Raw genomic sequence first — 57,671 nt, forward strand, 5'->3', positions numbered from 1 at the left:
ATCCAGACGACCAAAGTATGGTGACTGGATGAGCTTGAAGAGCTTGCGTTTGCGAGCCACCGCGGCTTCTCCCGTAAATGCCATGCGGTTGATGGACTGACCAGCGGCCACCATATCGGCCTCATCCATACCCGACTGGTGCTCGTGGATGTATTGCTTTTTATGTCGCAGTTCGTCGGAAAACTGCCGCACGGCCTCATCTACCCGCCGGATGGCCAGCGTCAGCTTCTCCTTGATTTCTTCCAGGTATTCGCGCTCTTCCTGCTCGGTTGCGTTCATCTCAGATGGTACTTGCTAAAACGGCCGCAAAGGTGGCAGTAAAATCCGGGTTAGTGCTATTTAAGGTGTATCTGAAAGGACAACCAGATTACGCAAGGTGTCGCGTGCCGGTCGGACACCGCAGGCGTCCGACCGGTTGTCGTAGAACGGGCTTCGTGCTGATGCTTACCCCTCAGTAGGACAACGGGTGCGGGACTCAAAAAATAGCCCCGCACCTGGAAAGCCCCTACCTTTGTACTATACATCTACAAGCCGCCATTCTACTCAGAGTGGTGGCTTTCTTATAGTGCCATGCGCGAAAAAATAGCCTCCAACCGGGGCCTTATCCTGTTGCTCGGCATGCTCACGGCTTTCGGCTCCATGAGCATCGATATGTACCTGCCGGCTTTCCCGGCCATTGCCCGCGACTTTGGCGTTTCCATTGCCGACGTGCAGCTCACGCTGGCAGCCTTCAACATTGGCATTGCGCTGGGGCAACTGCTCTACGGCCCCCTGGCCGACAAGCTGGGCCGTAAACCTAATCTGATTGTGGGCATTCTGCTCTACATCGCGGCGTCGGTGGGCTGCGCCTTTGCCGACTCCGTAAATGCGCTGATTTTGCTGCGTTTCCTGCAAGCTCTGGGCGGCTGCGCGGGCATGGTGATTGCGCGGGCCGTGGTGCGCGACAAATTTGCCGGCAATGCCTCCGCCGGTATGTTCTCTACCCTTATGCTGATTATGGGGGTAGCGCCCATTCTAGCCCCTACCGTGGGTGGGCTCATCATCCAACACCTACATTGGAGCTATATTTTTTGGGCGCTGGTGGCCTTTAGCAGCATAGCGCTGCTGTGGGTGCTGGCGTCGCTTCCCGAGACGCTACCGGTAGAGGCACGCAATCCGCTGGCTGTGCGCAACGCTTTCCGCACCTACGGCCTGCTGCTCCGTGACCGGGCTTTTACGGGCTACGCGCTATCGGCGGGCATGGTGCAGGGCGGCATGTTTGCCTACATCACGGGCTCGTCGTTTGTGTTTATCAAGCTGTTTGGCCTTTCGGAGCAGCAGTACGCCTTGCTGTTTGGCCTGAACGCCTCGGGGCTGATTGCGGCCTCGCAGCTCAACCACTTGCTGTTGCGGCGCTTCACCTTCACGCAGGTACTGCGGGCGGCCGTTACCATCAACGTGGTAGCAGCTTTGGTGATGCTAGTGATGGCCAGTACGGGCTGGCTAGGCGTGTATGGCATTGTGGTGCCGCTGTTTTTTACGGTAGGCAGCATGGGCATCACGTCGCCCAACGCCACGGCGGGGTCCTTGCAGCACCATGCCGTGCGGGCGGGTAGTGCCTCAGCGTTGTTGGGCACCCTCATGTTTACGGGCGGCGCCCTGGCATCTATTGCCGTGAGCGTCTTCGCCAGCGCATCGGCCAGGCCCATGGCGGCGGTTATTGCCGTGTGCGGTATACTGGCCTGGACAGTGTTTCATCTTCTGGTGGCGCGGCAGCCAGCCGAGCAAGCAGTAGAAGAAGGAGTGATGGTATAGGTAGGAATGCCACTGCTCTTAGCAGCAAACCGTCATTTCTCACTGCGTTCGAAATGACGGTCAGTTAGATAGTCTAAAAGACAAGAAAAGCGGCCCATCTGAGTGTTCAGATGGGCCGCTTTATTTCACTTCATAGCCCAGGGTTTCAACCCTGGGGAATAAGGAATTACACTACCACGTTCACCATACGGCCGGGCACCACAATCACCTTCTTAGCGGCTTTGCCGTCGCCAAAGCGGGCGAGGAAATCGGAGCCGAGTACTGCTTCCTCAATCTCCTTGGCCGTAGCCGTAGCAGGGAATTGCAGCTGCTCGCGCACCTTGCCGTTGATGGCCACCGGGTAGTTCACCGAGTCTTCCACCAAATATTCTTCCTTGAACTCGGGGAAGCGGGCGTAGCTCACGGTGCCGGCCTCGTGGCCCAGCTCCTGCCACAGCTCCTCGGCCAAGTGCGGCGCGTAGGGCGACACAATGAGCAGCAGCGGCTCTAGCACGGCGCGCTTGTGGCAGCGCAGGGCCGTCAGCTCGTTCACGCAAATCATAAACGTGCTGACCGAGGTGTTGAACGAGAACTTCTCGATATCCTCCTCGGCTTTCCTGATGGCCTTATGCAAGGCCTTCAGTTCCTGCGGGGTAGGGGATTCGTCGGTTACAGCCAGGGCTCCATCCTCGGGATGAAACAGGCGCCATAGCTTTTTCAGGAAGCCCGAAATGCCGCTCATGCCGCTGGTATTCCATGGCTTGAACTGCTCCAACGGACCTAAGAACATTTCGTAGAGACGCAGGGCGTCGGCACCGAACTTATTAATGAGGTCGTCGGGGTTGACAACGTTATGCTTCGACTTTGACATTTTCTCTACCTCCGCGCCGCAGATGTAGGTGCCATTTTCCTCTAGAATGAACTCCGCGTTAGCGTACTCCTCACGCCAGTTTTTGAAGGCTTCAATGTCGAGTACGTCATTGTCAACGAAGTTGACGTCGACGTGCAAAGCGGTAGTATCATGTTCTTTGCGCTTATCAGAAGTGACAAATGTATTAGTGCCATTGATACGATACACAAAGTTCGACCGGCCTAGAATCATCCCCTGGTTAATCAGCTTCTGGAACGGTTCGCCCGCCGAAACCAGCCCTAAGTCTTTCAGGAACAGGTACCAGAAACGAGAGTAGAGCAGGTGGCCGGTGGCGTGCTCGGCGCCGCCCATGTAGAGGTCCACGTTGTGCCAGTATGCCTCAGCCTCTTTGCCCACGAAACGGCCTTCGTTGGTGGGGTCCATGTAGCGGAGGTAGTACCACGAAGAGCCAGCCCAGCCGGGCATCGTGCTCAGCTCGTACTCGTACTTGCCCTCGTATTTCCAATCCTTGGCGCGGCCCAGGGGCGGCTCGCCGGTTTCGGTGGGCTTGTACTCGTCGATTTCGGGCAGCACTAACGGCAGCTCCGACTCGGGCAGGGGGTAGGCGGTGCCGTCCTTGTAATAAATCGGAATCGGCTCGCCCCAGTAGCGCTGACGGCCAAAGATGGCGTCGCGGATGCGGTAGTTCACCTTGCCTTTGCCGAGGCCCTTTTCTTCGAGAGCAGCAATGAGCTTGGTGGTGGCATCCTTATACGTGAGGCCGTTGATGAGCTCAGAGTTGATGTAATGACCTTCCTTGGTGTTATCGGCTTCCTCCTCAATCTGTTGCGTGTCGAGTACGGGCACGATGGGCAGGTCGAAGTGCTTGGCGAACAGGTAGTCGCGCTGGTCGCCGCTGGGCACGGCCATCACGGCGCCGGTGCCGTAGCCAGCCAGCACGTAGTCGGCCAGCCAGATGGGCACCTGCTCCCCGCTGATGGGGTTGAGGCAGTAGCTACCCGTAAACACGCCCGAAACCGTCTTCACGTCGGCCATCCGGTCGCGCTCCGAGCGGCGCTTGGCTGCGTCGATGTAATCCTGCACGGCCTGCTGCTGCTCGGGGGTAGTGAGCTGGGCAACCAACTCATGCTCAGGCGCCAGCACCAAGAATGTCACGCCGTAGATGGTATCCACGCGGGTCGTGTAGACCTTGATAGTTTGGTCCTGCGCGGTGGCTAGCGGAAACGCTACCTCGGCCCCAATGGAGCGGCCAATCCAGTTGCGCTGCATTTCCTTGATGGGCTCGGGCCAATCAATGGTATCGAGTCCCTGGAGCAGGCGGTCGGCGTAGGCGGTGATGCGCAGGTTCCACTGCGGCATCAGGCGACGCTCTACGGGGTAGCCGCCGCGCTCGGAGAGGCCGTCCTTCACCTCGTCGTTCGAGAGCACCGTGCCCAGCTGCGCACACCAGTTCACGTAGGTGTCTGATTGATAGGCCAACCGATAGGGTAGGAGGGTGACCATGCGCTCCGGCTCCGACTTGGCCTGCCACTGCTCGGCCGAGAAACGCGGACGCTCCTCGTCGTCGCCAGCGGCTTGAATGCCGGTGGTGCCGTTCTGCTCAAACTGCGCAATCAGCGTATCCACCGATTCGGCACGGTTGGTTTGCAGGTTGTACCAGCTATTAAACAGCTGGATGAAAATCCATTGCGTCCACTTGTAGTAGCTGGGGTCGGAGGTGCGTACTTCGCGGCTCCAATCGTAGCTGAAACCCAAGGAGTTGAGCTGACGGATGTAGGTGTCGATGTTCTTCTCCGTGGTCAGGGCCGGGTGCTGGCCTGTCTGGATGGCGTACTGCTCGGCGGGTAGGCCAAACGAGTCGAAACCCATAGGGTGCAGCACATTGAATCCCTGCAAGCGCTTGTAGCGCGACACGATATCAGAGGCAATGTAGCCCAGCGGGTGCCCCACGTGCAGCCCCGCACCCGAGGGGTAGGGGAACATGTCCAGCACATAATAATGCGGCTTTTCGGACTGATTTTCAGCCTTAAACGTGTTGCGCTCGTGCCAGAATTTCTGCCACTTTTGTTCAATGTCCTGGGGATGATAGCCGGGCATGGTAGGTTGGGTTGCTGCTGATACTAAGAAGCGAAATTACAGGAAAGGTGGTGAATAGCGGCTAGTGAAAGGCTATTCGCTCTGGACAGCCGTTGGCGAACCAGTACAAATCAACCAGCGACCGAAACACAGTTGGCTGTTTATTCTATGATGAAAATGCAATGCCTTTTTCCAGATTTTCGCTACCAGCCAATACAAAGCAAGCCGTGAGTAAGTTATTTACCGGCAAATAAATAGCCGAGTTGTGCCTGATATAAGGTATTACGAGGACCGTTGGGGCTAAGCTTGGTAAGGTCATTGGCGTAACGCAATGTAATACTCAAGCCCATTGGTAGCTGATAGCCTACCCCAGCTACTGCGCCCAGCGCCAGCCGGTTAGAACCTTCCAAGTCAGTAGAGGTGCCATTTGGGGTTTCGAAACGTGCGGCGGCAAGAAAACTAACTTGGGGCCCAAGCTCGGCAATGAACCCAGACGCATTGATTTTAGCCAGCACTGGCAATTCTATATAATGCAGGCGTTGCCGATATTCGCCACCGAAGGATAGCGATGTTTTAGACCCCTTCGCGGAGTATATTAGCTCTGGCTGAACGGAGAAGAAGCCATCCTGCGTCAACGGGATTTGCGCGAAGCCGCCTGCCGCAAATCCCCATAGTCTTTCGGGGCGGGTGATGCCATTTAAGTACACATTGCTGTAATTCGCGCCTGCCTTTAAACCAAATCGAGTGGTCTGCGCCTGTGCGGATAGGCTGCCTGCGGATAGAATGATACCGAATAACAGTAGTTTTTTCATGACCGCAAGATAAGCTGATACATGTCGCGGCCAAATATGGGCGCGTGCAACGCCCCCCTACACCGTGCGCCCGTCCCAAGTGCCCTCGCTGCTCAGCACCCGAAACCGCGCAAACAACTCCTCGCCGTACCACTGCTCCTGCCGCGTCCGCCGAATTACCTCCTTGTGCGTGGCGTCGCGGTAGGCGTACTGCTGCATGGCCCTGGCCGACTCCCACAGGCTGAACGTGGCCTGCCGCACTATGGGCAACTCCCCCAGGCCAATAGAGGCCACCACGCCGGGCGCGTGGGCCACAGCGGCACTAGTAGGGGCCACGTAGCGCCAGAAACGCGGCGTTTTGCGCAGGCGAATGGAGGCCCGTGTAAGCACCGCCACGGGGCCGTCGAGGTCGGGTGCTTCGGTGGCGGCTAGGTCAAACGGCTGCACGCCGTCCCACAGGCCGTGCGCTTTGAGTGGTTGCAGGTGGGCAGTCCAAAGTTCGGTGCTACGCTCTTGGTAGGCCTGCCACTGCGGGTGGGTAGCAAAAAAAGCCGCGGCGGCCTCCGCTGAGTCCCACACGGCCAGTAGTATATACCGTTGAAAATTAGGCCAGACGCCAAAGCCGCCATCGGCGCCGGTACCGGCCAGCTTATAGAAGCGCAGGCCGGCCGCACGTTTCAGGGACGCTTGCGCGGTGCCCATCTGGGCCAAGCCCCAGCGCGCCGTGCCGGGCCGGAGGGTGATGACGGAAAAGGTGGTGAGGGACAAGAGGGAAAGTCTAAACCACGGATTCGCTCGGATTAAACGAATAACGCGGATTTTGTAAATGAGTAAGCTACGCGATGAAACTAGTTAGAAAGTCGAAAGAGTAACGATAGACAGTCATGCTTCGACAAGCGGACGCCAGATCAAGCATGACCATCTGATGACTTTAAATAGAGCAGAACGGATCTACAAAATCCGTGTAATCCGGCAAATCCGAGCGAATCCGTGGTTTAGACAGCTTCGGAATGACAAGTAAACCAACAAAAAAAGGCCGGAATTGCTTCCGGCCTTTCAGCAAAAGTCAGCGGGGCAGACTATTTCACGTCTACTTTGGCGTGTTCGTTCACATCGTCAGAGTCGTTTTTCTTGCCAGCTACTACGGCTCGTACGTAGGCGTAGGCGCGGGAGAGCAGGCCGCTGGGCGTATCCCAGTATTCGCCTTTGTCGATGGTCACTTTTAGGATCATGATGTTTGGATCGTCCTTACCCTCTGGGAACCAGGCTTTCAAATGCTCCGACCACAACTCATCAATTTTGGCTTGGTCGCGGTAAGCGTTGGCGCGGCCCGAGATAGATACGTAAACGTCATCCTCGGGAGAGGCGTAGCTCAGGTTTACATGACTATCTTTTTTAACCTCATATACCTTGGCGTCGTCTTTATCGGTGAAGAAATACAATGAGCCATCAGGGTCCGACTTGAGGGTGCCCATGGGGCGGCTGCGCAACGACTGATCTTCCTCGGAAGTGGTCGTGAGCATGGCAATGTTTACGTCTTTGATTTTATCGAGTAGCTTCTGAACGTCGTGCAGAACCTGCGTTTCGTGCGACATGATAGGGGAGTTTAGGTGTCGTTGGAAAGAATGGTGCGCCACCGCAGCCAGTTGGCCGGGGCGCCCCTTCAGATACGGCCCGGCTTCGGTGTGGGTTGTGCCCGGATGCGCGGCTGCCACTTTTGGCCGTACCTTGTTCTGCTCTTATGAACTTCCTGGCCCACCTCTACCTCTCCGACCCCGCTGACCCTGACTTGCTCCTCGGCAACTTCATTGCCGACTCGGTGCCCGGCCGCCAGCTCGAAGCCTACCCGCCCGGCGTGCAGCGCGGCATCCGCCTGCATCGCCTCATCGATACCTACACCGACCAGCACCCCATAGTGCGCCGCGCTACGGCCCGCCTGCGCGAGGCCGGCTATGGCAAGTACGCCGGTGTCGTCTCCGACGTGTTTTTCGACCATTTCCTGGCTCGCTACTTCCCGGAGTTTTCCGCCGAGCCGCTGCTGGACTTCACCCAACGCGTGTTTGCCCTGCTCCTGGCCCGCCAAGCCGAAATGCCCGCCCGCGTGCAGCAGTTCCTACCCTACCTCGTGCGCGACAATTGGCTCCTGCGCTACGCCGATTTCGAGGGGGTAGGACAGTCGCTACGGGGCCTAAGCCGCCGCGCTTCCCCCGGCTCCGGCATGGAAACCGCCGTGGCAGAGCTGCAACGCAACTACGCAGCGTATGAGGCGGATTTCCGGGAGTTCTGGCCACAAGTAAGGGCGTATGTGGCGGGTGTGGCGGTATGAGCGTTAGGACGCCAACTGAAAATATTTGTTTCCAGGCAACCCCTGTTCTATTATCTGTATCTCACGGGCTATCATCTCTTAACCTATCCCTACCAACCAGCTTAGCTCTATGCTATACTCAGTAAAGCCCCTGATGAGACTATTACTTTTACCACTACTCTTGATGGCGAGTAGCCTGTTTGCCCAAAGCAAAAAGCCAGACGCTACGCCCTCGAAAGAGGTAGAACAGTATCTGGCTGAATTCCAAAAGATCGTCAAAAAGAAAGCGCTGTATGCTGATTCTATCGATTGGGCTCAGCTGCGAAAAGAGGTGAAGGAAAAATCACGCGGTCTGAGAACTATTGAGGAAGGTAGGCATGTCCTAGACCATATTCTGCACACGCTCCGCAACGCGGGCGACAAACATTCTTTTCTCATACCAAAGGAAGAAGTGGCGACCTTGACTTCTCCGAGCTATGCGGGTCAGCAAGCCGAAAGCCGGTACTTGGGCGATGGCGTCGGGTATCTAAAGGTGCCGGAATTCACTTCTATGGACGCCTCAGTAGGACAGACTTTCTCCCAGGGCATACAAAGTCAGATGGAAGCGCTACAAACAAAACACACGCTCACGGGGTGGGTGGTCGACCTGCGCCAGAATACGGGCGGCAATATGAACCCTATGATCGAGGGACTCAAGCCCCTCCTGGGAGAGGGGATATACGCGTACGATATTTCCCCAAGGCGTGCGTTTATGAAGGAAAAGCCTCGCTACAATTGGAGCGGGAAAGAACAGCAACCACGCTCCGGGGCAGCGGCTCCAACGCCGCAGCAGGTAGCCATTCTAATCGACTCGCTGACTGCGAGTAGCGGCGAGATGGTCGCCATCGCCTTGATGGGGCGCGACAACGCCAGGGTCTTTGGCCAGCCTTCGGCGGGGTATACGACCGCTAACCAGGACTTCAAGCTGTCAGATGGGGCGTACCTGTTACTGGCAGCAGGCTATAGGATGGATAGAACCCGGAAGCCCTATTTGAACCGCATAACGCCGGATGTAGTGGTGGAGTATTCGCCGAAGGATACCCCAGATAAGACGATCGAAGCCGCCCAAAGGTGGTTGCGGGAGACAAAGTAGGGCGCTAGACTTCTCTGTAAAGTGGGTCGTGAAGAGGAAGCTATATTACCTTCGCTAGAACTAAAAACGGGGCCATATGGCCCCGTTTTTAGTTCTAACAAAACAGCAAAACACCTTAGTGGTCGTGCCCACCGTCGCCGTGCACGTGGCCGTGGTCCATTTCTTCGGGGGTAGCGTCGCGCACGTCGGCTACGTTCCCGTCGAAGTGCATCACCATGCCGGCAAGGGGATGGTTGAAGTCCATCTGCACTACCTCGTTGCCGATGCTCACCACTTTGCCTTGCATGTGGTTGCCTTCGTTGTCGGCCATGGGGAGGTAGTTGCCTTCTTGCAGCATGTCGGCGTCAATCTGGCCGTCGATTTCGAATACCTGCTTCGGGATTTCTACCACGGCTTGCTGGTCGTAGTCGCCGTAGGCCTGCTCGGGAGTGAGCGAGAAGCTGAACGAGTCGCCGGCCTGCTTGCCGCTGAGCTGGTTTTCAAATTCTTCGGGTAGGCCGCTCATGCCAAACAGAAACACCATAGGCGCATCTTCCTCGGCCGATTCTACCAGGCGCTTTTCGCCGTTTTCGTCGGTTACGCTCAGGTTATAGGTGATAGAAACGACTTTCTGGGGGCTGATCTGGGTCATAGCAAGTGGGTTTGGGGGAGATGGGTTACTCTTGCTAGTTACGGAAATACCCCGAAAACGTCGGTGATTGGCCGTAAATACCCGGAAATGATAGTGGAAGCGTAAGATTTTGGCATTGCGCTAACAGCCTCGTGCGCCTTGCGTTAAGCAACTCGTTTGCGGTGGCTGAGTCTTCAGTTTTTATGGAGTGGCACCGCCCGCGCATCTGTCTCTTTTCCCCTCCTCCGCATGAAACCGATTACTTTATCAGCGCTGCTTTTGGGCGGCGCCTGGCTGGCGGCTTGTCAGCCCAGCACCACTTCCACCGAAACCACTGCCGCCACAGCCGCCGACTCTACCTCTATGGCCGCTGCTACCCCCGCCGCGGCCGACAGCATGGGCGTGCCCGCCGGTAGCACCCCCACGGTAGGCAACCCGCAGCTGCTGTTCACGCTGCCCGACAAGTACAACACACCCGACGGCCTGGCGCTGGCGCCCAACGGCAACGTGCTGCTCTCCATCCCCAACCTGGCCGACAACAGCCAGCCGGCTGCTATTCTGGAAGTAGTAGGCAACACCTATCGGCCCTTCATCACCACCCTTCCCGTGGAGCCTACCACCCAAAAGGCCGCGCCCATGGACCTGGCCTTTGGCCCCGATGGCAACCTGTACTACGCCGAAAACCAGTACGAAAACAGCAAGAAATTCGTGTCGCGGCTGATGCGAGTGCGCATGCAGAACGGCAAGCCCGGCGCCATCGAAACGGCCGTGGATAGCTTTGCGCTGGCGAATGCGGTGGTCTGGAAGGGCAACAAGCTCTACGTGACCGACAGCCAGTGGGACCTGCCCGATAACGACAAGGGTAGCGCCGTGCTAGTGTTCACGCTGGATGAGCTGAACAAGGCCAACGGCCCGCTGCATCTCAAACCCAAAACCAAGGACCCGCACGTGTTGGCCATGTTTACCACGCATGTAAACGAAACCGGCGTGGACAACGGCGCCGACGGTCTCGACTACGACAGCCAGGGCAATTTCTACACCGGCTCCTTCGGCGACGGCACCTTCTATAAAATGACCCTGAAGCCCGACGGCACACTCGTCAAGCAGGAAGCCCTACCCCTGAAAGGCAATAAAATCCGTTGCATCGACGGCTTCGTGATTGACCGCACTACCGACAAGGCCTACGTGACGGACGCCCGCCAGAACGCTATTTTTGTGGTGAATCTGAAAGACAACACCGTGACGACGCTGGCCCAAAATCCCGATACGGACGGTGCTGGTGGCAAAATTGACCAGCCGGCCGAGGTGCTGCTGAAAGGCAAGCGTCTCTACATTTCCAACTACGACAACCCGGTGAAGCACTTCGTCAATACCGCATCCGACGCCCCGCATACCGAGTCGTATATCGATCTGCTGTAGTGCGGTAGGAGCCGATACGGCTTGCGTCCTCTGCCCACCAGGGTAGGGGACGCTTTCTTTTGCAAGAAAACCAGAATCACCTATCTGCCTGGCTAGCGCCAATAGGGTAGTTGGGTGTTGTGTGCAGGCAGGCATCCTTCGCTGTACTTGCTTTTCTGGGGCCAGGGCAGGTAATAAATGCAACTGGAGTAGTAGCTTCGTAGTTGCTCATCCGTTTGTAGCGCCTATTTAGCTGGCGTAGGGTAGTAGCACCGCCGCTACTTACTGTTTCGCATGGGCCATCCATCAAGCGGTTATCTCATGCCTTTACCAACTATTTCCACTGCTCCAACCAGTAAGACACGTCAGCCCGCCTGGGTGCCCTACGCTGTTGGGGTAGCCTTATTGCCCTTGGTGTATTTGCTGCTTATCGACAGGGTAGGATCTTTGCCTATCTATGTATGGGATGAGGGGCGCTTGGCCGTCAATGCGGCCGAAATGGATCAGAATGGCCATTGGCTGGTAACATATTTTCTGGACCAGCCGGATATGTGGAACACGAAGCCGCCCCTGCTCATTTGGCTGGAGGTGCTGTCGCTGCGCCTCTTCGGTTATTCCGAAACCGCGTTCCGGCTGCCTACCATACTAGCCGCAGTATGTACCGTTGGGGGTATTTACACCTTCTGCTGGCGGCAGCTCCACAGTATGTGGGCAGGGGTATGTGCAGCCCTGGTGCTGATGACGACCATCGGCTACAACGATATGCACGGAGCCCGCACGGGCGACTACGATACGCTGCTGACGCTTTGGGTAACCATGGCAGCGCTAAGTTTTTTCCGCTACATAGAGGAGGGCAAACGGTCTTTTTTTATCTGGACCAGCATTGCCCTGACGTTGGCTGTACTGACAAAGGGCGTAGCCGGCTTGTTCTGGGTGCCTGCTTTCGCACTATATGCTGCCACGCAAAAACGTTTTCTCTGGCTGCTGCGACGGCCGGAAGTATACGCAGGCGCGGTAGTAACCATCATGGTGGTAGCTGGCTACTACCTGGCGCGTGAGCACTATAATCCAGGCTATCTGAAAGCGGTATCGGAAAATGAACTGGGTGGGCGGCTGCTAACCACACTGGAGAAACACCTGTATCCCTGGTACTGGTACCTAAGCAACATGTACGAGGAGAAGTTCTGGCCTTGGGTGCTGGCATTTCCACTCGCTTTTCTTCACATCTGGCGCCAAGATGGGGATAACAAGCGTAAGCGCTTTGCTCTCTACGTGGTCATTCTGGTACTGGTACACTTGGTGGTTATCAGTAGCGCCAGCACCAAACTATTGTGGTATGACATCCCGATGTACCCCGTGGCCGCTATGTTGATTGGGCTGAGCTTAGGGCGCTTAGCTGAGAATCTGATGGCGGTGCAGCAGCAAAAAGAAGGAGCAGCAGGCGCTCGGCTTGCGGGTGCTCTATTCATCCTGGTTGTGTTTGCAGCTCCAATAACCTTGACGCGAGCAAAGAGTAAAATGCGTCAGGAATACAAGCGCACGGACGCATTTCACGCCCATGGACTTCAAATCAGATACATGGCCGAGCAGCTACCGCAGATTACCGCCTACTCGGTCTATACCTCTACCAGCTACCATGCCGCCATCTTATTTTATAAGACAGCGGCCCAAAAGCGGTATGGACACACAATGACCCCGAAATTCAGTTCGCAGGTGGAAGAGCTGAAAGCAGGGGAAGTGGTCGTAGTATGTGGCGCCGAGGACAAGTCCATGATCAATGCACGATTCGAAACAGAAGTGCTGCTGAGCTCAGAGATGAGTCCTTGTGCGACGCTACGCCTAACAAAGCGTCGCTAATCAATGAGACAAAAGCCCGCCCTTGTTCCGTGCACAGGGGCGGGCTTTCCACTATTTACTGCATCTCCCACGCCGTGCGATACGCCCCAATCAGCTCCGTGTAGTCCAAGAAGGCTTTGTAGAACGGGTGCGACCCGAGGGTAGACGAGTCGCCGACGATGAGCAGTTTCTTGCGGGCGCGGGTCATGCCCACGTTCATGCGGCGGATATCGGAGAGGAAGCCGATGTCGCCCTGGCTGTTGCTGCGCGTCATGGTGATGCAGATGATGTCGCGCTCCTGGCCCTGAAACGAGTCGACAGTACCGATGCTGAGCAGGCGGTGGGTGAGCATCTCGGCCAGTTCGGGCAGGTCTTCCACCGCGTCTTTGAGGTAGTTAATCTGAGCACGGTAGGGCGCAATCACGCCTACCGTCAGCAGATCCTCCTGATGCTCCTCTGGCGCGTACACAGCCAACAACTCGGCCAATCGTTTCAGCAGCAGGTCGGCCTCTTCGGGGTTGGCCACCGAGCGGCTTTCAGCAATACCCAGCTCCTGGAAGCCAAAGCCAGCCGTATCCAAAAACTCCACGGCCACGTCGGGCGCGAAGCGCAGGTCGTAGGCTGGGAGGTCGGCGTGGGCTACGGTGTCGTGGGCAATCAGGCGGCCGTCGTAGAACTGTTCCGAGCTGAATTCCATAATCAACTCATGCATGCGATACTGCACTGTCAGCATGCGGGCCGTGTCAGGCTGGCGCTTGATGCACTTCTCGAACAGCGTTTCGCGCAGAGCCGTAGCCTTTTCGCTTTTCACGGTAGGTGGCAGCTGCTGATGGTCACCGGCCAGCACCACGCGGTTGGCCTTGCCAATGGGAATCCAGCAGCCCGGCTCCAGGGCCTGCGCCGCCTCATCAATAAACACCGTTTCGTAGGCGAGGTGGCGGATGGCGCGGTTGCTGGCGCCTACCAGCGTGCAGGTAATCACCTGCACCTGCTCCAGTAGGTCCTCCGTAATGTAGCGCTCCAATTGGTCTGACTCCTGCAAGAGGTCGTGGGCCTGCTGCTTGAGCACGCGGCGCTGCTCGCGCTCCTCCCAGCCAAAGTGCCGCTTAAACTTGCTTGCCTCCTCGCGATATTGTTCGGCCGTTTGCCGCATCGAGCGTAGCTCGGCGTAGCTCTTGTGGGCCATAATCTGCGCGTCCATCGTGTGCTGCAGCAGCAGGTCCGACACCCGCGAGGGGTTACCCATCCGAATCACATTCACGCCGCGCTCAGCCAGCTTTTCGGTCAGCAAGTCCACGGCCGTATTGCTGGGCGCACACACCAGCACCCGCCGCTCGCGCCGGATGGTTTCCAGAATGGCCTGCACCAGCGTGGTGGTTTTGCCGGTGCCGGGCGGGCCGTGAATGATGGCTACATCCTGGGCTGCCAGCACGTGGCGCACGGCCGTGAGCTGAGAGTCGTTGAGGGGCGAAGGGTAGTAGGGCTGCACCTCGCTATCGGGGCGGAAGCGGGCGGGGCGGGCACCCAGCAGCACGTCGCGCAGCTCGGCCAGCCGGCTTTCGTAGGCGCCCATCACCTTGCCCAGGGCGTACTCCATCTCGCGGTAGCTCACCTCGTCGAAGGTCAGGTCTACACCCAGCTTGCCCTCATCTACCCAGTCGGGTAGGTCTTCTTTGGTGGTCGCCAGTGTGATTTTGTTACGCTTCACGCTGGTAATGACGCCGTTGAGGGTAGGGCGGTCGGAGCCGGAGCGGTTAGGGATGTTGCCAAACAGGGCCGCATTCTTGCCCACCTGAAACAGGTGCAGGCCCTGCTGGCCCGCCGGGCGCTCTAGCTCCAGCACCAGCTTGCCGCCGAAGCCGATGTCTTCCTGGGTGATTTTTACGGGGTACCACGTCAGGCCGCGCTGCTGGCGCTCGGCAATGGTAGTTTTGGCGCTCTTGATTTTAAACTGCTCTAGGTCTTCTTGCTGCTCTAGCTTCAGCAGGGCCTGAGTGTGGCGCAGTTCTTTTTCGAGGGCGTAGGGGTCTGTATAGATAGGTTGTTCAGCCAACAGAGTAAGAGTTGAATAGCCGTTGATAACAACAGAAACGGCGAAATGGTGGCCGAAGGTCGTGATAATTCGGGCTTTTATATGTTCCTACCCCTCATCATTCCTCACTCGATTGTTGTTTGAATGGTTGAGCTTATTTACAGCGTTCCATGCGAGAAATAGGGCCGCGCTTTCTCAAATCCACTACTTTTGCCGCCTACTTCTTAGTAGTATATGCATTCTGAAAAGTCAGCAAACCCCTTTTGGTTGGTGTTGCTCACGGTGGTTTTGTTGGGGTTGTTGTCTTTCCTGAAACCCGACCTGACGGTGGCGGGCTTTGAGGTGCGGCGCGTAAATCTGCTCTCCGATGTGATCCGTACCGAGCCGTTGCTGGCCTCGCCGCCGCCCGCGCCAGCCGCCGGCGCCCACCCCGCCGATTCTACGCGCCTGGCAAACAACCTGGGCGCAGCGGCTGAAACTAAACCCGCTGTTGCCGCAAACACCCTACCCGTTATCAGCAACGTAGCCGGGCTGGATAGCTTCCTGCTGGCCCTGCGCCAAACCAAAGCCACGGGCCAGAAAACGCGCATCGCCTACTTCGGCGACTCTATGATTGAGGGCGACCTGATTACCGGCGACCTACGCAATCAGCTCCAGCAGTTGTTTGGCGGCGAGGGGGTAGGGTTTGTGCCGATTACTTCCGTCACGGCCGATTTCCGGGGCACTATTCACCAAACCTTCTCCGAGAATTGGCGCAAATACGACTTGGTGACGCCGAAACTGCCCGCGCAGCACCCGCTGGGCATGTCGGGGCACGTATTTGTGGCGCCAGCGCCGCAGCCCGCTACTGATAGTACGGAGGCTACCAAGCCAGCCTGGGTGCAGTTTGCGGCGGGCGGACCATTTGGGCCGGTGCGACGGTTTTCGCAGGCACGGCTGTTCTACGGTCCCGGCAACGCTCAGGACCAGGTGGCCGTTACCTTCGGTCAACAGCAAAGTGCCAAGGCACTGTCAGGCGAAGGTCAACTCAACCAATTGGTCTTTACAGCCAACCCAACAGCTAAGAACTTGCACTTGAGTTTTCAGACCCACGCTTCGCGTGATGTGTACGGCGTGAGCTTCGAGGGGGAGCAGGGCGTTACGCTCGACAACTTCGCCTTTCGGGGCAACAGTGGGATGTCGCTCACACGCATTCCCCGGCAAATGCTGAACGCGTTTGGCAAAGCGCAGGACTACCGCCTGATCATTCTGCACTACGGGGTGAACGTGGCCAATGCCAAGGTAGAAAACTACAGCTTCTACGAGCGGGCCATGACGCGCGTCATCGACCGGCTGCAAAAGGCCTGTCCGCACGCCAGTATTCTGCTGGTGGGCATGAGCGACAAAAGCTGCCGACAGGACGGCGAGTACACAACCGACCCCAGCGTACCCCGCCTGCTGGCTGCGCAGCAGCGCATTGCCCAGCGCAACCACGTCGGGTTCTGGAACTTGTTTGAGGCCATGGGCGGCGAAAATACCATGGTGAGTTGGGTGGAAGGCTCGCCCGCGCTGGCCAACAAAGACTACACCCACGTGAATGCCCGCGGCGCCCGCAAAATAGCCGGTCTGCTCTCCCAGTACCTGATGCAGGAGTATCAAAAGGCCCCTGCAACCGCCGCCGCGCCGGATTCTACTGCCGCCGCGGTGGCTCGTTAAGCTATGCAACAGAAGCTTCTAGTTCTTTTAGTGGTTTGCCTATTCAGCAGCACCGTCGGTCAGGCCCAGCAAGCGCCGCTGGATAGCCTAAAGGCGTTGTACCCGTTTCTGCACCCCGAGCGCAACGCTATTGTAAACGGTGAAGTAGGGCTGCGGCACTTCTATAAAAAGCTGAAGCAGCTGCCGGGGCCGCTCACCAAACAGATATCCATAGTGCACATCGGCGACTCGCACCTGCAAGCTGATATGGCCTCGGGTCGGACGCGGCGGGAACTGCAGCGCACCTACGGCAACGCGGGTAGGGGACTGATTTTTCCCTACGCCGTGGCCCGCACCAACGAGCCCGGCAGCTACCGCACGGCCAGCACCGCACGCTGGCAGGCTCGCCGCGTTATCTCCCTGGCCGACACCACGCTGCCCATCGGCGCCAGCGGCATCACGCTGGCTACCACCGACTCGGGCGCGAGCTTTACGCTGCAAGTGCCGCTGGTGCAATTGCCCGACTACCGCTTCAACCGCCTCACGCTGCTGCACCAGAAGGGCCCTGCCGCCTTCGACTGGCAGCTCACCGACGAGCAACAGCACCTATTAGGTAGGCTGCCGGGTAGGGCCGCTCGCCTTGGTAGCTACACCTCCTCGTTCACCACCGATTCGCTGCTACACTTCGTGCGGCTCACCACCACGCGCACTAACGCCCGTCAAACCAGCGCACAACTGTATGGGCTGGTGCTGGAAAACGGCCAGCCCGGTGTACTCTACCATGCCATTGGTATCAACGGGGCCGCCGTGCGCCACTACAACCGCGCCGAGCTGTTTGCAACGCAGCTAGAGTGCCTGGCGCCCGATCTGTTTATTGTGTCGCTGGGCACCAACGATGCCTACGCGGCGGGCTTCGATAAGGCGCAGTTTGAGGTAGAGCTGACCACCTTCATGCAGCAGCTCCGGCAGCGCTACCCCCAGGCCGAGTTTCTGCTGACCACTCCGCCCGATTCCTACCGCAACCGCCGTTACCGCAACCCCGATCTGCCCGTGCTGCGCGATATCCTGCTACGCTACTGTACTGATAATAAGCTGGCCTACTGGGATTTTTACGCCGTGATGGGCGGGCCCGGCTCCATGCTCACTTGGCAAACCCACGGCCTCGCCCAGCCCGACCGGGTGCACCTTACCCCGCGCGGCTACCACGTGCAGGGTCTCCTGCTTTACCTCGCCCTCCAAGATGGATTTCTCCGCGCTACCCGCCCTTGATTTCGACCGACTGCTGCAACAGTTCGTGTACAGCCCCAAGAGCCCGATGATCTTCAACACGGGCTTTTTTCTGCTGCTGTTCCTGGCGTTCTTGTGCATCTACCAGCTGTTGCGTAACCACTTACGCGCCCGCCTGACCTACCTTACCCTGTTCTCGCTGTTCTTCTATTACAAGTCGAGCGGGCTGTACTTTTTGCTGCTGGTGCTTTCCACCATCATCGAGTTTCACTTCGGGAAGTGGATTGCTGATACCGATAGTCCGCGCACGCGCAAGCTGCTACTGGTAGCAAGCCTGTGCGTGAACCTGGGCATGTTGTTCTACTTCAAGTACACCAACTTCTTCATTGCCAGTTTCAACGCCGCCACCGGCAGCCGCTACCCGCTGCTGGATATTGTGCTGCCAGTTGGTATTTCTTTCTACACGTTCCAGACGCTGAGCTATACCATTGACGTGTACAAAGGGCAGATTAAGCCTCTGCGTAACATCCTGGATTTTGCGTTTTTCGTGTCGTTCTTCCCGCAGCTGGTAGCAGGTCCTATCGTGCGGGCTTCGGATTTCATCCCGCAGATTCACCAACGTCTGTTCATCAGCAGGCCCGAGATGGGTAGGGCGGTGCTGCTGATTGCGACCGGCTTATTTAAGAAAGCCATCATCTCCGACTACATCAGCCTGAATTTCGTCGAGCGCATCTTCGACAACCCTACCCTCTACAGCGGCATCGAAAACCTATTGGGCGTGTATGGCTATGCCTTGCAGATCTACTGCGACTTTTCGGGGTATTCCGATATTGCTATTGGCATTGCGCTGCTACTGGGCTACACGTTGCCGCCTAACTTCCTGTCGCCCTACCAGTCCACCAGTATCACCGAGTTCTGGCGGCGCTGGCACATTTCGCTTTCCTCGTGGCTGCGCGACTACCTTTACATCCCGCTGGGCGGCAACCGCAAGGGGGTAGTGCGGCAATATTTCAACCTGTTCATGACCATGCTGCTGGGCGGCCTGTGGCACGGTGCCTCTTGGCAGTTTGTGGTGTGGGGCGCCCTGCACGGCCTGGCGCTGGCCGCCGATAAGCTGTTTCAGCAGGTGTTTCGGCCACGTGCTACCTGGCTCACGCACGCGCTGGGGTGGTTCATCACCTTTCACTTCGTGTGTTTTTGCTGGATTTTCTTCCGCGCCGATAGCTTTGCCACGGCCACACAGGTGATTCATCAGATTACGCACACACTGCACCCCGAGCTGTTGCCTGAGGTAGTAGCCAGCTTCCGGGCTGTATTTGTGTTAGTAGCGCTGGGCTACTGTCTGCACTTCATCCCCGACCGCGTGAGCCTAACCATGGAAAACTTCTTAGCGCACCGTTCCGTGCTGGCTCAGGCGGCTGTGCTCACGGTGGTTATCTGGCTCGTGATTCAGGTGAAATCAGCTGATATTCAGCCGTTCATCTACTTTCAGTTCTAAACAGTTCTATTTCTCCAGCCGGATCGTCACGGTTTGGCCCTCGCCCTCGGCCGTAAACTTGCACTCGTCAAAACTCGGGGCTTTGAAGCGCGGGCGCACGTTGTTGGAAAACGCGTACGGTTCGGTAGGAATGCCCACTAAGTTGCGGTCCATCTCGCCGTTGTCGTTCACATCTTGTGATAGGGCAATGGCCCATTCGCCCGGCGCCAGGTCTACCCGAAATTGCACCTGATCCTGCTGCTGGGGCACTACCTTTTTGCTCAAGGCCGCTTTGCCCGACTGCAGAAACGACTCGGAGGAGTTGTAGAAGTTGAGCGTGATGGTAGAGGTAGGCGAGGCCAGATTGGTAATCACCACCGTGACTGGCACAGTAGCCTGGTCTTGTTGGGAAAGTGCTTGTTCAGGAAAAAGCAGGCTCGCTGCCAAGCTAGCCTTCAGAAACACGGAAGCAAAAAAGTTTATCATCGTAGGGGTACTGCTATGGCACGAAGGAGGCCATGGCCGGAACAGGTAAGACTGCGCTTGGCGTGTGCGCCCCACCAAAAAGCGTTGTGCTTTTGGGTACTACGCAGCCAATGAGCAAGCTGTTTTTTTATGTGATGCACCGGCTGTTCTAGCCCCCATGAAATAAAAGGAAAGTAACGACATAAAATTCGGGGTGAAGCGGCCCGCTAACCATCGATAGCAAAGCCCAGCGCAGCGAAGGAATGGTAGAGCTTAACAGCTTAACTACTAGTCTATTAAAGGCGTGCGTTAAGTCTATTGTAGGGGTTATGCCCGGTTGTATATAACGCTGTATCAGATGGATACACTCTAGTCTATAGAATCAGTCTAGTTAACTAAGCTAAAATGATTGGCGTAGGTACAAAGCCCAAAATCATGCATGTATCCGAGGCCTTCCCAAGGTGCCAAGGCAGGTAGTAGCCCACGCGGTATGCCTTGCTTTCTCCGGCTGCCGTGCAGACGTATACAGCCATCCACTCACCTAAAACCATTTGCTCTATGAGCACGAAAGTAATCCAAGAACCCGTCGGGGACGTGGCGGTGGCTTTGCCGCCGCTCGAACAAATTACCCTGACCATCAACGGCGTAGAAAAGCGCCTGCAGGTTGCGCCCTGGACCTCGCTGCTCGACTTACTACGCGAGTATCTCGACCTGACCGGCACCAAAAAAGGCTGTGACCATGGCCAGTGTGGTGCCTGCACAGTACTGGTGGATGGCACCCGCATCAACTCCTGCCTCACGCTGGCCGTGATGAAGGATGGCTCGGAAATCACAACGGTAGAAGGCTTGGCCAAGGGCGACGAGTTGCACCCGGTACAGGAAGCCTTTATCGAGCACGACGCTTTCCAGTGCGGCTACTGCACGCCGGGGCAAATCTGCTCGGCGGTAGGCCTCATCAACGAAGGCAAAGCCAAAACCGCCGACGACATCCGCGAGCTGATGAGCGGCAATATCTGCCGCTGTGGTGCCTATGTAGGCATCGTAGCCGCCGTGGAAGAGGCCATGCACAAGTGCCAACACCAACACTAATCCCGCGATGAATAGCTTTTCCTACACCCGCGCCAAGGCCGTCGATACGGCCGCCCGCGAAGTTTCGGCCAATCACTCGGCTAAGTTCATCGCCGGCGGTACGAATATTCTGGACCTGATGAAGGAAAACGTGGAGCGTCCTACCCGCCTGGTAGACCTCACGCGTTTGCCCCTCAAAGAAATCGAAGACACCGAGAAAGGCCTGCGCCTGGGCGCGCTGGTTTCCAACGCTGCTACCGCCTACGATGAGCGCGTAGAAGAGCGTTATCCGCTCTTGAGCAAGACCATTTTGGCCGGCGCCTCGGCCCAGTTGCGCAACATGGCCACCGATGGCGGTAACCTGTTTCAGCGCACCCGCTGCTACTACTTCTACGACTTGGCGACGCCCTGTAACAAGCGCGAGCCGGGTTCGGGCTGCTCGGCCATCAATGGCTTCAACCGTATTCACGCCATTTTAGGTACCAGCGAGAGCTGCATTGCCACCCATCCCAGCGATATGTGCGTGGCCTTGGCAGCGCTGAAAGCCACCGTGAACGTGACGGGTGCCACTGGCGAACGAACCGTAGAGTTTGCCGATTTCCACCGCCTACCCGGCGATGAGCCTGAGCGCGACAACAACCTGAACCCCGACGAAATTGTGACCAGCATTGATTTGCCGGCTGATGGCGAGCGGTTTGCCAAGCACTACACCTACCTCAAACTGCGCGACCGGGCCTCCTACGCCTTCGCGCTGGTATCGGTAGCCGCCGCCCTGGACATGGACAGCGACACCATCAAGGAAGCCCGCGTGGCGCTGGGCGGCGTGGCCCACAAGCCCTGGCGCAAGCCCGAGGCCGAAGACCTGCTGAAAGGCCAAAAAGCGACGAAGGAGAACTTCGAGCGTGTGGCAGCCTCGCTGCTGGAAGGCGCAAAAGGCTTTGGCTCCAATACATTCAAAATTGAACTGGCTAAGCGCGCCATCGTACGGGCGCTGACGATGGCCGCAAACGGACTACACTAATGGCAGCAACTACTTATGTCGGCAAGTCGACCCGTCGTGTGGACGGGCGCGCCAAAGTAACCGGCGAAGCGAAGTACGCGGCCGAGTACAACACCCCTGGCCTCACCTATGGCTATGTAATTTCGAGTGACGTTGCCAAGGGTAAAATCACGAAAATCGATGCTTCGAACGCGCTGGCGCTCGATGGCGTGTTGCAGGTATTTACCCACGAAAACGCGCCCCGCCCGGCTTACTTCGACCGGCCCTTCAAGGACCAGGATTCGGTAGGCGGCTCGCCGTTCCGGCCGCTGTACAGCGACGAAATCAAGTTCAGCATGCAGCCCATTGGGTTGGTCGTAGCCGATTCGTTTGAGGTGGCCCGCTACGCGGCCTCGCTCATTAAAGTCGAATACAAAGCGGAAGAGCCTGTAACCAATCTGCGCGCGAAGCCCAAAGGCCATAAAGCCAAGAGCGGCAAAACCGGCTTCGTACCACCCAAAGACCGCGGCAAGCCCGACAAGGCCTTCAAAAACGCCGACGTGCAGGTGGAAGCCGAGTACTTTCACATGCCCGAGCACCACAACCCTATGGAGATGTTTGCCTCCACGGTGGTGATGGAAGAAGACGGCAAGCTGAAGATCTACGACAAAACCCAGGGCGCCGTCAACAGCCACACCTACGTCACGAAGGTATTCGGGCTGAGCAAAGACGACGTGCGCGTGATGAACCAGTTCGTGGGCGGGGGCTTTGGCTCGGGCCTGCGTCCGCAGTACCAGCTTTACCTGGCCGTGATGGCCGCGCTGGAGCTGAAACGCTCGGTACGCGTGGTGCTCACGCGCCAGCAGATGTTCTCCTTTGGCCACCGCCCCGGCACGTTGCAAACCATCTCCCTGGGCGCGTCGTCCGACGGCATGTTGCAGGCCGTGAAACACGAGGCATTGGCCGAAACGTCGCAGTTTGAGGAGTACACCGAAACCGTGGTAAACTGGTCGGGTATGCTCTACCACTGCGACAACGTAAAACTGGGCTACTACCTCCGCAACCTCGACCTCTATACACCGCTGGACATGCGGGCCCCTGGTGCCGTCACGGGTATTGGAGCCTTTGAAGTAGCAATTGACGAGTTGGCCTATAAAGTAGGCATCGACCCATTGGAGTTCCGCCTGAAAAACTACGCTGAAACCAACGAGTTTGAGGGTAAGCCATTTTCCAGCAAAGAGCTTCGGGCCTGCTACGCGCAGGGTGCCGCCCGCTTTGGGTGGGCCAAGCGCAATCCTAAGCCCCGCTCTACCCGCGAGGGTACCAAGCTCATTGGCTGGGGCGTAGCCACGGGTATGTGGGACGCGCAGCAGCAGAAATCAGCCGCTAAAGCCAATTTGTCTATCGACGGCAAGCTGGTGGTGGGTAGCTCTACTGCCGACATTGGCACGGGCACTTACACGGCCATGAGCCTAATTGCGGCCGAAACGCTGGGCCTACCCCTCGACGACGTAACGTTTAAGCTGGGTGATACCACGCTGCCCGAAGCCCCGCTGGAAGGCGGCTCCTGGACGGTAGCCTCCGTGGGCTCAGCCGTAAAAGAAGCCTGCCAGGCCGTGGCCGAAAAGGTATTTAAGCTGGCAAAAGACGTGAAGGGCTCGCCCTTGTCGGGGGCCAGCTTCGACGAGGTAGAGTTTGTAGAAGGCAAGGTGCAACTGAAAGGCGACTACTCTTCGGGCGTTTCCATTGTGGAAGCCATGCGCCAGGGTAAGGTCAACTTCATCGAAGAAGAAACGACCACGCTGCCTAACATGCTCAAGCAGATGCAATATGCCCGCAACACGCACTCGGCGGTGTTTGTGGAGGTAGAAGTAGATGAAGATTTGGGTCAGATTTGCGTACGCCGCGTGGTAAGCGCCATTGCTGGCGGCCGCGTTATCAGCCCCAAAACGGCCCGCAGCCAGATTATAGGCGGCGTGGTGTGGGGCATTAGCATGGCCTTGCACGAAGAAAGCGTGCTCGACCATCACTATGGCCGCTTTATGAATCATAACCTGGCGGAGTACCATGTATCTGTCAACGCCGACATCCACGATATCGACGTTATTTTTGTAGAGGAGCACGACGACATCGTGAACCCACTGGGTGCCAAAGGCCTGGGCGAAATCGGGATTGTGGGAACGGCGGCTGCCGTGTGCAATGCCATCTACCACGCCACCGGCAAGCGCGTGCGCGAGCTGCCCATTACGCTGGACAAGCTGCTGTAAGTCAGTTGAATTTGTTGCTAAAGAAGGCCCCAGAACCCCATGGTTCTGGGGCCTTCTTTTTACAGAGCAAACAACGTTTCTAGTCCTTCTTTCAAGGAAGCTGGCTTGCGGCCGAGCACCTGTTCCAACTCTTCACTAACCGTCGATTCCTGCCCGTGCTTGATATCGGTCATGAAAGCCAGAACAAAACGCGTAACGCTTTCGGGTACGCTGCGGGCCTTCATGTTCGCCGCAAAGGTCTCATCGTCGAGGTTCATGTAGCGCACTTCCTTGCCCGATAACTCGCTAAGCGTGGCGGCTACATCGGCGAAAGAATACGTTCCGGTGTTGGTGAATGTGTAAGTGCGGTTTTCGCAGTCGCCTTCGGCTAATACATTGGCAATGGCTTCGCCCATGTCGCGGCGCAGGGCAAATGAAACCCTACCCTCACCAGCGGGTAAGTTGATGCCCGACTCGAACACGGCAGGACCTACAAACTGCGGGAGCGTATCCATATACAAAATGTTGCGAAACAGCACGTAACGCAATCCACTGGCCTTAATGTAATCCTCGGTTTGGAAATGCCGCACCATCAATTCGTTGGCTAGGCTGTCGCGTTCTTGCAAGGCGCGGCCAGTGTAGGCAATGCACGAAACGCCGGCTTTTTTGGCGGCATTTACTACGTTGTAGTGCTGTTGCAGGCCATGTTCGTCGCCCCCGCCCGACACCAGCAGTACCTTCTCAATACCTTGCATAGCGCGTTCCAAGGCTGCCGGGTCGTCATAGTCGCCCAGGCGAATAGCAATGCCCAGATCTTGCAGGGGAGCGGCTTTGGCAGCGTTGCGCACCAGGGCAGCCACTTGACTGGGGGTAATTTTGGTTAGCAGTTGTTGAACAACGGCCATGCCGATGTGGCCAGTAGCACCAGTGATGAGAATCATATACAGTACGTTAGGTGAGGTTTGTACTGCAAAGGTGTCGCCTAAAGTAAACGGGTAAAAGAGCCAAATGGCGGCACTATTTGGCTAAAAGTCGGAAAGTGCTGCTACCCGGCTTGTTTGTAAGCAGTAGGCGAAAAGCCAAGGCTTTTCCGGAAAAATCGGCTAAACGCCGACTGATCCGTGAAATGCAGCAAATCAGAAATCTGTGCCACCGATAACTGCTGATTTTGCAGCAACGCTTTGGCTTCCAATAACACGGCTTGATCTATCCACTCGCTGGCGGTTTTGCCGGTGGTTTCCTTCACGGTTTCGGTAAGATGCTTTGGCGTGATGCACAATTGATCGGCATAAAATTTCACGCTGCGCTCTACCACACTATGGGTATTTACTAAATTCTTAAACGCAAAAGTCAGCTGCTGGCTGCGCGTTTGTGTGGCTTGCACTGCCGCGTGCTGCTGGTCGTAGATAGCAATAACCTCGTATAGTAAGCTATTAATTAAGTTCTTAATTACCTGCTCCCGGTACGGGTGAGGGGTAGGAAATTTTTGCTGTAGAAAGCGTAGCGAAGCCGTAATATTAGCGGCTTCTGCATTCGACAGCGGTAGTACATGCCGGTTGATATTCTCCAGAAAATGGAAGTGGTCGGTGTGCACATTATTGTGACTAGTGATAAACTCTTTGGTGAAAAAGACGGACAGGCTGTCGTGGTCGTCGGATAGCTGCGTCCATTCTTTAATCACGTGCGGTGTGATGAGCATTAGGCAATTCGGCTCGATGGTGTAGGTTTCCAGATTTGCCTTGAGCTCCAACGTGCCACGCAGGCAAATACCGATTTTATAATAGTTGCCGCGGTAGGGAACGTTGAGCGGCGGGCCAGCTGTATGCGTGTGCGCATCCAGGAAAAACACGTCGGCCGTATTGTCGGGAGGGGCGGAAAAATACTGGAGCGAATAGGTAGGGATAGGAGTCGTCATAGCAGTTGCCGGAGGAAGTGTAAGGCCGCTAGTGCCCGGTGTATGGTTGAGGGATAAAGATCTTATACAGAGTGGTTTGTAGATCGGTAAGCACCACTCCGCACAACAGCGTACTACTTGCAAAACGTATGGCGACGGCTGTTGCAAGAGCAGGGTAGGGCACCACACAAAGAAAAACCAATGCCAGCGTGCTGCGTTAATCAGACTATGAACTCATCTGTGAGTATACAGCTACTGTGCTTTTCGGGCCAGTAGATGCCACAGAAAAAGTAGGACCACAGATACTGAAAACATGTGGCTCTACTTCATTCTTAACCCAACCTAATCACCATGGAGTACAACATTGATAACGTGAAGATGGATTTGCAAACCGTTGGTTTTCAGGAAACATCAGGCATAGTAGACTTAGTAGAAAGCGAGTTGCGCCGCGTGATGCGCTTCCGCCAGGATATCGTAGCCGCCGACGTGTACTTGCGCGAGGATGGCAGCAATCCAGAAAACAACAAGGTAGTACGGTGGCGCCTAGGCATCCCTGGTAAAGACTTGTTTGCTGAAGCTGCGGCTGGTTCGTGGGGCGCAGGCCTGCGCGACGCCAGCGAAAAGCTGCGCCGTCAGTTTGTAGACTAAAATACTGGTTGATAGATGACCTCCGGTTGCTTGGGCTACGTTTAGTACCCAAGCAACCGGAGGTCATTATTTTATAGATGCTTCTGTGTAAAGAATAACTTAGGCCGGTGCTAGAGCAGAAAGGCTTTGCCCTTGAATAGCCGCCGCCATCAGTTCTGGAAACTTCGCCGGAGTGCAGGCAAACGACGGAATATCCAAGGCAGCGAACTGCTCGGCCACACGCCTGTCGAAGCTGGGGGCGCCGTCGTCGGCGAGGGCGAGTAGGGCCACAACCGTGACGCCGGCGGCGCGCAGGGCGGCGGCTTTCTTGAGCATTTCGCGCTCGTTGCCGCCCTCGTATAAGTCGCTGATGAGGACCAGGATGGTGTCGGTAGGGCGGGTGATGAGCTGCTGGCAGTAGCCGAGGGCTAGGTTGATATCGGTGCCGCCGCCGAGCTGCACACCGAAGAGCAAATCCACGGGGTCTTGCAGGTTTTCGGAGAGATTCACCACACTGGTATCAAACACCACCATGTGCGTTTTTACGGCCTTGATGGATGCCAGCACCGCCCCAAACACGCCCGCATATACCACCGACGAGGCCATCGACCCGCTCTGGTCCACGCACAGCACAATTTCCTTGAGGGCTTGCCCGCGCCGCCCAAAGCCCACCAGTCGCTCCGGAATAATGGTACGCTGCTCAGGCTGGTAGTGCTTAAGGTTGGCCCGAATGGTAGCTGCCCAGTCGATTTCGCGGTAGCGGGGGCGCGGGTTGCGCACAGCCCGGCTTAGAGCGCCCTGCACCGCCTGCCGCAACGGGTTCGAGAGTTTCTGCTCCAGTTCCTTCACTACCTTGCCCACCACTTCGCGGGCCGTGTGCTTCACCTTCTGCGGCATCACCCGGCTCAGCGACATCAGGGTACCTACCAGGTGCACATCGGCCTGCACCGTGCGCAGGATTTCGGGCTCCAGCAGCAGTTGGTGCAGGCCCAGGCGGTCCATGGCGTCGCGTTGCATCACGGCTACCACCTCGGTAGGAAAGTACGTGCGAATGTCGCCCAGCCAGCGGCTCACGCGCGGTGCCGAACCGCCCAAGCCGGCTTTGCGCTCGGGCTGCTGGTCGTAGAGGGCCGTCAGCACGTCGTCCATACCGTTGTAGTCGGCATCGAAGGGTAGGGCGTTTTGGGCGTCGGCCTCGGAGCCGAGGACGAGCTTCCAGCGGGTAGGGGTGTTCATAGCTGGTCAGAGTTAGAGCCGAGCGCGGCTTCGAGTTCTTCGGTGGTAGGCAGGTTGCGGCGTAGCTCGGCGGGTAGGGCGCGGGTCAGCTGCCACTCCGCTACCCCGATGGGCTGGTGGAGGTTGCGTAAGGCGTACTCTGACACAATACGGTTTTGGGTTTTGCACAAGATCAGGCCAATGCTAGGGTGGTCGGTGGGGTGACGCAGTAGGTCGTCGGCGGCGGCTAGATAGAAACTCATCTTACCGCTGTACTCCGGTTTAAACTCCCCCATTTTTAGATCAATAATGACAAAGCAGCGAAGCTTGAGGTGGTAGAACACCAGATCGAGGTAGTAATCCTGCCCACCTATTTCCAGGTGGTACTGACTACCCACCAGCGCAAAGCCCTTGCCCAGCTCCAGCAAAAAGGCCCGTACGTGGTCGAGCAATCCTTGCTCCAAGTCGCGCTCCTGGGCTTCCAGGCCCAGCGAGAGAAAATCGAACGTATACGGATCCTTCAATATCTGTTGCGCCAGCTCCGACTGCGGCGCTGGCAGCGTGCGCGCAAAGTTGCTGACCGCCCGGCCCTGGCGCTGGTACAACCCGCTTTCCACCTGCGCAACCAGCACATTGCGGCTCCACCCATTTTCAATGGTTTGGCGCACGTACCATTCCCGCTCGGTTGGGTCGTTTATTTGATCTAAGAGCCGGACATTGTGTCCCCACGGAATTTGTGCAACAACTTGTTGCAAAATTGTTTCATCAGTCCAGGCCTCCGCGAAAGACTTCATATACCGCAAGTTACGCGGCGAAAATCCAGTCATGTCCGGAAACGCGGCGCGCAGATCGGCAGCCAGATGCGTTACCACTTTGGCACCCCAACCCTGCTGTTGCTCCTGCTGCAAAATGCTGCGCCCGATGCGCCAGTACAGCACTACCAATTCCGAGTTGACAGCCAGCGCCGCCCGCACTTGCGTTTCGCGGATTTGGGTTTTCAGTTCCGATAAAAACTTTGGGTAATCGGGCGGTAAAGCAGGTAAGCTCATAGGAGAGAAGAACTACTGTGGTATAGTAAGCAATATAGGCGTGTACGTTATCTATTCAGCAACTCAGAATAATGGTGTGAGGCTATGCCCCGTGCCGACTATGCGCAGGCCTTTAGCTTGCATTTATCCGCGCCGTCTGCGCTGGAGTGTATTGTTCTGCCGGTGCAGGCCAGAGGCCTGCGCATAGTCGGCACGGGGCATAGCCCCGCGCCATCCATACGGATTCCTACACCCCTAACAGCTCCCGTAGTCCTGGCAGCACCCGCAGTCCACGTTCCAGATCGAACTCGTCCTCGGCCACAGCCAGGGCGGGCTGCGTGCCTTGTTGGGCGAGGTCCAGCAGCTGGCGGCGCTCGGGTAGGGAGAAGTCGGTGAAGGCGCGGCGCAGTAGGGGCACGATTTCGCGAAACGTGTCTTCGGGCAACTCACCGAGCCAGCCATTGAGTAGGTCGAACAGGGGGCGGTGGTGGAGCAGGAGCATGCCGCTGCCGCTGAGGAATCCTTCAATCCAGGCGGTGGCGTAGTCGGTAGGCTGGACGGGCGCGAGGGCCAGGCCGAGGGCCGTGGCAGCCGCTTCCGGCGCTAGCTGGTGCGCATCAAACAATAGCCGTCCGGCAGCACCCGCCAAGAGGCCCGACGAAGCCGCGTTGTGCAGCACCACGGCCAACGCGGCGTACCAATCGGCTTCCTGCGCTTCGTCCTGCAACAGTCGAATGGCTTGGTGCGTGCTTTCGATGCGGGGTAGGAGCTGGCGGGCCGCGTCGTAGTCGAGGCCGGTGCAGGCCTGAGGTAGGCCGATGCACAGACGCGGTACCAGGTGGTGCACCACCGTGGCTACCTGGGCGGTTTCGGTGCGGCGCACGTTGCCGTAGCGGAGTACGTTTACCAGCGGGGGTAGGGCGGCCAGCAGGTGCGTCACGTCGCGGGTGACGGCCGAGAGGGTTTCGAGCCGTGCTACCAACGCCCCAATGGCCGGGCCGAGGTCAGCTTGCAGAGCTTCTTCCAGCAAGTGGCTCACGGCTTCAAGGTCAGGGGCTTCGGCGGCACGGGAAGCGGCTTTGGCAGCGGCGGCGCTTAGCACGGTATTCCCCCAGCGGCCGGCGTCGAGCACGTTGAGGGCATAGTCGGGCTGCCATTGCAGCTCCCACAGTTCGTGGAAGGTGCCGGCTTTGCCCTGGGCGCGGCGCGGCTCGCCCCACGGAATACTCAGCAGGCGCAAGCGATGCAGCAGGTGACTGCGGCTCAGGTCCAGCTCTTTGCGCAGGTCCAGGTCGAGGGTTTTAGCGCTGGCTTCGGGCTTGAGGCGGGTGGTTTTTTGCTGCAGCTGCATGTCCTGTTGCAGGGGAGTGGCGGGCTGCTCGGGCGGCACGGCGCCTAATCGTTCGCCAATCACCAGCTCGCGCTGTACCATCTGCAGCGCCTCGGCGTAGCCCCCGCCCAGAATGGCCACGGCAGCTTCCTGCAACTCCTCGACGCCAGGCAGCTCCCGGCCGCGTACCAGGGCCAGGGTTTCGGCCAGGCGCACGCCTTCAATAGCGTGAGCGGCAGAGGCGTCCAGGTCGCGGGAGCGGAGCAAGCGGGCGGCGCGCACCATCCAGTGCGTGACCACCTCGGAGCGGGGCACCTTGAACAGCAACTCGTACCAGGCCGGCGACAATACGCCCGCGCCGTAGCCCGAGGCGTAGGAAAGCCGCTCGAACGTCCACGGAATCCAGGTGGCAGCGGTGGGTACTTTCTTCAGACCTTTCAGGCGGGCTTTGTCTTCTTTCTTCAGCAGCTCGGACCGCAGCACCGGCGCGTGCCAGGCCCCACACACCACCGCCACGCGGGCGTAGCTCTGCGCAAGGGTAGTACGCAGGGTTTCGCGCATGTAAGCCTCGCGGAGTAGGGTTTCATCGGTTTCGGGTAGGGCCAGCTCTTCGCGCAGGGCGGTCATCATGTCCAGCACCACCGCGAAGGTATCGGCGTGGCCGGGGGCGTGTTCCAGGCGCAGTTCCCACCACCGCTCGCCGTCGGCGTAGCCGTCGAGTTCGGCGAGGTAGGAGATGGGGTCGGCTTTGAGGGAAGGTTCCTGACGTTGCGCCTCACCCCCTAGCCCCCTCTCCGAAGAAGGAGAGGGGGGACTAGCTTCTAACTCTTCTAACTCTGGCTTTTGCTCTGGTGTGTCTGGTATTGGGTTAGAGCTAGCTTCTAAAACTAGTTCCTCCTCTCCTTTTGGAGAGGGGGCTAGGGGGTGAGGCGCAACGTCTGGTGCTTCGTCCGGCATTCCAAACCGCAACGTCATCGGCAAATCGAAGCAGCGGAGGTGGGCACTGTGCTGGTGGCACCACTGGATGGCCTGCCACTCGGGTGAAAACTCGGCGAAGGGGAGAAACGAGGCCTGCTGGTGCTGCTTGGGGTTGTAGACGAGCAGGGCCACGGGCGGCACCATCTCGGGGTGGGTAGCCGCTGCCAGCGCCGCTTCGGCATCGGCGGGGCACTCCAGCAGCACCATGTCGGGCCGGAACGCGTCGAGGGCGTGGCGGAGGCTGGCGGCGCTGCCGGGGCCGTGGTGGCGGATGCCGAAGAGGCGGAGGTCGGTGGGCATAGGTTTGGAGTAGTGCTATAGCAGTTTCACGAACGATGTAGGGAAGCGCATTCGCGTCTCTTCGTTGAGCAATAGGTGGCGCGGACGACAAGACGCGAATACGCGTCTCTACATACCTGATGCATCGTACAAGAATCCGTTATAAGTTCAACAATCATACTGCTCTACCCGCCTCACCACCACGCCCACGTGTTGCTCCAGCGCGGCCGCCAGTTGCCCCAGCGTCGGCGAGGTATAGGCATCCTGCAAGTGCAGGTCGCCGATGGAGAGGAGCATGGCCCCGCCGCCTTTGGCCGGGCGAAGGGTGATGAGCTCTACTGCGGGTAGGGTAGGCGGCGTGAGGACAATGGTATCCTGCCGAATCGAAACGGCCCAGGCGGCCTGGTCAGGCACGGCCCATAGTGCCACCTGCTGGTCGTGCAGGCGGGTTTGCAGCGGGGTAGGCGTCTCGCAGAGCCCATCTCGGTACAGTGCCCGCTGCGCCTGCCGCCGCTCAGTATCGGCGAGGGCCGCGTGGGGGTAGGGCGTGCTGTAGTCAGGTTGGTAGTAGCTGGTCTGGCGACCTTGAGTAGTAAACAGCAGTGGCTCCTGTATCCGGGCGACGCTGGCCTCCAGGGCGGCCGACTGCGCCCGCACGGCGGCCATAAACGGCCGGGCGGCGGTCTGCTCGTCCAGCCAAGCCAAGTATAGCCCGGCCGCCGTGGGACCCGCCTTTTCCTGCCGGACGCCCCCAAACACCGACAGCGACAGGCGTACCGTGGGCCACTCCCAACGGGCCGTATCCGTCACCATGTCCCAGCGGGGCTTTTCGGGGTAGTGTTTGATTTCGGCGGGGGCGCCTAGCAGTTGGGTGAGGGGTTGCACCCAGCGGGCCGCCGCTACCGGCCCCGTGCCGAGGTGGTTGAGCGGCGGGGCCAATTCGTAGCTCACCTGCATCACGGGTTTGTGATGGGCTGGGGCGCGCAGGTTGTACTCCACCGCCGCCAATCCCAACACCGACCGGCACGCTCCGCGCAGGTTGGGCCAGCCCCCGTACGGCGGCAGCCACGCCTGTTGCCCAAGCTGCCGCTCCGCCTCGGCCAGCGTCAGGCCCCAGGGGAGTTGCTGGTCGTCGATAGGGTAGGCGGTGGGGGTAAGGGGCATAAGGATTGGTGACGTAGATGCAGATATCAATCAATAATCTTCAAGCATAAATAGCTATGGGCACAATCTGAATTACAGGGCCTTTAATTATTGTGACAATGTTAGCATCATTTAAGCCATGTTGTGCAAGATTTTGGAAGCCAGAAAATATACTGTCAAGCATACTTTGAGAAACGTTACTTAAACTGGTCTTGCGAAGTAAATTGATTCCGTCATCTGCGGAATTTATTATTTTTATCGTTTTGCCAAGTATAAAAAATTCGCCGTCTGCAATATCAGATAGAGATGGATCATTTAAATAATCTCTGTCGATTGTAAGGACCGCCTGAAATATTTCTGAGCCGACACTTTCTCCTGCAAGGTCTAAGCTTCCTTCAACTTTAAGTTCGTTGACGAGTAGTTTAAATTGTTTTAATAATTTATCATTTTTTTGATTGTTGCTTTTTTGTTGTTTAGAATGAGCACTTTCTTCTGTGAAATTAGACGCCAATTTGAATAAAGCTAAATAGTTTTCAAGAGTGCTAACAACCGGATTTTTACGTAAGGTGGCTTTGAATAAAACAAAATCACCAGTGCTAGAATTCATAATGCTTTCTTTACAAATGATTCCTTGATTGTCTAGGAGGGCTTGCATCTTGCCAAATAATGAATTTGGTGTATGCACTTTCTGCGTCTCTGCTGAAGTTTCATTACCAAGTTTCTGTTGCTTCCCAGCTTCTGCGGACATCTTGATTCCTAGAAAAGAGAATACATTATTTAGCCCAACTTCCCCTTGTGCTTTCTGTGAGAATTCGTTATTGGAAGATGTAATTGTTTTTAAAGTTTGAATCTTCGTAAAGCCATCTTCAATCATCGCCAGAATGTCGAAAACGTATTTTTGATTGAGATAGAATGGAATAGGAAATCTTGTCATGTCGAATAATACAGTTGACTGTTGAAAATAATCGATAATTACCTACTCCACCACCTCCCGGCACGCCCGATACAAATCCTTCCACCCGTCCCGCTCTTTCACCACAGTTTCGAGGTATTCGAGCCAGACGGTGCGGTCTTGCACGGGGTCTTTCACCACGGCGCCGGTGAGGCTGGCGGCTAGGTCGTGGGCGCGGAGGCTGCCGTCGCCGAAGTAGGCGGCCAGGGCCAGGCCGCTGTTCATCACGGATATAGCCTCGCCGGTGCTGAGGGTGCCGCTGGGGCTTTTGAGCTTGGTTTTGCCGTTCTCCGTCACGCCCGAGCGCAACTCTCGGAAGATGGTCACGAGGCGGCTGATGTGCTCCAGGGCCGGGGCTTCGGCGGGTAGCTGGAGGGCCTTGCCCTGCTTCTCCACCCGCGTCTGCACAATGCGCACTTCCTCGTCGAGGGAGGTAGGGAGGGGCAGCACCACCGTGTTGAAGCGGCGGCGCAGGGCGCTGCTTAGCTCGTTCACGCCCTTGTCTCGGTCGTTGGCGGTGGCAATGACGTTGAAGCCGCTGGTGGCCTGCACCTCCGTAGCCAGCTCGGGGATGGGCAGCACCTTTTCGGAGAGCATGGTAATGAGCGTGTCCTGCACATCGGAAGGGATGCGGGTGAGTTCTTCGAGGCGCACGAGGCGACCTTCCTGCATGCCCTTGAACAGGGGTGAGGGCACCAGTGCCCCCAGTGACGGGCCCTCGGCAATGAGGCGGGCGTAGTTCCAGGAGTAGCGGATGGCATCTTCGGAGGTGCCCGCCGTGCCCTGCACCAGCAAATCGGACCGCCCGCTAATGGCCGCCGTCAGGTGCTCACTCACCCAGCTTTTGGCCGTGCCCGGTACGCCCAGCAGTAGTAGGGCGCGGTCGGTGGCGAGGGTAGCCACGGCAATTTCCATCAACCGCCGCTGCCCGATGTACTTCGGCTCAATCTCGAAACCGTTGTCGAGCTTGCCGCCGAGCAGGTACGTGACGGTGGCCCAGGGCGAGAGGTGCCAGTTCGGCGGCTTGGGGCGGTCGTGGTCGGCGGCGCGCAGGGCGGCAAGTTCCTCGGCGTAGAGGTCTTCGGCGTGGGGGCGGAGGATGACGGTGGTTTCAGACATAGGAGTAGGGCCTCACCCCCGGCCCCCTCTCCTAAGGGAGAGGGGAGCCGAACTGGCTGCTACCGGGAGGGTTGGTAGTGAGAGGTAGAGAATGATAGGGGTTTGTAGAAAGTATGTGTTTTCGTCTGCTGGTCCGACGCCGAAGGCGTCGGACCGGTCATCGTTGCACGAGCTTCGTGCTGATGTTTGCGTCGCTTCGCATCTCTGATATAGTTCTAAGTGTCAGCACGAAGCTCGTTCAGTGGTAGCCTACGACAATCGGTCGGACGCCTACGGCGTCGGACCGGCAGGCGACGGGGGTTCGTGCAGGGCTTCTTGCAATTGTTGGCGAAAGTGCAGCGTGTTCAGCAGGCGAGCCAGGGAGTTGTGGAGGTAGGGCACGTCTTGGATGAGCGGCTGCAAGGGTTCAGCGCAGAGGCTGTACTGATCGGCGGGCACTACGCGAGCCATGTGCTCTAGTAGCTGCGAGGCGGCGTACTGGATGCGGTGGAGCTGCTCCGGCTGCTTCAGGGCGCGGCGCAGCAGTTCCACCACGCGGCGCGTGAGGGCCTCGGGCCAGGGCGCGGGCACCAGCTGCACGAGGTGCAGCCAAGGCGCATCGGTGGCAAAATGCGGGGTGGCCTGCAACTGCGGCAGCACTAGTCCGATCAACTCAGCTGGAGACAACTGAGCGGCCAGACGAGCTACGGGGAGACTAAGGGCGTTTTTGCGCGGCTGGGCGTAATGCCACTCCAGCAGCGCTGTGGCCCAGGCAGCATCCTGGTGCAACACGGCGGCTTCGGCCCAAGCCGTGAGCAGGAGGGCGGCCCACTCGGTATCGGCGGCAAGGTCGATGATGTTGGCGGGCATAAGGTGCCAGTGCTCGGCCCAGCGCTGGGGCGGCAGCAGGGCCAGTACTTGACCCAGCAGGGCGGCTTTTTCGCCTTGAAAACGGCTGTCTTTCTGCTCAATGCCATCAAGAAGCCAGGTTTTGTCCCAATCGGTGGCGGGCAACTCTACCAGCAGCTTCTTGCTGAGCAGGGTGCGTTTGAGTTGCAGTAGTGGCTCGGCACGCTGCCAGAGGCGCTCTGGTAGCATAGTGTTGGGTAGGCGCAGCAGCAAGGGCACTACCGTTTGGCGCACTTCCTTGCTTTTGGAAGCGAGATACTGCTCCAGCAGGGCAGCATCGTCGGGGGAGAGCTGTACGGCTAGCGTTTCCAGCAGCTGGGCCTGGTGCTTGGCCGGCTCCTGGGGTAGGGCAGCGGCCAGCAACTCGCGGGCCTGGGCCGGATTGTGGCGGCGCAGAGTTTCCAGGTAGAAGGTGCGCTGACGGATGGCGCCGGTTTCCCAGATAGCCGCGTCGTCGGTGGCTTGCTCCGAGGCGGCCAGCAGCGTTTGCCACGCCGGGTTCTGGGCAGCCAACCAGGCGCCACGCTGCCCCAGCACGGCTGCCGCCGCGCGGTGCAGGGTAGGCCGCGTGCGAGCATGCTCCAGCAGCGACACCAGCACTTGGTGTGGCACCCGGCGCTGGTGTTCGGCCGCAGCAGCCAGAAACTCCGGCAGCAACTCGGGGTACTGCCCGTTCAATAACTGGTGCAGCAGTTGGGTGCCACTGGGGCCAAGGACCTCCTGGGTTTCGGGCGCCGCTACCGGTGCCACTGACTTTTCCGGTGGGGCCGTCGGGAACTGGTAGCCGGCTTTGCGGATGGTGGTCAGCACGCCGGCCGAGAGTAGCGCTTGCTTTTCGCGGTGGTCGGGTGTGTCGTCGGGTAGCTCGAAGTCGGGTAGGGTAGGCAGTGGGTCGGGGCTTTGGCGAGTGCCGAGTAGGGCCACACGCAGCAGCTGCTGCCAGTCGGCGCCGGGGCGCAGGGCGGTTTCCGGGGCAAGGGGAAGAGCTGACATAGGCTAGGTAATTTGAGGTTCTGCTACGGCGGGCCAGCTCGCCAGCGGGCGCAGGCCCTGGCCGGTCCACTCGCCAAATACTGTGAGCGGGACGCCACCGCTCAGGGCCCGTAGCTCCCAGCCCGTTAGGTCGGGGCAGAGCAGGCGCAGGTCGAGGGCAGTAGGTGTAGGCGCCTCGATGGCTTCCGTGGCTGAGGTAGCCGCGTCGTTGGGTAGGGCCGTTGGGGCTGGGCTTGCCGGGAACCGCAGCACCCAGCCGTCGGCCGAGGGCACCGGGATGCCACCGCTGAGCAGCACCGGCCACTCGCGCAGCCAGGGGAGGCGAGCTAAGGCGGTGGCGTGCTCATCCAACAACTGACCAGGCCCAATGCCGCTGGCAGGAGCCAGGTAGCCGGGCGCAGTACCCCGAAACGTCAGGATGCCCGGCACGGCCCGCAACGGCAGCAGGCCGGGGTAGAACGTCAGCTCGCCGGTGTAGCGGCCACTGGGCACCAGCGGAGTAGCAAACGGCTGGCCACCAAACGAAAACTCCACTACCAGCGCAAAGCGGCCAGTGTGCTGACCGTGCAGCCAGGAGCGGCGCACCGTCAGGCGCTCTTCCTCGGTAGTGGTTTGGGCCAGCACGCGCCACTCGTCGGCCACGGCGGGCTGGGTGGCTTGCACCTCTTCCTTCTTCAGATTCACACCCACCAGCTGCAACACTTCCTGACGCGCCTCTGCCGCCAGCTCGGGTAGGCGCTGAAACGTGCGTACCAGCAGGTACAGCTCACCGAGACGAGCTAATAGTCGGGCGGGCCAGTCGGCGCCCTGGTGGCGCAGGGTAGGCAGTTCGCGCACTATAGTGGCCAAGCCGGGCAGCTGGTTGTCCACGAGGCGGGCGGCTTGGGTTTCCCAGTAGCTGCGCGGCTGCTGGTCGGTGGCGGCCAGGCCGGTTCGCAAGAGGTCCACGAGCCAGGTTTCCAGCTCCTGCGCCCCGCGCTGCATACGGGCTTGGCGCTGGGCCTCGCGCTTCTGGCGGGCGTCGTCGTTCAACGAAGCTTCTTTCCCCGCGGAGAAGGAAGAGCCAGACGGATCGGTTTCTGCGACTTCTGGTGCTTTAGGTGGTTTGGTGGCTTTCTTCTCCTGGGTTTGCTGGCGTTTGCCCAGCCATTCTTCTAGCCAAGCGGGCGGGGTAGGGCCGCTTAGTAGCTGGGGTTGGCGGGCCAGCAGCAGGAGCAGGCCGGCGCCGTGCTTGCAGGGAAACACGCGGCTAGGGCAGCTGCACTTAAAGGCGGGCTCGGTGAGGTCGATGCCGGTTTGGTAGGGCTTGCTGCCGCTGCCCTTGCACTCGCCCCAGGCGGCGGTATCGGTGCGGCCCAGGTTCTGCCATTTGGCCGGGGCGGCTAGCTCCTGCCCGCGTTTCAGCGTGCCGGAGTCGGTGATGAGGGCGCGGGCCTGTTCTTCGGTCCAGGTCAAAGTGAATACATAAGGATACGTGGATAGCTCAAGTATAACGCGCTGGCAAAGTACTGATTCAACCTAAAAAACCGAGTCCCTGGAACGTTAATTTTAAAAGGCATTTCGGTCCTTTTACAAGAAGCTGGTGGGTAGGAAGTTGCACTTTATAGCAAAAGGCCGAACCACCCGGGTGGTTCGGCCTTTCATGCCTTTAGAAGAGTTACCGTAAGTAGCACCTACGCCCAAAGGAGCGTGTCCGCCTCTTTGCCTATCAGCAGTGCCATCACAGATAGGGCTACCTCAAGGACAGAATACAGCCACGTAGATCCAGATTTCTCGTTCCGCTTGGAGTGACAGTGACACTAATAGGCCACATCGTCATGCAAAAAGTCCAGGCCAGGCATGCCGATGGGCGCGCCAGGTGGCATGTCCAGAGAAGAGGGCACGGTGAATTTGTTGGGGTCGGTGGTAAAGGTGTTGATCTGCGAAAGGCCGAACAGGAGGTTGGCTTTCTGGCGGGGCTCGGCGCTGGCGAGCTTGCCGGTCATCCACTGCTTCAGCCCATCAATTTCGGCCAGACTTTCGCCGCGCACGTTTTCGGCTACCTGCGGGTCGGCGGCCAGCTGGAGCAAGCTTTTGAGCGTGAGGTTGTTTACCAGTACCTGCAACTCACCCTTGTAGCCGGGGACCAGGGGCGCCTTCCAGGTTTGCGTCAGCAATTTGTCCACCATCGGCATAAAGCCGGGCTGCTTGCTGTCGCGGGCGTGGTACTCTATCAGGCGGGTAGCGCGCTCCGGGTTCAGCAGCGACATGATGGTGGTGCTGGCGGCCGTTTCGGCGGTAGCGATGGGGTCGAAGGTAGGGCCCGTGTGGCGGCTGAAGATTTCCATGCTGCTGGGGTAGCCCGCCGGCCGGGGCGGAATTTGCTGGAGCAGCTTTTCCGGCAGCGCCAGCGCATCCGGCGACACAGTGGCCATCAACGCATCGAAAGCTCGCCACTGCTCGGCGGGCTCCACCATGCGCGTCACCACTTGGCCGTCGTTTTTCACAGCGTGGGTGAAGTACAGCCCCCCTAGCGACTTGGCCGCGGCCTCTATCTGGTAGCGGTGCAATAGGTACATGGGCACCAGCACTTCTTCCAGGGTAGCCATCGGGGCGTTGTCAGGAATGGCGTTGGTAGAGAAATTATCGAGCACGTGGCGGCGCACTTTCATCAGCTTGTCGAGCTGGGCCATGGCATTGGTGCCGTCGTCCCACTGGTGCGACGCAGGGTGCACATAGCCGCCAATATCTGGAATGAAAATGTGGCCCTGCTTCAGGGTTTCCATCATAATCTGATCCAGGGCCTTGTCCTCGTCGGTGCCCTTCGGGAAGTCCTGGTAGCCCCACAGAATGGCGCGCTTGTCCCAACTGCCGATGCCCTTGGCGTAGGCGTCCGACACGTCAACGGTGCCGTCGGCTTTCAGCGTGAAGCGCGGGAAAGGGTAGTCCATCACCGAGCCGCGGTCCTGCGTGCCCGAAGAGCTGAAATTGTGGTACAGTCCCAAGGTGTGCCCAATTTCGTGGGCCGAGAGCTGCCGGATGCGGGCCAGCGCCATTTCTTCCAGCTCTTTCGGTGCCTTCCTACCATTCTTATAAGGCTGCAACAAGCCCTCGGCAATGAGGTAGTCCTGGCGGTGGCGGTCGGAGCCCAGCGTGACGATGCCCTTGATAATTTCGCCCGTGCGTGGGTCGATGTAGGACGAGCCAAAGGAGAAAGCGCGCGGATTGCCGGCGCGGTCCACCCAGTTCACCACGTTGTAGCGAATGTCCATAGGATCGGCACCCTCGGGCAACTCCTTCACGAGGAAGGCGTTTTTGTAGCCGGCCGCCTCAAAGGCCTGGTTCCACCACGCACCGCCCTCAATGAGCGCCTTCTTGATATCCGGCGGGGCACCGCGGTCCACGTAGTACACAATGGGCTCTACCGGTTCGCTCACTTTGGTGCCGGGGTTCTTCTTCTCCAGCCGGTGCCGGCGCGAGAAGCGCTTCTCCAGCGGCTCGGCCATGGGAGCCGAGAAGTCGAGGTAGGTGAACTGAAAAAAGCCCGAGCGCGGGTCGAACTTGCGCGGCTGGTACTTGTTGTCGGGGAGCTCTACAAAAGCCTGGTGCATACGCACGGTCACGGCGTTGGGGTCGGGGGCGATGCTCCGGCCGTAGCCCTGGCCGCCACTGGGGCCGCCGGTGAAGGTAATCAGCGCGTCGAACTCCGTGTTTTTAGGGAAGTTCTTGGTCGCGTCGGGATTCACGGCCGAGCGCGATTCGTCGAGCCGGTAGCCGGCCGAGGCCCCGCCACCAGCGTTGCCGCCACGCAGGCCCGCAAAGCTGCGGCGGCCCAGTTGGTCGCCTATTTTCTGACTGTCGCGCACCAAGAAGGGCGTCAGGTCGATGAGCACCTTGTTGCCCTCCACGGCCACCGGCGTAAAGCCCCACAGCACCGACTTAGCAAAGGCGCTTTCCACGGCCTGTTGCTCGTCGCCGCCTCGGGAAGCGCGGTAGCTGTAGTTGGGCTCCACCAACATCACCTTGGGCCCTATCCGCACAAACTTGGCAATGGCCGAGGAGGCGCCGCCCCGCTCGGGGCCGCCCATGCCCACGCCGTCGGGTAGGGAGCTGAAGTACAGAAACTCCTGGTCGAACTTGTCCAGCTCTAGGTAGACTTTGCCGGTTTTTTCGTCGTAGTAAAACGGGAAGTAGCCGTCTTGTTTCTTGGCGCCCTGCGTCACGCTGGCAATGGTGGCCGCTGGCTTGGCTTCGGCGCGGTTAGGGGCGTTGCTACCCTGGTTTTGAGCCGGCGCAACATGGCTAGCCGCAAGCAAGAGGGTAGCTACTACAAAAGGAGTACGCTTCATTCGATAGGGTAGTGGTTTGGTGTGAGGTAGCAACAGGTTGGGCGGTGTCTGAGGCATGTGCCTCAGCAACTGACCCGCAGCATACGGCGCATGACCAGTGTGCGCACCGTATACTGCGGGCCAGACAGAGAAACGCTTTTTCGACCTTCTATGCGAAAATTGACTGCCCGCTAAAGGGACGAACCAAAAGATGGTGCCGTTGCGTCAATGTTAGAAAAGCATTGCCGATTGTGCAACTATTTCAACCAAACGGGCTGCGAGTTTAATTTTTGTAAATACATCGAGGTATTCCATAAGAAAACCAAACTCGCAACCTACTAACACCAGCCTTACCCGGCAAACACGCGCTGGCAGGTGGTGCACTGCATGGGCGTGGTGCCCGCGTACAGCAATCGGCGCCACCACGCCACGCGCTCAGCGGGGGCTACGGCTAGGCTGCCGCAACGTGGGCAGCGGGGTAATTTCGGCGCGTTGCGCGCCTGCTCAAAATCGTCGAGCAAGGGTTGGGCTGCCTCCACCAACTCCTCCTCAATTAATAATTGGTAATACATGCCCTCGCCATAGGGTAGGGAAGGCGGGCCATGCGCTTTCACCAACGCCACAATATCGGCCTGTAGTAGCTCATTGTAGAGCACCACGGCCTCAGCGTAGGTAAGGTAGCGCGCAGCAGGGACAAGCATAATGAGAAACCCCTACCGCTTGCGCTTCATTGGTGCCCGGCGCTGGCCCCGTAGGCGCCCCACGTACACCAGCAGCCCTACGCTCAGCACGGCTAGCGCCGCCGTAATCAGGTCGCGGGTGGTACGGCTTTGGTCGGCTTCGTGCACAACGGCTTGTGCCTCAGCTAGCTTTTTTTGGTGCTGCCGCTCGCGTTCCTCTAAGTTGGCAATCTGGCGTTGCAGGTCGTAGAACCGCTCGCGGGTGGTGCTTTGGTCGCTTTGGGCCACGCTGGCCTGCTGCTGCACCTGCTGGCGCTCGGCTACCAGGCCGGCCGTTTGGCGCACGGCACCGTCTTTCACGGCCTGCACAATCTCGGTGTCTTTGCGGATAATGCCTTTCAGGGCGGTTATTACTTCCTCCAGATCCCGCTTGCTGGGCTTATTGGCCAGAAACGCGTTGCGCTGGGCATTGGCCGCCTCATATTGCCGCACCAGGGTTTCGCGCTCCTGAATTAGGCGGGGCACTGGGTCGGGGGCGGGGGTAAGCGAAGGCGAAGCAGGCTGTTGCAGCAGGAGCAGGAGAAGCAGGAGTTTCATGGGGCAAAGATCCTGAAAAGTTGCGGGCGTAAGGGCGCGGTATTTTTCTCGCTAACTGAACTCAGGGAGATTTTATTTTTTAACGCTGTCATGCAACTGTTGCTCTACCGGCGAGGCTCTAGCAGGTAGAAGTTATCTTTCCACTCATCCACAACTTGTTATGAAATTATCGAAAGCCTTACTCGGAGCTGTTTTGGTTGGCATCACAGCGCAGACTACTGCTTGTACGAAAGGCGATGAGCCAGCGCCCAAGGGCGAGAAAGTAGCGAAGGGTAGCGAGAAAAAAACGCCTGTGTATTGCCCCGCGTGCGGCCTGGGCTAAGTAGTGCACCAGAAATCATGTCCGCTCCGGCTATCTTATCGGCCATTGCTTGCAATCTGGACGACCAGACTCTGACTGCTGCCTTGCCGCTGCTCGAAGCGGGCCAGGTAGAAGCCGTGGAGTGGTCGTTTGACACCCTATTCGACGGTCGGCAGCTGCCCGATTGGTTTGTCGAGCTGCTGACTGCCTACGGCGAGCAGGGCCGTTTGGTGGGGCACGGCGTGTATTTCTCGTTGCTTTCGGGCCGCTGGACGCCCGAGCAGGCGCAGTGGCTGGAGCAGCTGCGCCTGCTCGCCGGGCGCTTTCGCTTCGACCACATCACGGAGCATTTTGGGGCTTTCACGGGGCAGAACTTCCATACCGGCGCGCCGCTGCCCGTGCCGTACACGGCCGCTACCCTGCGCCTGGGCCAGGACCGCCTCCTGCGTGTGGCCGATGCCTGCCAGTGCCCAGTGGGACTTGAAAATCTGGCGTTTGCCTACTCGCTGGAGGAAGTGCAGCGCCACGGCGAGTTTTTGGAACAGCTGGTAGCACCCGTCAACGGCTTTCTGCTTCTAGACCTGCACAACCTGTATTGTCAGCTGCACAACTTCAACTTGTTATCCGACTCGCTCTTGGCGCTCTACCCGCTGCACCGGGTGAGGGAAATTCACATTTCGGGCGGTAGCTGGGAAGACTCGCGAGTAGAGCAGGGTAGACAGATTCGGCGCGACACCCACGACGAGGCCGTGCCCGACGAGGTATTTTCCCTGCTGAAACGCACAATACCTAAGTGCCCGCAGCTGAAATACGTCGTACTGGAACAGCTCGGCACCGGCCTTCGTACCGACGCCAGCCAGGACCGGTTTCGGCAAGATTTCCAGCGGATGGCCGCCATCGTAGAAGCCAGCCGATGCCATGCGCATAGTCACCAGCCCAACGCATTCCAGCCACCAGCATCCCTACCCGCCGGCCCTGCTGCCCACGACGAAACCATCCACACGCAACAGCGCCAACTCGCGCAGATTCTGGAAACCGCCGCTTCCTACGAAGAAGCGCAGCAGCGCCTGCGCGCCTCCTCCCTGGCTCACACCGACTGGCAGCTAGAACAATGGGCACCCCATATGCTGGAAACGGCTGTCCGCATCGCCCAGAAATGGAAGCAGTAGCTAAAATTCGATCAACAATAACGTCTGTTATCCTGAGCTTGCGAAGGACCTTCTTACGTCAGAACGAGTCGTTGTTTCGATAATCGTTCTGACGTGAGAAGGTCCTTCGCTCTGCTCAGGATGACAGAGTGAAAATAGCTGTCATTCGGCTACTACCCCCCAAAACCACCCGTGTCGCCCTTGGGTTGGTTGTCGATGGAGCTGGCGGGCTTGTTGGTGCCTAAAAACCAGGTGAAGCCCAGGTAGCCCACGCGGGTTTCATACTTGGTTTGCAGGTCAGTGGTGAGGTCTGCGGCGGCTAGCCGGGTATACTGGCGGCGCGTGTCGAACAGGTCGCTAACACGTAGGGTAAGGGCCGCCCGGTCGTGGAACAGGCGCTGGCGCAGGGCCACATCTACCCCGTACACGGCCAGCAGGCGGCCTTGCGGCACCACCAGCGGGGCGCGGTAGTTGCCGCTGAGCTGCACGGCCAGCGTCTTGGTCGGGTTAAAAGTATTCAGCAGATACGCCGTGCCGGTGAAGTTGGCGCGGGTGCCGCTCCCCGTGTAGCCAGTTACCTGGTTGCGGTAAAACGAGCCGTTGGCAACGAGTTTCCACCACTTCGTGAGAGGGTGAGTCAGCGAGAGTTCTAGCCCGTAGCTGGCCGTGCGGCCGAGGTTCTGGTAGCTGGTGCGGGTGATGAAATCGGGCTGGCCGCTGAGGCGGGTCGCCAGTGTGTCGATGATGCGCAAACTCTGAATGGCCTGGTTGGCGAAGCGTCCAAACAACGTGGTATTGAGGGTAGTATTCTGCCACGCCACCTGGTGGCCCAGCTCTACCACGTGCACGTATTCGGGGCGTAGGGCAGGGTTGCCCACCACGTAGTTGCGCGCATCCGTGTAAATAGGCAAGGCCACGATTTGCAGGAAGTTGGGCCGGTTCAGGCGGCGTGAGTAGCTGAGCTGGAGGCGCTGCTCGTGGTGCGGCAGCCGGCGCGCCACGGTGGCCGAGGGAAACAGGTTGAGAAGGCGCTGACTGGTCGAGCCGGTGGGCAACACGCGCGCTTGCAATCCGGTAAACTCTGTCCGCAGGCCCACTTGGTAGTCCCAGCGGCCCGCTTTCTGCTGATACGTGCCATAGGCTTGCGGAATCACCTGCCGATAGTGGTAGCGGTAGGAGCTGGCTTCCTGGCGGATAAACTCGGCGCCGGGCACTGGTTGCACCCCATACTCGGCCGTGCCGGGCGTTAGCATCACATCGGTTTTCAGGCCTGCTCCCCAGCGGCGCTTGTCGTCCAGCGGGTGCACGTAGTCTACCTGCGCCGAGGGCATATGAATGGTCACATCAAGCACTTGCCGGCGGGCCTGCTGCGTGTAGCCGGCCGGGCCATCCAGCACGCGTTGCGCCGTCGTCACGGTCCCGCCATCCAAGATATAGACCGCGCCAGCCGTTAGCTCGCGGCCAGGATGAGCCTCCCAGGTATGCCGGTAGTTGCTGGCAATGCGCATTGTATACAAGTCGTCGGTTTCCGGGTTTTGGTTGTGTAGAACAAGGGCCGCATCGGTGTCGCGCGTGAGTTGGGTAGTGAAGTTGTTGGTGTGGCGCAAATCGTTCTTGTAGAATTCAGTGGTCAGCGTCAGCGTCTGCTCCGGGTGCCAGGCGTAGTCCACACCCAGGCGCAAGCTTCGGTTGGTCTGGTGGCGGGCAGTACGGCCCGTTTGGTCGATGCTGGTGGTACGGCCTTCGGCGGTGGCCTCCTGCCGCAGCCCCGAGCTGCCCTGGAACCGATTGCTCAGCCCATCAACACTGCCAAATACATTGAATTTGCCTACCCTGCGGCTGAGGTTGAGCGAGGCGTTGTACTTGTCGCGGGTGCCTAGGGTGGCCAGCGCTTCCCCGTTCCAGCCAGCCTGGCGCTGCTTTTTCTGCACCAGGTTGATGATGCCGCCCGTACCCTGGGCCGAGTACCGCGCCCCCGGATTGGTAATCACCTCAATGGTTTCGAGGCGGCTGGCAGGCAGCTGGTCGAGGCGCAGGTTGCTGGACGCGGGCTTGCCATCTAGGTAGAGCGTCACGCCCGCGTTGCCCCGCAGGCTGACCTGCCCGTTTTCGTCTACGGCTACGGAAGGCACCTTTTGCAGCACATCGGCTGCCGTACCGCCCGCGCTGTTCAGATCCTTGTCTACGTTGATAACCTTCTTATCCAGGTCCTCCACCAGAACCGCTTTTTCGCCCTGTACCACCACGCCTGCAAGCTGCACGGCCACCGGCACCACGGGCCACTCACCCAGGCGAATTGCCGGCGTAGTCAGACTCGGTGTAACCACGCGGCGAGCGGGCTGGTAGCCCAGCGCTACCGTTCGCACCACATAGCGGCCCAACGGTACGTTTGCTAGCGTAAAAGTACCATTGTCAGCGGTTTGGGTATTGCCTGCCAGAGTGGAATCGGGCAGCCGCAGCAGCAAGACGTTGGCAAAAGGCAGCGGCTGGCGCGTGCCGCGGTCCAGCAACGTGCCAGACACTTCACCCAAGGTCTGGGCAGAGGCAGAGCCAGTAAATAGGCCAGCAAGAATGAGTAATAGTACGCTAAACGACCAGCTTCTCCGGCGCAACGACAGTGCGTAGCAACAAGAAATTTTGGTAGATAATCTTGTAAATAGTTGAATGATAAAGTTAGGTGTAATGCAAGTTACTATGTAATGCATAGTAGATTGTGCTGAGTGTACCGGCTGTTTCATACAGGTAAGGGTAGAATGACGAAGAAAAAGGTGTGGCTAAAGCAGCTTACTCTATCCAGTCGCTAAGCTGCTAGATGGAGGCGCTGGAGAAAGCAAACAGGCGTTGCACGTATTATTTGGTCTGGCGACGCAGAAAAAGGTAGTAAGCCAGAAAACCGAAGGCCGTGCTGAAAAGCAGGATAATGATGGAGTAAATACCCAAGGGTAGAAATAAGCATACCGTAAGCCCTACGCCGCCGCTCAGGAGCAGCGCAATCCACTTCACTACCTTGTTTTGCTCGTCCCGAGGGCCGGGTAGTAAGCGCTCCACCACGCTTTCTGAAACGGCCGCCGCCACAATTTGCCGCTTCAGCAGGTAGTTCAGGACCAGTTTAACGACCGCCAAAACAAAGTAGCCGAGCAGGAAAAGCGCTAATCCGGGCAGCAATACGTGCCGGGCCAGATCTAATGCGTTATCATCAAGAGACGGCAGCGTACTTTGGGCCGACGCTCCCTTCGTGGTCAAGCAGAAAAGCAGAAGCAACAAAAAACCTTTCATAAGTCGGGCCGTGGGGTGGTACTGCATGAGACCGGTTGAAGCCGTTCGTGTTGCAAAAAAATTACGAAAAAGACAGCAGGCGCATTTGCCGGCGGTGGCGGGCCAGCAGCTCCACGCATTGTCCGGCTACGAGGAAACCAGTCACTATTACCAGCCCACCACCTAGCAGGGTAGGCAACTCCTGGAAAGCCTGTACCAGTGTGCCTCCGAACAACGCCAGAAACGCGCCGACCACCCCCACTACAGGAAGCGCCACCAAGCAGAGCACCCACGGGAAAGCGGGCTTAGTTTTAGGCAACTGCGCTAGCACACTGGCCGTGAGGTCGAAAGCAAAAGCCGGCTGGGGTAGGCGGGCCGCAGCCGCAAACAGGTGCTGGTAGGTAGCAACCTGGTTCTGGCACTGGCGGCAGTCGCGCAGGTGGGCTGCCTGAGGCGCGGCTAGGAGGGCGGAAGATTCGGCTGCCGCTTGCAAGTCGCGCTCGGAAAGGTGAAAGCTCGTCATAAGTCTTGGCGTTGATAGCGGGTCAGGAGTTGCTGTTTCAGCAGTTTCCGGGCCCGGAAGAGGTAGTTTTTCACAGTGCCGTCTGGCAGGGAGGTGATCTGGGCAATTTCTTCGTAGCTCAGCTCCTGCTGATGGTACAAGGAAATCAGGGTGCGATAGAGCGGGGGCAACTGCTCGATGGCCACGCCCAGAATGGCCGTTAAATCGTTGTCGAAAAGCGCCGCTTCGGGGTTGTAATCCGAGCCGGCTACGAGCGGGGGTAGGGACCGGCGACCCTCTTCGGCGGCATCATCCGGGGGAGGCTCCGCGGGGTCTACCAGCACCAGCTGCTTCTTTTCCAGGTAGTGCAGGCACGTATTGTAGGTGATTTGGCCAACCCACGTGGAGAGCTTCGCCTGAAACTTGAACCCGGCCAAATTTTTAAAGGCCTTCAAGTAGACTTCCTGCGCGATGTCCGGCCGATCGGCCGGATGCCGGATCATCTTGAATACCAGCTGCGTAACCAACCCCTCCGTGCGTTGCACGATTTGCCCAAAGGCCGCAGTGTTGCCGGCCAGCACTTGCCGGACAAGCTGCTGGTCGGTGACGGAAGAGGTAGGCGAGTCGCTCATCTAAGCATGAGACCGGCCAGCCCGCAGGATGTTGCACTAAAAGTTGACGGGGTTTCCGTTTTTCTGAAAGACGCCTGTGTTGATGCTGATGCAAAACTATTACAGGCTCAGCATGACGGGCTAAACCAGTTTTCAAATAGCTCCAAACTCAGCAACTACGAGACACAACACGTTGTGTCTCTATAGCCCAACTCCTACGAAACCGGTACTGCCTCGCGCACGGCGGCAGGCTGGTGGCGGTAGAACCACAGAATCAGAATCGGTAGCAACGTCAGCTCGGCTACTACCCCAAACAATAGCGTAAGACCAATAAGCAGGCCCACGTAGAACGTGCCGTCAAACGACGAAAAAATCAGGGTAGAGAAACCGCCTACCAGAATCAAGGAGGTGACGATGACGGCCTTGCCGGCCATGAGGTAGGTTTTGCGCACGGCCCGGAATAGGCTGTCTTCCTTCAACAAAACCAGCTTCAGCTTGCTGATAAAGTGAATGGTATCATCCACGGCAATGCCGAAGGCAATGGTGAAGATAATGCTGGTGCTCACTTTCATGCTCACGCCGGCTACGCCCATCACGCCCGCCACTATCAGGATGGGCACCAGGTTAGGAATCAGCACAATCAGCGTCATGCGAATGGAGCGGAACAGGGCCAGCACAATCAGCGTCACCATCAGAATGTCGATGCTCATGCCGGTAATCATGTTCAGCGACAGGTTCTCGTTGTTCTTGTCAATGAGGTTTGCCGAGCCGGTGAGGCGGGTTTGCACCACGGTAGAGTCGATGTGCTGGCGCAGAAACTGGTGCAGATCGGCATTTAGCTGACCAGCGCGCAGGCTGCCCACGTCGGGCATGCGGCCGGTGAGCCTACCCTCCGAGCCGTTGGGTAAGACCAGGGCCTGAAACTCGGGTTTCTTTCGAAATGGCTTGGCGCGGCGCAGCAGGCGTTGCAGCTCGGCGTCGGAGTCGGGGAGGCGGTACTCGGCCACGTCGCCGCCGTTCAGAGCCTTGCGCACCGATTTCACCAGCGTAACCGGCGAGGCCACGAAGCGCAGGCCGTAGGTTCGCTGAAGATAGGTTTCAATCTGCTCGGTCTGGCGTAGTACGGGTAGGGTGAGTACCGAGCCGCCAGCCGCCGGCGTGAGGGCCATTTCGAAGGGACGCACGCCGGCAAATTGCCGTTCAAAAAACCGGAAATCCTGCTTCACCGGGTCGTTCTGCGACAGATCGTCCAGCAGCGCCGAGTTGATGCGGATGCGCGAGGCCGACGCCACCGAGGCAATCAGCACCACGGCGCTTACGGCCACTACCAGCTGCCGCCGCGCCAGCACCTGCCGAAACAGGCGACCCAGCACACCGTCCCAGCTGCGGCCTTCCTGGCGTGGTACCCGCAACTGCGGCTTGCGCAGCAATAGTAGCATGGCGGGCAAGAGCGTGAAGCTGAGCACAAACGTGAGCAGCACGGAAATGCCCGTAAACAGCCCGAAGTTGTAAATAGGCCGGATGGTGCTGGTCATCAGCGTGAAAAAGCCGATGCTGGTCGTCAGCGCCGACAGCCCCGACCCAAAGCCCGATTCCTTCAGCGTAACCCACAGCGCGGCCCGTTTTTCGGTACCGTAGCCCAGCTCCGTTACGTAGCGCGTGATGATGTGAATGGTATCCGACATGCCCACCACAAACAGCATCACGGGTAGGAGGGCCGTCATCAGATCAATGCTGATGCCGAAGGCACCCATTACGCCCAGCCCCCACACAATGGCCCCCAGCACCACCACCAGGGGTAGCACCACGCCCCACCACGTCCGAAACGTGAACCACAGCAGGGCCGTCACCAGCACTACCGACAAGCTCATAAACACGGCTAGCTCCACCTGCAAGCGGTCCACGAATACCGACTGCGCCACCATTTTGCCGGCCAGGTGGTAGTCGGCCTCCGCGAAGCCCTGGCGGGTCAGCTCCCGGCGCACGGCGGCCAGCAGCGAGTCGCCGGGCGGCTTGGCCAGGTTGGGCGAGGTTTGCAGCAGAATGGTAGCGGCGCGGGCGTCCGGCGAAATCAGGTTGCCTACCAGCCCCGGCGTGCGGTACACCGTGGCCGAATCCTGCGCCCGCCGCGCCGGGTCTGGGTCGCCGGGATGGAAGTAGGGGATATTGAACACGCCAAAGCCCTCCACCACCGGGTTGGTGGCGGTGGTAGGCGACGTGACGCTGACCACGTGAGGCCGTCGCTGCACAAACTGCGTCAGCGAATCGACGCGCACCAGAAACTGCGGGTCGAAGACGGTCTTGCCGGCGGGCGCTTCCAGGCCCAGCAGCACGTAGTCGTTGTCGTTGCCGAAGCGCTGGGCGTACTGCTCGTAATAGGCCAGGTCCGGGTCGCCGGCGGGGTAGAAATCGTTGAAATTATAGTTGAAGCGCAGCTGGGCGGCAAAGTAGCCCGCCAGGCCCGTGAGGAGAAACAGGGCCAGCAGGATAGGGTAGGCGAGACGGCGAGTAGGCATAGGGTAAGAGGGCGGCTCCATAAGGAACGAGTACGCATCGTTCTGCTTACCTTAAGGACCGCCGAAGGCCAACCGTTGTTTTTTGCTATTTGTTTCCGCGAGCTATCCTATTTAGAAATGTATGGCCTTTGGTTATCCTATTTTGCCTATTGCTTCTGCCTAGGGTAGGATAAGCGCAGGAACGGTATAACCGATGAGATGCGCGACCAGCAGCTTATAAAGCTGCTACCCCGTACGGAAGAATTACAAAACTCGCCTGTACGGCAACTTTAGTTTGGAGAGCTTACACGAGAATATTAGATTTCAGAATCTTACAAATTTTATAAAATAGTTTCATGGAACTTATTGATCAACTTACTAATCTGGCCGCCAGGGCACAAAAACAGATCGGCCACATTCAGACGGAAGAGGCTACGAAGAATGCGTTAGTGATGCCCTTTATCAACGCTTTGGGATACAATGTCTTCGATCCTACAGAGGTGGTGCCAGAATTTATCTGCGACATCGGTACTAAGAAAGGCGAGAAAATAGATTATGCTATCATGCGTGATGGTAAGCCTATTATTCTTGTAGAATGTAAGCCAGTGAGCGGTGACTTGAGCATCAATCACGCCAGCCAATTATTTCGCTACTTTCATGTAACAGAGGCTCGTATTGCGATACTGACGAATGGTACTACTTATAAACTGTTCACTGATTTAGAGCAGCCGAATAAAATGGATGAGCGTCCATTCATGGAATTTGATTTGTTCAACTTTCAAGAGAATGACGTTGCTGAAATTAAGAAGCTGAGTAAGGTCTCATTCAGCATAGAAGACATGCTTTTCGCTGCATATAATTTAAAGTATATGCGGGCTTTCAAAAAGTACTTCGACGAGCAGTTCACCCAGCCCTCACCCGACTTCATAAATTTTGTGTCGAAGCAGGTATATGATGGTGTGTTGACGCCTAAATTAAAAGAGCAGTTTGCTATTCTGGTACATCGCTCTTTTCATCAGTTTCTCAACGATAAAATAACATCTCGGCTACGGTCAGCTATGCTTGACACGGGGCAACCTTTGCTGACAACTGATTTGCCAGCAATTGCTGTCGTGGAGTCGAAAATTGCTGAAGCAGCCCCCGAAGCTGAAACAAAAGACAGGGATATTGTAACGACAGTAGAAGAAACAGAAGGTTTCATGATTGTTCGGGCCATTTTGCGCAAAACAGTACCGGTCAACCGAGTAGTAATGCGTGATGTGCAATCGTATTGTGGTATTTTACTCGATGATAATAACCGCAAGCCAATCTGTCGATTACACTTTAATAGCAGTAAAAAGTTTGTAACTGTTTTTGATATAGAAGGTGGTGAACGAGTTGATATCAGTTCATTAGATGATCTGTATGGACTTGCTTCCCGAATCCGAGCAACTGTTCAACGATACGAATCGAAATTAACAGAAGTGCCTGCTAGTTAATTTTGTTGATTGTCAATTAGTTATAAATAAAACCTGCCCGTGCCGGCAGGTTTTATTTATTTTTGCCCCTAACGTTTTGAAAACACTGAAGCTTCTATAAGGCTTTCTTGTTGCTCCGAATCATTCCCCATGCACCAGTACCACACCCTCCTCCAGCACATTCTCGACCACGGTACCCAAAAAACCGACCGTACCGGCACCGGCACGCTCTCAGTATTTGGCTACCAAATGCGCTTCAATTTGCAGGAGGGCTTCCCGCTGGTGACCACCAAGAAGGTACACCTGAAAAGCATCATCCACGAGCTGCTGTGGTTTTTGCAAGGCGATACCAACATTGCCTACCTCAAAGAGCACGGCGTGAAAATCTGGGATGAGTGGGCCGACGCCAACGGCGAGCTAGGTCCCGTCTACGGCAAGCAGTGGCGTAGCTGGGCCGCTCCCAACGGCGAAACCATTGACCAGATCAGCGAAGTGGTGCGCTTGCTGCGCGAGCAACCTGATTCGCGCCGCATCCTGGTATCAGCTTGGAACGTAGCCGACTTGCCCGATATGAAGCTACAGCCCTGCCACGCTCTGTTTCAGTTTTACGTAGCCGACGGTAAGCTCTCCTGCCAGCTCTACCAGCGCTCCGCTGATGTGTTCCTGGGCGTGCCTTTTAACATTGCCAGCTATGCCCTGCTCACGCTCATGCTGGCGCAGGTGACCAACCTCGCACCTGGCGAATTCATCTGGACCGGCGGCGACACCCACCTCTACCGCAACCACCTGGAGCAGGCCCGCGAGCAACTGACTCGTACGCCGCGCCCGCTCCCCCAAATGCGCCTGAACCCGGCAGTAACGGATATTTTCGGTTTTCAGTACGACGATTTCAAGCTAGAGAATTACGACCCCTGGCCAGCTATTAAGGCGCCAGTGGCCGTATAACATTTGGGCGAGCATACCGAGTAGTAACCTTGCGGCGTTAACGGAGTAAAATGGGCAAATTCCTATTTCATCTCATTAACGTGCTGCTAAGGATATGACAACAAACAACGTTTACTCTCCCAAGACCCGTACCCAGCGCTGGTTGCCAGTAGGCGCGCTGGTGTTGCTGGCTCAGGCCGGTTACGCGCAAATGTCTTTCAACCGCTGGGAAGGTGGCACCAGCAGCCCAACCGATACGCCCGCTCGGCGCCCGGCTAAGCGTGCTGCGGCCACGGCCGATGCCCCATCAACGGCGGCAAGCACCGCTACCCCCGAGGCGGCTCGGCGTACGTCGCCGGCCGTAGCAGCCTACTCCAAGCCCCTGCGGCGCGGCCTAGGGCAGCGCGTGCGGACCAGTGCCTATAGCGCCCCCGATGCGGAGTTCTACCGTTACGCGTGGCAGCACCTGCGCTATCCCGCCACGGCCTTGCAGGCAGGACTATCGGGACAGGTGCTGGTGCGCCTCAACGTCAACTCGGCTGGAGATGTAATTGATTCTGAGGTATTGAGTACTGATATCCAGCAGAATAGCAACGGTAAGCAAGCGGCCGCGTCGGCTGGTAAGGCTGCTATGCGTCAGAGCGCCGAGGACTTGCTGTGGGGACTGCGCTTTGAACCCGCCACGGGTACCACGCAAGAAGACGTGCCCGTGCGCTACGTTATTCAGTAGTCCTAGCAGCTTACAGCAGTTTTCCGATAAGGTAGTGTCGTTGTTTAGCCTGAATTCTGTATTTTTAGGCATAAAACAAGATATAATTGCAACCAAGCGGCACACTTCACGCTGCTTTTGCGTTGTCGACACCTGGAAAGGGCCTGTGGGTCTATTTCCTGCCGATTATAAGGAAACTCAATGTTGTGTAGTGTGATGAAGAAATGGCTTTACTACCCCGTTATTGGTTTGCTGACGTTGTTGGCTACGGCCGAAGCGAAGGCCCAGAACTTTAACACCTGGACGGCCGATCCGCCGGCTCCTATTACGCCCCTACGCAAGCGACCCAAACCGAAGCCTAAGCCCGAGCCAGTAGTGCGGGATACGGTAGCCATGGAGGTGCCGAAGGTAGAGCAGTCCAGGCTCATCAAGCGTGGCCTCACGCAGCGCATGAAGGAGCACAGGCCGCTGGAGGAAGACAATACGTCGGTGGAGTTCTTTGCTAATAACAGCCGTTACCCAACGGCAGCAGCTATGGCAGGAGCCCAAGGCAACGTACTGATTCGGCTGCAAATAGCCCCCGACGGGCACGTGAGCCGCACCTCGGTAGTGGCAGTGGAGCCCCGTCCCATCCCAGGTTATAGCAACACCGTACCGCCCGCCGCCATGGATGCACTAGCCAACGAAGCCCAGCGAGTATTCCGGATGCTGAAATTTGAGCCAGCTTCCCGTACATCAGAAGAGGAACTAAGCGCAAGCTTCTCTTTGCAATAGACTAGTAAAGTCCTATTTATTATATAATAGATAAAATGCATAATATTGTAATAATTACATTGTAAATATAACTTTTAAAAATAACTACATGCATAATGTGCCTTTAAAGGTATTTTAAGCACTATTATGTCTTTTTGTAAATTTATACTTCAAAAATAAAATCCAATACTGCGGTGGATTTCGTATCTGCCTTATATGTGGGTAAGTCCTTATTTTTCTTCTGAAGCAACAACTGGGTATGAGGGCAGGCCAAGTGGCTTGTCCCGTCAGTACCGCACTTGGATAGCCTTATACGCCTTAGATGCAAACGAGCGGCCCCGCGCCGAAATCTTGCGCATCAACGAAGTGACGGAGGCTGATCTGGCAGAGTTTGAGGCCAGCTGGCTGCAATTGCGCTGTCGGCCCGGTGGCACCTTACCTACCCGGCTCGACCTACCAGCGGATATAGCTCAGCCGAGCAGCTGATTGAGTTAAGTAGTTGGTGGGTAGTGTTCGTCGGCTTCCCAGCGGCGAAGCGCCCCCAATAACGGATGCGCCGCCGATGTCAGAGCAACGCCATCCAGGTGCTCCACCGGGCGCAATCCGGCCACATTGGCCGTGAAGACGGCCTCAGCAGTTAGCAACTGATCCGGCCGAAACAACCCTTCCTGGCAAGGTAAGTCCTGTCGGCGGGCCACAGCCAGCAGATGCGCCCGGCGCACGCCCGCTACGCAGCCCGTAGCCAGAGTGGGTGTGAACAGCTGTCCGTCCTTCACCCAAAACACTGCCGCCGATACGGCCTCCGCTACGTGCCCATTGGCATCCAACAATAGCACTTCATCGAGGCCGCGGGTTTGCCGCTCCTGCCCGGCCCGCACGTAATAGAGCGCGTGTGGCCCTTTGCAAAACGACAGGGGCGTGTAGAAGGTGTGCGTCTCGCGGGCAAAACCAGCTTGGTGGACGGGTTGGTCGTTGGGCTGAAAGGGAGAGGCTGTCGCAACATACTGGGTAGGCGCGTCCACGGGGGGAGTATACAAGCCACCACCACCGCGCCAGAGCTGAATGCGCACCCGCGCCTCTGATAACGAGTTGGCCGCCGCCACGCGCCGCACGGCGGCCGTCAGAGCGTTGGTATCGGCCAAGGCAGGTGGCAAGGGTAGGTGCAGCGCTACGGCAGCCGCCCGCATTCGGTGCAGGTGGTGGGGCAAGTAACGCACCGCACCAGCCGACCAGACTAGCGTCTCAAAGAAACCGTCGTTAAACTGGAGGCCTCGGTTGGGTAGGGCCAGGGCGAAGTCAGCGGCGGGCAGCAGGTGGTCGTTGTGGAGTAGCACAGATGGGTGAGGGCAGGAGGGTAGGAAGGTAAGAAGTCTGTCATCCTGAACTGGCGAAGGACCTTTTCACGCCAGAACGAATAACGTACTGACGGCTCGTCCATACGTGAGAAAGTCCTTCGCTGCGCTCAGGATGACAGCCGTGTTTTTACTTGCTCCCTCACTCCTATATAAGCACGAATTTCTTGCCGGGTAGGGCTTTTACCACACCTTTGAATTCCAGGCCCAGCAGCAGTGTGGCTACCTGGTGTACGGGCAGTTGGGCTTTCCAGCTGAGATTGTCCAGCAACTCTTCTTTAGAGGAAGCCAGCACTTCCACTAGCTTAAACTCCTCCGGCGTGAAATCGTGGGGCGAGTAGGTGGGCGCGGCCTGGAACTTGCCCGACTGGTGCAGGGCGGCATCCCAATTCAGCAATTCTTCCAGGTCCTTCGGCTCGGCGTAGAGGGCTGCTTTGTGCGTCTTGATGAGGTCGTGGCAGCCAGCGGAGGCGGGGCTGCCCAGGGGGCCGGGTAGGGCCAGCACTTCACGGTCGTAGCTGATGGCCAGCTCAGCGGTGATGAGCGCGCCGCCTTTGCGGGCGGCTTCTACCACCACCGTGCCGTCGGAAAGGCCGGCGATAATTCGATTCCGCGACGGGAAGTTGTACTTGTCGGGCTGGGTACCAAAGGCAAACTCGGTGAGCAAGCCGCCCTGCGTCAGCATTTTCTCGGCGGTTTTGCGGTGGGCGGCGGGGTAGAGCACGTCCAGCCCGGTGGCCATCACGCCCACGGTTTCCAGACCGTCCTGCAAGGCAGCGCGGTGGGCAAAGATGTCGATGCCGTAGGCCAGGCCGCTGACCACCAGCGGCCGGTGCGGTACCAGGCCGCGCACCAGCTGCTCAGTTTGCTCGCGGCCATAGTCGGTGGCCTGGCGCGTGCCCACAATGCCTACTGTTTTGGGTGCGTTCAAGTCGGCGGTGCCTTGGTAGTAGAGCAGGGTAGGGGCGTCGGGGAGCTGCTTGAGGCGCTTCGGAAATTGCTTGCTGGTATAGAACAGCAGCTGCACGCCTTCCTTTTCGGCTCGGCGCAGGGTTTCCTCGGCCCGGCGCAGAGCTGTGGTACGCTCGGTGCCGGTAAGCGTGGCCACGGCTTTGGGCCCTACCCCCGGAATCTTGCGCAGCTTGCCCGGCAGCAGGTGCAGCACGTTCTTGGCCGAGCTGCCGTAGCTCATCAGCTGCCGCGTGAGCTGCGGCCCAATGCCGGGAAATAGCGTCAAGGCGACTTCGTGGAGGAGGGTGTCGTCGTGCATGTAGTAGGCCTCACCCCCTAGCTCCCGTAACGAAGAGGGTAGCCAGTAGCTACCTTTAGGGACTAGCTCTCCTCCTTTTTTCAAGGAGGGGTTGGGGGTGGTCACGCTAGAGTTTAGAAATAAGATATAGTGCTGTGGTATTGTGCAACGATTGGACCAACCCCTCCTTGAAAGAAGTAGGGGAGCTAGTCCCTAAAGGTAGCTTTAGAGATAAATGGCTTTTCTACTAAGATGGGGTGCCTGACTGCTTCCCCAGTGCGTCCAACTGCTTTTTCATCTCCACCAGAAACCCGCGCACTTTTTCCAGCGAATGCGCTACCTCCATACGCTCTTTGAGCTGGGGGCCGCGCTGGCGCATCAGGTCGCGGGCGCCGGGGATGGTGTAGCCGCGCTCCTTCACTAGGTGATAGATAGTGCGGAAGGTTTCGATGTCCTGGGGAGTATAGAGGCGGTTGCCCTTGCGGTTTTTGCGCGGGCTGAGGTCCTCAAACTCTGTTTCCCAGAACCGAATCAGCGAAGGCGCCACGTCAAACATGCGGGCCACCTCGCCAATGGTGTAATACTCTTTCTTTATCTCGCGCTCTTTGTACGGCATAGGGTAGGGCACCTGGCGGGCATCCGTTGCGGGGTTACCCAAAGCTAAAGACCACACAACGGAGTTGAAACGGGTTCTATTTTACTTTATACTTTTTGCTGATTTCATCATACACCGGTAGCAGCTCGTTGGCCTTTCCTTGCTTGTCGAAGACCTGTTCCCAGGTGTTTAGTGGCTCCCAAATAAAGGTGCCCAGGCCTTTCTTACGAGGCAGGTTGAAGGCTACATCGTTCACCTCGCGCTTCAAGGCAGAGTACTCTACTACCACCACGTCCTGGGGGTAGCGCCGGGCCAGATCCGTCAGGTTGC

The 57,671-nt window shown here is 58.1% G+C and carries 49 protein-coding genes (2 of these 49 running past the window's edge); 19 read left to right on the plus strand and 30 right to left on the minus strand.

Translation table 11 applies throughout. The features are described 5' to 3' along the window. On the minus strand, nt 1-279 hold the 5' end (the start) of the coding sequence (locus MUN82_RS06685; protein ID WP_245096035.1) for a HelD family protein. It extends 1,773 nt beyond the left edge of the window; only the first 279 of its 2,052 coding nucleotides appear in the window; its start codon is at nt 277-279; the stop codon falls past the left edge of the window. Nucleotides 280-570: 291 nt separating this feature from the next. Between MUN82_RS06685 and MUN82_RS06690 the strand changes: the two genes are divergently transcribed. After that, nucleotides 571-1,794, plus strand: coding sequence for a Bcr/CflA family multidrug efflux MFS transporter (locus tag MUN82_RS06690; RefSeq protein ID WP_245096037.1), 1,224 nt, complete (start codon nt 571-573; stop codon nt 1,792-1,794). Between the two features lie 166 nt (nt 1,795-1,960). Here MUN82_RS06690 and leuS read toward each other — a convergent pair whose 3' ends face one another. From leuS to MUN82_RS06710, 4 genes are all read right to left on the minus strand, one after another. Further along, the gene (gene leuS / locus MUN82_RS06695) at nt 1,961-4,741 is read right to left on the minus strand and encodes a leucine--tRNA ligase (RefSeq protein WP_245096039.1); all 2,781 of its coding nucleotides are present in this window, start codon (nt 4,739-4,741) and stop codon (nt 1,961-1,963) included. A 215-nt stretch (nt 4,742-4,956) separates the two neighbouring features. Next, the gene (locus MUN82_RS06700; protein WP_245096042.1) at nt 4,957-5,532 is read right to left on the minus strand and encodes a porin family protein; all 576 of its coding nucleotides are present in this window, start codon (nt 5,530-5,532) and stop codon (nt 4,957-4,959) included. A gap of 57 nt (nt 5,533-5,589) precedes the next feature. After that, nucleotides 5,590-6,279 (minus strand): spheroidene monooxygenase, encoded by a 690-nt coding sequence (locus tag MUN82_RS06705; RefSeq protein WP_245096044.1) that lies wholly within the window; start codon nt 6,277-6,279, stop codon nt 5,590-5,592. Nucleotides 6,280-6,590: 311 nt separating this feature from the next. After that, nucleotides 6,591-7,106, minus strand: coding sequence for a pyridoxamine 5'-phosphate oxidase family protein (locus MUN82_RS06710; RefSeq protein ID WP_245096046.1), 516 nt, complete (start codon nt 7,104-7,106; stop codon nt 6,591-6,593). 146 nt (nt 7,107-7,252) lie between these two features. On the opposite strand from MUN82_RS06710, the gene MUN82_RS06715 reads away from it, so the two are divergent. Further along, nucleotides 7,253-7,837: an acyl carrier protein phosphodiesterase gene (locus MUN82_RS06715; protein ID WP_245096047.1), complete on the plus strand. Its 585-nt coding sequence runs from the start codon at nt 7,253-7,255 to the stop codon at nt 7,835-7,837. A 109-nt stretch (nt 7,838-7,946) separates the two neighbouring features. Then, complete coding sequence (locus tag MUN82_RS06720; protein ID WP_245096049.1) at nt 7,947-8,948, plus strand: S41 family peptidase; 1,002 nt, start codon at nt 7,947-7,949, stop codon at nt 8,946-8,948. Nucleotides 8,949-9,063: 115 nt separating this feature from the next. Here the strand turns inward: MUN82_RS06720 and MUN82_RS06725 are convergent, their stop codons facing one another. Then, nucleotides 9,064-9,579 carry an FKBP-type peptidyl-prolyl cis-trans isomerase gene (locus MUN82_RS06725; protein WP_245096051.1) on the minus strand — a complete coding sequence of 172 codons (516 nt, stop codon included), beginning with the start codon at nt 9,577-9,579 and terminating at the stop codon, nt 9,064-9,066. A gap of 228 nt (nt 9,580-9,807) precedes the next feature. Between MUN82_RS06725 and MUN82_RS06730 the strand changes: the two genes are divergently transcribed. Then, nucleotides 9,808-10,977, plus strand: a complete 1,170-nt coding sequence (locus tag MUN82_RS06730; RefSeq protein ID WP_245096053.1) for an SMP-30/gluconolactonase/LRE family protein — start codon at nt 9,808-9,810, stop codon at nt 10,975-10,977. Between the two features lie 300 nt (nt 10,978-11,277). Beyond that, complete coding sequence (locus MUN82_RS06735) at nt 11,278-12,813, plus strand: ArnT family glycosyltransferase (RefSeq protein WP_245096055.1); 1,536 nt, start codon at nt 11,278-11,280, stop codon at nt 12,811-12,813. 55 nt (nt 12,814-12,868) lie between these two features. Here MUN82_RS06735 and MUN82_RS06740 read toward each other — a convergent pair whose 3' ends face one another. Further along, nucleotides 12,869-14,845: an AAA domain-containing protein gene (locus MUN82_RS06740; protein WP_245096057.1), complete on the minus strand. Its 1,977-nt coding sequence runs from the start codon at nt 14,843-14,845 to the stop codon at nt 12,869-12,871. 213 nt (nt 14,846-15,058) lie between these two features. Here MUN82_RS06740 and MUN82_RS06745 point away from each other — a divergent pair, with 213 nt between their 5' ends. The 3 genes from MUN82_RS06745 to MUN82_RS06755 are packed head-to-tail and all read left to right on the plus strand — an operon-like array spanning nt 15,059 to nt 19,223. Next, a complete protein-coding gene (locus tag MUN82_RS06745) occupies nt 15,059-16,519 on the plus strand; it encodes a GDSL-type esterase/lipase family protein (protein WP_245096059.1) in 1,461 nt (486 codons plus the stop codon). A gap of 3 nt (nt 16,520-16,522) precedes the next feature. Beyond that, on the plus strand, nt 16,523-17,767 hold the full coding sequence (locus MUN82_RS06750; RefSeq protein WP_245096061.1) for a GDSL-type esterase/lipase family protein: 1,245 nt from the start codon (nt 16,523-16,525) through the stop codon (nt 17,765-17,767). Next, entirely contained in the window at nt 17,739-19,223 is a 1,485-nt protein-coding gene (locus MUN82_RS06755) for an MBOAT family O-acyltransferase (protein ID WP_245096063.1), read from the plus strand. Before MUN82_RS06750 ends, MUN82_RS06755 begins: the two co-directional genes overlap by 29 nt. Nucleotides 19,224-19,229: 6 nt before the next feature. On the opposite strand, the gene MUN82_RS06760 is transcribed toward MUN82_RS06755, so the two are convergent. After that, complete coding sequence (locus tag MUN82_RS06760; protein ID WP_245096065.1) at nt 19,230-19,688, minus strand: DUF2141 domain-containing protein; 459 nt, start codon at nt 19,686-19,688, stop codon at nt 19,230-19,232. Nucleotides 19,689-20,225: 537 nt separating this feature from the next. Here MUN82_RS06760 and MUN82_RS06765 point away from each other — a divergent pair. From MUN82_RS06765 to MUN82_RS06775, 3 genes are read left to right on the plus strand one after another with little or no spacing between them, the layout of a single operon-like run. Next, on the plus strand, nt 20,226-20,756 hold the full coding sequence (locus MUN82_RS06765) for a (2Fe-2S)-binding protein (RefSeq protein ID WP_245096067.1): 531 nt from the start codon (nt 20,226-20,228) through the stop codon (nt 20,754-20,756). Between the two features lie 7 nt (nt 20,757-20,763). Beyond that, the gene (locus MUN82_RS06770; RefSeq protein ID WP_245096068.1) at nt 20,764-21,756 is read left to right on the plus strand and encodes an FAD binding domain-containing protein; all 993 of its coding nucleotides are present in this window, start codon (nt 20,764-20,766) and stop codon (nt 21,754-21,756) included. Beyond that, the gene (locus tag MUN82_RS06775; protein WP_245096070.1) at nt 21,756-23,981 is read left to right on the plus strand and encodes a xanthine dehydrogenase family protein molybdopterin-binding subunit; all 2,226 of its coding nucleotides are present in this window, start codon (nt 21,756-21,758) and stop codon (nt 23,979-23,981) included. Before MUN82_RS06770 ends, MUN82_RS06775 begins: the two co-directional genes overlap by 1 nt. A 59-nt stretch (nt 23,982-24,040) precedes the next feature. On the opposite strand, the gene MUN82_RS06780 is transcribed toward MUN82_RS06775, so the two are convergent. Beyond that, the gene (locus MUN82_RS06780) at nt 24,041-24,901 is read right to left on the minus strand and encodes an SDR family oxidoreductase (protein ID WP_245096072.1); all 861 of its coding nucleotides are present in this window, start codon (nt 24,899-24,901) and stop codon (nt 24,041-24,043) included. 104 nt (nt 24,902-25,005) lie between these two features. Then, nucleotides 25,006-25,875 carry a helix-turn-helix domain-containing protein gene (locus MUN82_RS06785; protein WP_245096074.1) on the minus strand — a complete coding sequence of 290 codons (870 nt, stop codon included), beginning with the start codon at nt 25,873-25,875 and terminating at the stop codon, nt 25,006-25,008. 330 nt (nt 25,876-26,205) lie between these two features. Here MUN82_RS06785 and MUN82_RS06790 point away from each other — a divergent pair, with 330 nt between their 5' ends. Further along, a complete protein-coding gene (locus tag MUN82_RS06790; RefSeq protein WP_245096076.1) occupies nt 26,206-26,502 on the plus strand; it encodes an HPF/RaiA family ribosome-associated protein in 297 nt (98 codons plus the stop codon). A 99-nt stretch (nt 26,503-26,601) separates the two neighbouring features. Here the strand turns inward: MUN82_RS06790 and MUN82_RS06795 are convergent, their stop codons facing one another. From MUN82_RS06795 to MUN82_RS06845, 11 genes are all read right to left on the minus strand, one after another. Continuing rightward, a complete protein-coding gene (locus MUN82_RS06795) occupies nt 26,602-27,717 on the minus strand; it encodes a VWA domain-containing protein (protein ID WP_245096078.1) in 1,116 nt (371 codons plus the stop codon). After that, complete coding sequence (locus tag MUN82_RS06800) at nt 27,714-28,745, minus strand: PDDEXK nuclease domain-containing protein (protein WP_245096079.1); 1,032 nt, start codon at nt 28,743-28,745, stop codon at nt 27,714-27,716. The genes MUN82_RS06795 and MUN82_RS06800 overlap by 4 nt, the downstream gene beginning before the upstream one ends. Nucleotides 28,746-28,971: 226 nt before the next feature. Beyond that, a complete protein-coding gene (locus MUN82_RS06805) occupies nt 28,972-31,332 on the minus strand; it encodes a DUF5682 family protein (protein ID WP_245096081.1) in 2,361 nt (786 codons plus the stop codon). A gap of 147 nt (nt 31,333-31,479) precedes the next feature. Then, the gene (locus MUN82_RS06810; protein WP_245096082.1) at nt 31,480-32,475 is read right to left on the minus strand and encodes a hypothetical protein; all 996 of its coding nucleotides are present in this window, start codon (nt 32,473-32,475) and stop codon (nt 31,480-31,482) included. 40 nt (nt 32,476-32,515) lie between these two features. After that, the gene (locus MUN82_RS06815) at nt 32,516-33,388 is read right to left on the minus strand and encodes a DUF6414 family protein (protein WP_245096084.1); all 873 of its coding nucleotides are present in this window, start codon (nt 33,386-33,388) and stop codon (nt 32,516-32,518) included. Between the two features lie 42 nt (nt 33,389-33,430). Continuing rightward, nucleotides 33,431-34,525 carry an ATP-binding protein gene (locus MUN82_RS06820; RefSeq protein WP_245096086.1) on the minus strand — a complete coding sequence of 365 codons (1,095 nt, stop codon included), beginning with the start codon at nt 34,523-34,525 and terminating at the stop codon, nt 33,431-33,433. Between the two features lie 270 nt (nt 34,526-34,795). Beyond that, the gene (locus MUN82_RS06825; protein WP_245096088.1) at nt 34,796-36,406 is read right to left on the minus strand and encodes a DUF5691 domain-containing protein; all 1,611 of its coding nucleotides are present in this window, start codon (nt 36,404-36,406) and stop codon (nt 34,796-34,798) included. A gap of 3 nt (nt 36,407-36,409) precedes the next feature. Continuing rightward, nucleotides 36,410-37,861, minus strand: a complete 1,452-nt coding sequence (locus MUN82_RS06830) for an SWIM zinc finger family protein (RefSeq protein WP_245096090.1) — start codon at nt 37,859-37,861, stop codon at nt 36,410-36,412. 344 nt (nt 37,862-38,205) lie between these two features. Further along, nucleotides 38,206-40,734 carry a zinc-dependent metalloprotease gene (locus tag MUN82_RS06835; protein ID WP_245096091.1) on the minus strand — a complete coding sequence of 843 codons (2,529 nt, stop codon included), beginning with the start codon at nt 40,732-40,734 and terminating at the stop codon, nt 38,206-38,208. Nucleotides 40,735-41,063: 329 nt separating this feature from the next. Then, nucleotides 41,064-41,414 (minus strand): Mut7-C RNAse domain-containing protein, encoded by a 351-nt coding sequence (locus MUN82_RS06840; protein ID WP_245096093.1) that lies wholly within the window; start codon nt 41,412-41,414, stop codon nt 41,064-41,066. A 12-nt stretch (nt 41,415-41,426) separates the two neighbouring features. Then, complete coding sequence (locus tag MUN82_RS06845; protein ID WP_245096094.1) at nt 41,427-41,990, minus strand: hypothetical protein; 564 nt, start codon at nt 41,988-41,990, stop codon at nt 41,427-41,429. Between the two features lie 160 nt (nt 41,991-42,150). Between MUN82_RS06845 and MUN82_RS06850 the strand changes: the two genes are divergently transcribed. Both MUN82_RS06850 and MUN82_RS06855 read left to right on the plus strand, forming a co-directional pair. After that, on the plus strand, nt 42,151-42,312 hold the full coding sequence (locus MUN82_RS06850; protein ID WP_208306438.1) for a chryseobasin-related MNIO class RiPP peptide: 162 nt from the start codon (nt 42,151-42,153) through the stop codon (nt 42,310-42,312). 17 nt (nt 42,313-42,329) lie between these two features. After that, nucleotides 42,330-43,460: a multinuclear nonheme iron-dependent oxidase gene (locus MUN82_RS06855; RefSeq protein WP_245096096.1), complete on the plus strand. Its 1,131-nt coding sequence runs from the start codon at nt 42,330-42,332 to the stop codon at nt 43,458-43,460. Between the two features lie 152 nt (nt 43,461-43,612). On the opposite strand, the gene MUN82_RS06860 is transcribed toward MUN82_RS06855, so the two are convergent. From MUN82_RS06860 to MUN82_RS06880, 5 genes are all read right to left on the minus strand, one after another. Next, a complete protein-coding gene (locus tag MUN82_RS06860) occupies nt 43,613-45,961 on the minus strand; it encodes an outer membrane beta-barrel protein (protein ID WP_245097525.1) in 2,349 nt (782 codons plus the stop codon). 328 nt (nt 45,962-46,289) lie between these two features. Then, a complete protein-coding gene (locus MUN82_RS06865) occupies nt 46,290-46,682 on the minus strand; it encodes a hypothetical protein (protein WP_245096098.1) in 393 nt (130 codons plus the stop codon). Between the two features lie 94 nt (nt 46,683-46,776). Further along, entirely contained in the window at nt 46,777-47,217 is a 441-nt protein-coding gene (locus tag MUN82_RS06870) for an anti-sigma factor (RefSeq protein ID WP_245096099.1), read from the minus strand. Next, nucleotides 47,214-47,828 carry an RNA polymerase sigma factor gene (locus MUN82_RS06875; protein ID WP_245096101.1) on the minus strand — a complete coding sequence of 205 codons (615 nt, stop codon included), beginning with the start codon at nt 47,826-47,828 and terminating at the stop codon, nt 47,214-47,216. The genes MUN82_RS06870 and MUN82_RS06875 overlap by 4 nt, the downstream gene beginning before the upstream one ends. Before the next feature lie 194 nt (nt 47,829-48,022). Beyond that, a complete protein-coding gene (locus MUN82_RS06880) occupies nt 48,023-50,323 on the minus strand; it encodes an efflux RND transporter permease subunit (RefSeq protein WP_245096103.1) in 2,301 nt (766 codons plus the stop codon). Nucleotides 50,324-50,658: 335 nt separating this feature from the next. Between MUN82_RS06880 and MUN82_RS06885 the strand changes: the two genes are divergently transcribed. From MUN82_RS06885 to MUN82_RS06905, 5 genes are all read left to right on the plus strand, one after another. Continuing rightward, the gene (locus MUN82_RS06885) at nt 50,659-51,780 is read left to right on the plus strand and encodes a type I restriction endonuclease (protein ID WP_245096105.1); all 1,122 of its coding nucleotides are present in this window, start codon (nt 50,659-50,661) and stop codon (nt 51,778-51,780) included. Nucleotides 51,781-51,909: 129 nt separating this feature from the next. Next, entirely contained in the window at nt 51,910-52,704 is a 795-nt protein-coding gene (locus MUN82_RS06890) for a thymidylate synthase (protein WP_245096106.1), read from the plus strand. A gap of 94 nt (nt 52,705-52,798) precedes the next feature. Beyond that, nucleotides 52,799-53,413 (plus strand): TonB C-terminal domain-containing protein, encoded by a 615-nt coding sequence (locus MUN82_RS06895; RefSeq protein WP_245096108.1) that lies wholly within the window; start codon nt 52,799-52,801, stop codon nt 53,411-53,413. A 195-nt stretch (nt 53,414-53,608) separates the two neighbouring features. Further along, nucleotides 53,609-54,166 (plus strand): energy transducer TonB, encoded by a 558-nt coding sequence (locus MUN82_RS06900; protein ID WP_245096110.1) that lies wholly within the window; start codon nt 53,609-53,611, stop codon nt 54,164-54,166. A gap of 258 nt (nt 54,167-54,424) precedes the next feature. Continuing rightward, nucleotides 54,425-54,631: a hypothetical protein gene (locus MUN82_RS06905; RefSeq protein WP_245096112.1), complete on the plus strand. Its 207-nt coding sequence runs from the start codon at nt 54,425-54,427 to the stop codon at nt 54,629-54,631. Between the two features lie 5 nt (nt 54,632-54,636). On the opposite strand, the gene MUN82_RS06910 is transcribed toward MUN82_RS06905, so the two are convergent. The 4 genes from MUN82_RS06910 to MUN82_RS06925 form a co-directional block, all read right to left on the minus strand. Continuing rightward, nucleotides 54,637-55,479: an aminotransferase class IV gene (locus MUN82_RS06910; protein WP_245096113.1), complete on the minus strand. Its 843-nt coding sequence runs from the start codon at nt 55,477-55,479 to the stop codon at nt 54,637-54,639. Between the two features lie 166 nt (nt 55,480-55,645). Further along, nucleotides 55,646-56,767, minus strand: a complete 1,122-nt coding sequence (gene dprA / locus MUN82_RS06915; RefSeq protein ID WP_245096115.1) for a DNA-processing protein DprA — start codon at nt 56,765-56,767, stop codon at nt 55,646-55,648. A 226-nt stretch (nt 56,768-56,993) separates the two neighbouring features. Then, nucleotides 56,994-57,362, minus strand: a complete 369-nt coding sequence (locus MUN82_RS06920) for a MerR family transcriptional regulator (protein ID WP_187319771.1) — start codon at nt 57,360-57,362, stop codon at nt 56,994-56,996. Between the two features lie 76 nt (nt 57,363-57,438). Further along, on the minus strand, nt 57,439-57,671 hold the 3' portion of the coding sequence (locus tag MUN82_RS06925; RefSeq protein ID WP_245096116.1) for a glycoside hydrolase family 53 protein. The gene runs 844 nt beyond the window's last position; only the last 233 of its 1,077 coding nucleotides appear in the window; its start codon lies beyond the right edge, outside the window — the gene reads right to left on this strand; its stop codon occupies nt 57,439-57,441.

Source organism: Hymenobacter aerilatus (assembly GCF_022921095.1).
GTDB classification, from domain to species: domain Bacteria; phylum Bacteroidota; class Bacteroidia; order Cytophagales; family Hymenobacteraceae; genus Hymenobacter; species Hymenobacter aerilatus.

Excerpts from the sequence above, each read along its gene's own strand:
- MUN82_RS06755 (WP_245096063.1), top strand. The coding sequence starts at position 17,739 with ATGGATTTCTCCGCGCTACCCGCCCTTGATTTCGACCGACTGCTGCAA.
- MUN82_RS06715 (WP_245096047.1), top strand. The coding sequence starts at position 7,253 with ATGAACTTCCTGGCCCACCTCTACCTCTCCGACCCCGCTGACCCTGAC.
- MUN82_RS06735 (WP_245096055.1), top strand. The coding sequence starts at position 11,278 with ATGCCTTTACCAACTATTTCCACTGCTCCAACCAGTAAGACACGTCAG.
- MUN82_RS06765 (WP_245096067.1), top strand. The coding sequence starts at position 20,226 with ATGAGCACGAAAGTAATCCAAGAACCCGTCGGGGACGTGGCGGTGGCT.
- MUN82_RS06720 (WP_245096049.1), top strand. The coding sequence starts at position 7,947 with ATGCTATACTCAGTAAAGCCCCTGATGAGACTATTACTTTTACCACTA.
- MUN82_RS06900 (WP_245096110.1), top strand. The coding sequence starts at position 53,609 with ATGAAGAAATGGCTTTACTACCCCGTTATTGGTTTGCTGACGTTGTTG.
- MUN82_RS06800 (WP_245096079.1), bottom strand. The coding sequence starts at position 28,745 with ATGAGCTTACCTGCTTTACCGCCCGATTACCCAAAGTTTTTATCGGAA.
- MUN82_RS06845 (WP_245096094.1), bottom strand. The coding sequence starts at position 41,990 with ATGAAACTCCTGCTTCTCCTGCTCCTGCTGCAACAGCCTGCTTCGCCT.
- MUN82_RS06710 (WP_245096046.1), bottom strand. The coding sequence starts at position 7,106 with ATGTCGCACGAAACGCAGGTTCTGCACGACGTTCAGAAGCTACTCGAT.
- MUN82_RS06775 (WP_245096070.1), top strand. The coding sequence starts at position 21,756 with ATGGCAGCAACTACTTATGTCGGCAAGTCGACCCGTCGTGTGGACGGG.
- MUN82_RS06880 (WP_245096103.1), bottom strand. The coding sequence starts at position 50,323 with ATGCCTACTCGCCGTCTCGCCTACCCTATCCTGCTGGCCCTGTTTCTC.
- MUN82_RS06855 (WP_245096096.1), top strand. The coding sequence starts at position 42,330 with ATGTCCGCTCCGGCTATCTTATCGGCCATTGCTTGCAATCTGGACGAC.
- MUN82_RS06795 (WP_245096078.1), bottom strand. The coding sequence starts at position 27,717 with ATGAACACCCCTACCCGCTGGAAGCTCGTCCTCGGCTCCGAGGCCGAC.
- MUN82_RS06890 (WP_245096106.1), top strand. The coding sequence starts at position 51,910 with ATGCACCAGTACCACACCCTCCTCCAGCACATTCTCGACCACGGTACC.
- MUN82_RS06725 (WP_245096051.1), bottom strand. The coding sequence starts at position 9,579 with ATGACCCAGATCAGCCCCCAGAAAGTCGTTTCTATCACCTATAACCTG.
- MUN82_RS06750 (WP_245096061.1), top strand. The coding sequence starts at position 16,523 with ATGCAACAGAAGCTTCTAGTTCTTTTAGTGGTTTGCCTATTCAGCAGC.
- MUN82_RS06770 (WP_245096068.1), top strand. The coding sequence starts at position 20,764 with ATGAATAGCTTTTCCTACACCCGCGCCAAGGCCGTCGATACGGCCGCC.
- MUN82_RS06825 (WP_245096088.1), bottom strand. The coding sequence starts at position 36,406 with ATGTCAGCTCTTCCCCTTGCCCCGGAAACCGCCCTGCGCCCCGGCGCC.
- MUN82_RS06730 (WP_245096053.1), top strand. The coding sequence starts at position 9,808 with ATGAAACCGATTACTTTATCAGCGCTGCTTTTGGGCGGCGCCTGGCTG.
- MUN82_RS06835 (WP_245096091.1), bottom strand. The coding sequence starts at position 40,734 with ATGAAGCGTACTCCTTTTGTAGTAGCTACCCTCTTGCTTGCGGCTAGC.
- MUN82_RS06840 (WP_245096093.1), bottom strand. The coding sequence starts at position 41,414 with ATGCTTGTCCCTGCTGCGCGCTACCTTACCTACGCTGAGGCCGTGGTG.
- MUN82_RS06745 (WP_245096059.1), top strand. The coding sequence starts at position 15,059 with ATGCATTCTGAAAAGTCAGCAAACCCCTTTTGGTTGGTGTTGCTCACG.
- MUN82_RS06895 (WP_245096108.1), top strand. The coding sequence starts at position 52,799 with ATGACAACAAACAACGTTTACTCTCCCAAGACCCGTACCCAGCGCTGG.
- MUN82_RS06780 (WP_245096072.1), bottom strand. The coding sequence starts at position 24,901 with ATGATTCTCATCACTGGTGCTACTGGCCACATCGGCATGGCCGTTGTT.
- MUN82_RS06810 (WP_245096082.1), bottom strand. The coding sequence starts at position 32,475 with ATGCCCCTTACCCCCACCGCCTACCCTATCGACGACCAGCAACTCCCC.
- MUN82_RS06820 (WP_245096086.1), bottom strand. The coding sequence starts at position 34,525 with ATGTCTGAAACCACCGTCATCCTCCGCCCCCACGCCGAAGACCTCTAC.
- leuS (WP_245096039.1), bottom strand. The coding sequence starts at position 4,741 with ATGCCCGGCTATCATCCCCAGGACATTGAACAAAAGTGGCAGAAATTC.
- MUN82_RS06885 (WP_245096105.1), top strand. The coding sequence starts at position 50,659 with ATGGAACTTATTGATCAACTTACTAATCTGGCCGCCAGGGCACAAAAA.
- MUN82_RS06850 (WP_208306438.1), top strand. The coding sequence starts at position 42,151 with ATGAAATTATCGAAAGCCTTACTCGGAGCTGTTTTGGTTGGCATCACA.
- MUN82_RS06700 (WP_245096042.1), bottom strand. The coding sequence starts at position 5,532 with ATGAAAAAACTACTGTTATTCGGTATCATTCTATCCGCAGGCAGCCTA.
- dprA (WP_245096115.1), bottom strand. The coding sequence starts at position 56,767 with ATGCACGACGACACCCTCCTCCACGAAGTCGCCTTGACGCTATTTCCC.
- MUN82_RS06690 (WP_245096037.1), top strand. The coding sequence starts at position 571 with ATGCGCGAAAAAATAGCCTCCAACCGGGGCCTTATCCTGTTGCTCGGC.
- MUN82_RS06875 (WP_245096101.1), bottom strand. The coding sequence starts at position 47,828 with ATGAGCGACTCGCCTACCTCTTCCGTCACCGACCAGCAGCTTGTCCGG.
- MUN82_RS06920 (WP_187319771.1), bottom strand. The coding sequence starts at position 57,362 with ATGCCGTACAAAGAGCGCGAGATAAAGAAAGAGTATTACACCATTGGC.
- MUN82_RS06790 (WP_245096076.1), top strand. The coding sequence starts at position 26,206 with ATGGAGTACAACATTGATAACGTGAAGATGGATTTGCAAACCGTTGGT.
- MUN82_RS06760 (WP_245096065.1), bottom strand. The coding sequence starts at position 19,688 with ATGATAAACTTTTTTGCTTCCGTGTTTCTGAAGGCTAGCTTGGCAGCG.
- MUN82_RS06815 (WP_245096084.1), bottom strand. The coding sequence starts at position 33,388 with ATGACAAGATTTCCTATTCCATTCTATCTCAATCAAAAATACGTTTTC.
- MUN82_RS06805 (WP_245096081.1), bottom strand. The coding sequence starts at position 31,332 with ATGCCCACCGACCTCCGCCTCTTCGGCATCCGCCACCACGGCCCCGGC.
- MUN82_RS06785 (WP_245096074.1), bottom strand. The coding sequence starts at position 25,875 with ATGACGACTCCTATCCCTACCTATTCGCTCCAGTATTTTTCCGCCCCT.
- MUN82_RS06870 (WP_245096099.1), bottom strand. The coding sequence starts at position 47,217 with ATGACGAGCTTTCACCTTTCCGAGCGCGACTTGCAAGCGGCAGCCGAA.